Below are 48,141 nucleotides of genomic sequence, written 5' to 3'. Positions count from 1 at the left end.
ACGAATAAATTAAACTCTACAGAGACGTATGATGTGAATTTTATTCATCCTGCTGGTGATGGTGGGGTTTGGGTAGGACTTTGGGGGAAAGGGATTAATCTATTCTCGAAGGATAAAAAGTTAGTGGATTATCCTTTTAAGCCCGGTGTGAGGGAGGCTAATTTTAACACCTTAGAGCTCTTCAAATCGGAGTTTCTTTTAGGGACTGCTGGTCAAGGTATCGTTTCTTTTAATCCAAAAACAGGACAATATACGGTACCCTTTACGGAATTAGGAAAATCTAATTTCTTGAATAAATCTATTTCAGCAATTCGAGTATTAAATGGTAAAGAAATTTGGATTGGCACCCTAAGCTATGGTCTCTATGTGTTCGATATAGCGACACATAAATTGCGCCATTATGTTAAATCTGCTGAGTCAGGTGCCCTGAGCTATAATCACGTGAATAAAATTTACCAGGATCGAAAAAATCGAATTTGGGTAATGACACAGGGTGGGGGGCTTAACCTATATTTAGGACCAGAAAAAGGGTTTAAAGTGTATACGGTAAATGATGGATTAGGTAGTAATTCATTACGTGGTTTAGTGGAAGATGCGAAAGGTGATTTGTGGTTTTCGACGAATGGAGGTATTTCTAAAATGGATGCCAAAACCTTAAAATTTGTCAACTTTGAAGAAGCAGATGGACTTCAGGGGAAAGAATTTATGACCAATGCAGTAGCTACTAATACCCAAAATTGGTTGTTTTTTGGTGGTGTGAACGGATTGAATTACTTGAAATCGGATAGCTTACGTATGCGTTTAGAGGTACCTCCAGTTTATTTCACTAAATTAAAAATCTTCAACAAGGACGTGGAAGTGGGGCAGGAAAACTCACCATTAACGGTCGATATTTTATCTACTAAACATTTAATTCTCCAACCTGATCAAACGGTGTTTAGTTTGGATTTTGTGGCTTTAGAGTATCAAAGACCTAAAAATAACCGTTATGCCTATTATTTAGCGGGTTTTGAAAAAGAGTGGAATTTAGTGGGAACACAGCGAACCGTTACCTACACGAATTTAAGTCCAGGTGAATATGTATTCAAGGTGAAGGCTAGTAATTCGGATGGAGTTTGGGCTGAAAAGCCGTATGAATTGAAAATTACCGTATTGCCTCCTTGGTATAGAACCTGGTGGGCCTATGTTCTTTATAGTTTATTTATTGCAGCTTGTATTTATGTCTTCATTCGGGAGGTTAGAGTACGCGAGGCATTTAGGACCGATTTGCGATTAAAAGAGATTGAAAAGGAGCGTATTCAAGAATTGGAGCAAGTAAAGACGCATTTCTTTACGAATATTTCGCATGAATTGAGAACGCCTTTGACGCTTATTACAAGTCCTTTGGAAAAGTATTTTATCTCCAATGCAAGCTTAAATAAAGATCAGAAGACGAAGATTAATTCGATTTACCAAAACGCTCAAAAATTACTCAGACTTATTAATCAACTGTTAGATTTATCCAAAATCGAATCGGGTAATGTGGAGCCTGTCGTGGAGAAGCATGATCTGGTGAAGCAATTGAATTCCATTAAACAGAGTTTTGATGCGTATGCGCAACAAAAGCAAATCAAATTAAAGTGGGAGTCACCGCTCGATTCGTTATTGGTCTATTATGATGCGGATATTGTGGAGAAATGCGTGACGAATTTATTGTCCAATGCCTTTAAATTCACACCAGAGGAAGGAATTATAGGTATACGTTTGGAACTGCACAAAACCTTTCAGGACGCGCAGGAGACGATTTCAAAAGTATCCATTCAAGTGATGGATACCGGTAAAGGAATTAGTGAGGAGCATATTCAGCATATTTTTGATCGATTCTATCAGATTCCCGAGAAAGTAGATCGGATGGGAACGGGAGTAGGGCTTTCTTTGTGTAAGGAACTAATCGAAGTACATCGGGGAACAATTGATGTCCAAAGTGATTTAGGAGCAGGCTCCGTTTTTAAACTACATTTTCCAGTGACTAGGGAGGCATTTGAACCTAGCTGGGTGAGGACTGGAAGTCTTCCGGCAGCCAAAGAGTCAATAGGTCAAGAAGTCGTAACGATACAGCAAGAGAAGCAAATTCTTTTAATCGTCGAGGATCACGAGGAAATGCGCGCGTTTATTCGGGAAATTTTCGAAAAATCATTCCAGGTCATCGAGGCAGATAGAGGAGAAAAAGGGATGGAAATGGCTCTCACTTATTTGCCTGATATGGTGATAACGGATTGGATGATGCCAGGAATGTCTGGAGTAAGTCTGTGTAAAGAGATTCGCAAGAATTCAAAAACGAGTCACATACCTGTGGTGATTTTGACTTCGAAGAGTTCTCAAGAGAGCCAAATCGAAGGGATGCAATCCGGTGCGGATGATTTTATTTCCAAACCTTTTCACGCGGATATCTTAGAATTACGCGTTGCTAAATTATTAGAGGCGAAAGAGCGTATGCGAAAAAGTTGGCAGGATTCGGTGATGAACCAAGATCTGCAAAAATCCCCTGTTTTTGAAGATGAATTCCTATCCAAGGCCACTCAGGTGGTGATTGAGCATTTAGATGAGGCCGATTTTGATGTAGAGCATTTAGAGCAGGCTTTGGATATGAGCAAAATGCAGCTTTACCGTAAATTGAAAATGTTAACTTCTCTAGCGGGTAACGAGTTTATTAGATCAATTCGTTTGCAGCAAGCTCGAGTCTTATTAGAAAAAGGTTCTTTAAACGTGTCAGAGGTAGCCTATCAAGTAGGATTTAACGATCCAGCTTATTTCACCCGTGCCTTTAAAAAACAATACGGTTTTGCCCCTAAAACATTCATTTCAAAAAAATAATATGCGCAAATTATCCTTAGTTCTTGTCTGTGGTTTCTTGGTTTCTTGGGGCTTTTTAGCTCACAAAACTTTACAACAGCTAGCCATCTATCCTTTGCCTTCAGACCTGGGTTTATTCTTTTTTGCAAATCAGGACTACATCGTGCAACAGTCGATTCGTCCCGACGTGCGTCGTAAGGATGACAAAACAGAGGATTCAAAGCATTATTTAGATATGGACGCTGATGTTTTTGGCCCCAATTACCGGACGGATATTCCCCACGATTTCAAGCAAGCGGTGGCAAAGTATTCATTTGATAGCTTGCGAAAGGAAGGTTTAGTGCCTTGGGAAGTGAATCGGGTGTATGGTCGATTAGTTCATGCCTTTAAAAATGAATTGCGCGATTCGGTCTTGTTTTATGCGGCTGATTTAGGACACTACGTGGCTGATGCACACGTTCCTTTACATACAACGAAAAATCACGACGGTCAATTAACGAATCAAAAAGGCATGCATGTTTTGTGGGAGAGTCTAGTTCCAGAAGCACAATTAAAGAATTATGCCTTATTTCAGCCTAAAGTGCCGGAATACATAGCTAAACCGCAGGATTTTATTTTTCAGATTTTATTAGAATCACACGCCATGCTTCCTGAAATGTTCGCAGCTGAAACCGAAGTCCGTAAGACTTTAGGAGAGGAAAAGTCATTTAAGATGGTGGAGCGTTATGGCAAAACACTTCGTTATTATACGGATGAGTTTATTCTAGCCTATGGAAATAAATTAGGAACTTCTATCCCTAATCGAATGATTCAATCTTCTCAAAGGGTGACATCTTTTTGGTATTCAGCCTGGAAGGATGCAGGTTCACCAGCTTGGGTGACGAAAGATATTTCGGCGGAAAAGAAGGCGGCCTTCGAAGCTGAAAAAGCACAATGGAGATCTAATTCATTGATTTCAGCGGGTAAATTGATCTCCTTACACAAGTAAATGCAAAAGATTTTAGTTATTTCTGATACGCACAGCTATTTAGATCCGCGCTTGATTCCGCATGTGGAAGCGTGTGATCAGATTTGGCATGGGGGCGATTGGGGTTCGGTGGCGGTAGCAGATACGTTGATGGGTTTCGGGAAGCCGGTGTATGGTGTCTATGGGAACATTGATGACCGGACGATTAGAAATATGTTTCCCAAAATCGCTCGATTCACCTGTGAGCAAGTAACCGTCGCCATGACACACATAGCTGGTGCGCCCTCGTCCTATAAACCAGATGCTTTAGAGACTTTTGCGATGGGATTGCCGGATATTTTTGTCTGTGGACACTCCCATATTTTGCAGGTAAAAAGGGATCAGAATCGCAACCAGATGTTATTTCTAAATCCGGGGGCTGCGGGACAACACGGATTTCATCAAGAGCAAACCGCCCTACAATTCAAGATTGATGGTAAACGAATCTTTGACATGGAGCTGATTCAAATGCCCCGCATTCACACGAAGATTAAGTAGTTTGAAAAGATTGAACGTTTTCAAAAACGCTCCCTTTCTGGTACGACTTTAAGATCCAGCCACCACCCACGACATCATCCCCCTCATAGAATACGGCTGCTTGACCAGGTGCGATACCAGAAACATCGAAAGCGAAATCGACTTTAATTCGATTGCCCACTTGTTCAACATGGCCAGCTGTTCCCGCGTCCTTATAGCGCACTTTTGTGATGGTTTCTATTCCCTCCGTAGGAATGGAATCGTATTTCTGTAGATTTAATTGACCCACCCACATACCGGTGCGATTCAAATCCTCCACTTTGCCGATCACCACTTCATTGGATTCTTTCCGAATTTCGATCACGAAGGCTGGATAGCCAAAAGCTTTTCCTAAGCCCTTTCTTTGGCCTACTGTATAAAAGGGATACCCCTCGTGTTTTCCGATAATTTTACCCACGGTATCGATGAAATTACCTCCTTTTACTTGCTCCTCTAACTCAGGAACGCGTCTTTTCAAGAATCCACGGTAATCGTTATCCGGCACGAAACAGATCTCGTAACTCTCCGATTTATTGACTAAATCAACGAATCCTCGCTCGGTTGCCATTTCGCGAATGCGAGCCTTTGTTAAATGTCCCAAAGGCAAAATCGTCCGCGCTAAACTCTCCTGGGAAACGCCCCAAAGCACATAAGACTGATCTTTCAATACGTCTACGCCTTTAGAAATAATATGTCGGCCGTTCTCCTCACGGATCTGTGCATAGTGGCCAGTCGCGATAAATTCGCAGCCTAATTGATCCGCACGGCGTAATAAGGCATCCCATTTAATGTGCGTATTGCACATTACGCAGGGATTAGGCGTGCGGCCTTCAATGTATTCGTTCGTAAAGTAATCGATGACAGAATCACCAAATTCTTCTCTGATATCTAAAATATAATGGGGGAAACCAAGGGAAACCGCGATATGTCGCGCATCATTGATAGAATCCAACGAGCAACAGCCGGTTTCCTTTTTATCGCCACCTGAACTCGCGTAATCCCATGTTTTCATGGTCATACCGATGACTTCATAACCTTGCTCGTATAGTAAAACAGCTGCGACCGAGCTGTCGATTCCGCCGCTCATAGCGACTAAGACGCGTCCTTTTTTTTCCATATTTGCTGCTCAGGTTCAATGCCTGACGAAATTATGCCGCAAGTTAAGGCTTATCTTTGTAAATACGTGCACAAAGCGTATTTTTGCTTTATTGTATGAACCCCGTCTATGTTAAAAACCAAAGTGAAAGTTAGTTCGATTGAAAATCTCTCCGATGCGCGCTATTGTGCAGGAATGGGAGTAGAGTGGTTGGGGTTCTCTTTGGCAATGCCTTTAGATAAATTCGTAGAGATTCGAAACTGGTTAGCTGGCGTTCAGATTGTAGGCGAATGTGCTGGACTGAAACCAGAGGAGATAAAAACATTAGTTGCTTCACATCAACCTGATGCAATTGAGATCGATTCGAAGGTGAATTTAGTATTAATTCAAGACATCGATTTACCTAAAATACTTCGCGTAAACATTGATACGGATAATTTGCCTGCTCTATTTGCTTCAGCGGCACCTTATGTCTCTCAATTTTTGCTCACCGGAGATAGTCCGAAATCGTTGGAGGGAATGGAATCCTCAATTGAGATTTGGGCGGCGCAATATCCGATTATTCTTGGTTTAGAGGTGCCAGAGGAAGATTTAGAGGAATGGGTGGAGCAAACCTCTATTCAAGGAATAGGCTTGACCGCAGGAAAAGAAGACCGTCCTGGTTTTCGCGATTTTTCTGATTTAATGAGTATCTTGGAAAAATTAGAAATCGACTAATATGCTAACTAAGGTGAAGGAAACATACGCTCAGGTAAAAGCCTCGATCTCAGGTAAAATGGTCGGATTAGGAGTGTGGTTATTATCTATAGTGAAAAAAGTCCTAGGCGAACGTGCCTATAGTTTTTGCCTTGGTTACCTTGTCTTGGGACAAGTATTCCTACAAACACAAATTCGTAAGGTACAAACTGTTTACGATTCCAAAGTAGACAAGTCCAGTCCTTATTATAAGCCCATCGTAAAGGGGTATAAATTCTTTGCTAAATCAGCTCTTTTTGTGTTGATGTACCTCTTAGTCATTGAGACAAATTTCTTCTTTTTAACAGGGGAAATGCCAAGCGTAGATGACTTACAAAACCCGAAGCTTTCTCAGGCATCCGAGATTTATTCTGCTGATGGTGTGCTTTTAGGTAAGTTTTTCGCAGAAAACAGAACCCCTATCCGCGATTTCAATCAGATTTCACCCTATTTAGTGAAGGCCTTAGTGGCGACAGAAGATGCACGATTTTATGAGCACACGGGGATTGATTTTCAAGCCTGGGCTGGGGTCTTAGTGGGAATTGCTAAAGGCGGCGATCGGGGTGGTGGAAGTACGATTTCGCAGCAATTAGCTAAGAATTTGTTTAAGACTAGAACGAAGAAGGGTTTTGTGAAAACAGGCCTTTTGGGCTATATACCTGGATTAAATAAGTTAATCTATAAGTCCAAAGAATGGGTCACTGCCATCAAATTAGAGCGTTTTTATACGAAGGATGAGATTATTCTTTGGTATCTAAATACGGTTGATTATGGCAATAACGCTTATGGAATTAAAGTAGCCTCTAAGACCTATTTCAACACATCGCCCGATAGTTTGAATATTCAGGAAGCCGCTATTTTAGTGGGTTTACAGAAAGCAACAACGACCTATAATCCGAAGCGATACAAAGGGAAACCTTTGGCAGAAAACAAAGCCTGGAAGCGTCGTAATGTTGTTTTAGCCCAAATGGTGAAAGCAGGTTACTTACGCAAATCAGATTACGATTCACTTGCTGTAATGCCTATTGAGTTGCGTGAAAACGAAGAATCTCCGTATGACGGTACAGGTAATTATTTTAAAGTTGCCGTTGCGAAATACCTGAATGAATGGGCTGAGAAGAATGATATCGAATTAGATCTGTACCGTGACGGTTTGAAGATTATGACTACGATTGATTCTAAAATGCAGATTTACGCGGAAGAATCAGTCGAAGAAGGGATGCGGGCGACTCAAAGGAATTTTGATAATCACTGGGCAAACCAGAACCCTTGGGTAGGCGAAAATGGCCAGGAGATAGCTGGTTTCATCGATACAGTGGCGAAACGTACAGAGTATTACAAGTATTTATCGGCTCGTTTTCCTAAGAATCTTGATTCTGTAAGGCATTACATGAAGGATGTGAAGCGAGATATGTGGGTGTATTCTCGCAACGCGATCGGCGAAGAGAAACGTACGATGAGCGCCTATGATTCGATTCAATATTATAAGAAATTCTTGCAGGCAGGTATGATGACGATGGATCCATTCACAGGCCACATCAAGGCTTGGGTGGGTGGTTTAGATTTTAAATATTTCAAATATGATCACGTAAAACAAGGTCGTCGTCAGCCTGGATCTACCTTTAAACCCTTTGTCTACACCTCCGCCATTGACGGCCCTAAAGACTTGTCACCTTGTTACATGATGCGCGACGAGCCATTTGAGATCGAGGTGGAGAATGCAAAAGGCGAGAAGGAAATGTGGCGCCCAGGTAATGCAAACGGTGGATTCTCAGGCAGAGAAATGCCCATTAAACGAGCTTTAGGCCAAAGTATTAACTCGATTACCGCCCGATTAACTAACGAAGTGGGAGCAGATACCGTGATGTATTATGCCAAGAAAATGGGAATCAAGAGTCCATTAAAGGCGGTCGCCTCTATCGGATTAGGTTCATTCGATGTGAATTTATTCGAGATGATTGGTGCTTATTCTGCTTTTGTAAATGAAGGTATGCACGTAGAACCTATGCTGGTGCAAGAGATCAAGGATCAGAATGGAAAAGTATTGCAACGTTTCGATCCTACGATGGAGCAGGTAATCCGGAAGGAATCTGCCCAATTAGTTCGTTATATGCTGGAGGGAGTAATACACGAAAGTGGTACGGGTAGCTCTCTATTATATGGTGAAGGAGATATTTTATTGCCCAAAGACAATCGCTATGCCCGAGTTTTTGCTGGAAAAACAGGTACTACTTCGAATCACTCAGATGGTTGGTTCATAGGGATGTCGCATAATTTGATTTCCGGCGTTTGGGTAGGGGGAGATGATCGCTCGATTCACTTTAGAACGGGTGCTTTGGGTGAAGGCTCTAAAACAGCCTTGCCTATCTTTAAACGATTTATGATCAAAGTAGTAAAAGATCCGATGTTAGCACAATACCGTCCAGAACCGTTCGAAAAATTAGATAGACGCGTGGTGAAGAAAGAATTTGATTGTTCAAATGGTTCCTATGCCTTACCTGATTCACTTCAAGTATCAGATGCAGAATTAGACTCCATGAACGCCTTATTAGAAAATAATGCAACCGCGTCTGATTCGACAGGTTCCCCTCAGTAAAATGGATAAACACGACATTGCCGCCTATTTTCAAGGCTTACAGGATATAATTTGCGCTGGAATTTCAGCGACAGATGGCGCAGCTTCATTTAAAGAAGACAATTGGAAGCGAGCCGAAGGTGGGGGCGGACGAACTCGGGTTTTAGCCAAAGGCGCTATTTTAGAAAAGGCCGGAGTGAATTTTTCAGCGGTAGAAGGGCCACTTCATCCGAAGATGGTGACTAGTTTGAATGTAACGGAAGAAGTGGATTTTTTTGCCACAGGTGTTTCCATCGTGATGCATCCAGAAAGTCCTTGGGTTCCTATCATTCACATGAATGTGCGGTATTTTGAATTGAGTAATGGGGAGTTTTGGTTCGGTGGAGGAATTGATTTAACGCCTCACATTATCATTCCTGAACAAGCGAAGTGGTTTCATGAGCAATTAAAGGCCGTTTGTGATCGTTTCGATTCAAGCTATTATCCAAAGTATAAGAACTGGGCAGATGATTATTTCTACAGCCCACACCGGGAAGAGACCCGTGGAATCGGTGGAATCTTCTTTGATTATATCAAAGGGGATAAAGAAACGGTTTTTGAGTTTGTTAAGGCGGTAGGTGAATCCTTTGAGCCTATTTACAGTCATTTAATGCGTTTGAATGCGTCTACAGCATACACACAGGCAGAAAAGGATTTTCAATACATTCGCAGAGGTCGCTATGTCGAATTTAATTTAGTACACGACCGGGGGACGAAGTTTGGATTAGAAACAAACGGTAGAACTGAATCGATCTTGATGAGTTTGCCGCCGATAGCTACTTGGGAATACATGTACGATCCACAGGTTTATCCGGAAGGTCAGAAAACGTTTGATTTGCTGAAAAAAGGTATTGACTGGGTATAAAAAAAGGAGCTTCGAAAAGCTCCTTTTTGATTTATTCTGCCTCCCAAACAATATCAATGCCTTTAGGGGTCATTAACAAAACGCGGGTGGGAGCGGGAAGTAAAACTAAGCGGGCATTCGCCACCGGATCCTCGATCCATTCTACTTCTACTCCTTCTTTTTTACCAATTTCGATTTCACCGTCAGCCGTTTCTACGAATTTCTTCGCCAAATAAGCGGTAGGCAATAATACGTCTGATTCTGGGCAGTGCTTCAAGTGAACCTTTTCTAAGATATCCTCTAATTGATCACCGTATTTCTCATTGAAATCATCTTCTAGGTCATGTAGCATCTCTTCTACATCATCATACGTTTCATCCGAGTAATTCAATTTGCTTAATTCTAATCGCTTCTCTAAGATGGCGATCATCGCCTCATCAATCGTATTCATAATAATCGTTTATTTTTCACAAAGATATGTTTTGAAAAGGAGATTCCCTTGGAATTGTCGGTTCAAAACTGATATTTCCTTTCTCGATGGAAAGACCTGAGGCGAAATTATTGGTATACAATTGTCCTGTGCCTAATCCCTGTGGAATTTTAACGGCATAATCCCCGGTCAGTTGAGCGATGGCTTGTAAACCTATGTTGGATTCCAAAGCAGACGTTATCCACCATTCCTTGCCGTTTTCAACAGCCCAATCAATCCAATCTCTAGTCGCTTGTATCCCGCCCAGGAAACTTGGTTTTAAGATGATGTAGTCCGGATTGATAAATGCGGCGATGGATTTATCCTGCATGCCTATGAGCTCCTCATCTAATGCGATAGGAAGAATCTGCTGAGCCACCAGCTTTTTCATTTCCTCGGGTTGACCCGCTTTGATCGGTTGTTCAATCGAATGTAAGTCAAAGGATGCTAGTTGCTCTAGTTTAAAAGGGGCTTCAGCTGGAGAAAAGGCACCATTTGCATCTACGCGTAGTGTCAGATCAGAGGCAGAAAAGCGTGAACGAATGCTTTTTAACAGCGATAATTCGGTCTCAAAATCAATGGCTCCTATTTTTAACTTCAAGCAGGAATAGCCTTGTTGCAATTTTTGCTCGATTTGCTCGCGCATGAATACGGCGCTTCCCATCCAAATTAGGCCATTGATGGGTATCGCTGCTGAACCTTTGGCAAAATCATTCGTGAAGGGCTTATTTAAATCGAGAAGGGCAGTCTCTAAAGCAAAGCGAAAGGAGGGTTGCTCAAAAGGGATTTCAGAGATTAGTTCAGAAATCTCTGAGGGTGATTCAATCCCTTGAAAAGGGGATAGACTCTCGATGAATGCAGGTAAGCAGTCTTCTTGAAACTCTGGACTCAGTCCAAACAAGGGACCCGCTTCTCCGATTCCCACCCGATTCCCATCCGAGACTTCCACATAATAAGATTTCTTTTTCGTTAAGACGCCCCGCGAGGTGCCTGCTTCGAAGTGAAATTGTAGTTCGTGGGGAAGAAAACGGAGACTGATTTTAGACATGATGCAATTTATTATTTTCTATTCGATTTTGTGCCCTCCCGTATTATTTTTAGCTTTAAGGTTATTATATGAAGCAGATAATCACCTTTCTTCCTTCCTTGCTTTTTGGTTTAATTACCTATGTTCGAAATAAACTCTTCGACTGGGGAATTCTGCCTTCTACCTTGTTTGATAAGCCTCGGGTGATTGTAGTGGGGAATCTGTCGGTGGGTGGTACGGGGAAGAGTCCTTTGGTGACTTATTTAGTCCAAAACTGGCGAGGGAATGATCGATTAGGCATCTTGAGTCGTGGTTATGGGCGTAAAACAAAAGGATATGTGGAGGTGAATGTGGAATCGACGGCTGATGAGGTGGGAGATGAACCTTTGGCCTATAAAACGGTATTTCCAGAGCTTCCGGTAGCAGTTTGTGAAAAACGAACAGAGGGTGTGCAACAAATGCCAGAGGTGGATGTGTTATTACTGGATGACGCCTTTCAACACCGTTCCATTAAAGGATCCGTTAATTTAGTATGTTCCACCTTTTCTCAGCCTTTTTATGCTGATTCAATGTTGCCTCAAGGGCGTTTACGAGAGTCTGCGAAAGGAATTAAACGCGCTGATGCTGTTATTGTGACACGTTGTCCGGGGATTCTGACGAAAGAGCAGAAGTCAAATTTTGCACAAGGAGTTTTACGAAATACAAAACAAGAAAAGCCTATCTTTTATACGGGTGTACGTTATGGGAAACCACAAGGTCCACGGGAACATTTGCCTACTAAATGGTCCTTATTTGCTGGAATTGCTGATCCTAAACCTTTTTTTACGCATGCATCTACTTTAGGCCAAATCCAAGATGAAGTCATTTATGGAGATCATCACCGATTTACGGAAATCGAGTTGTTAGAATTAGAACAGCAGGCCAAAATGATGTCAGGCGATGAAGGGTATTTAACTACACATAAGGATTATGTTCGTTTAATGACTCAAATTAAAGATTTACCTAATCTAGCGAATCATTTATACTATTTACCGATGGAAATGTATTTCATCGATCAAGAAGAGCAGTTTTGGGACTGGTTGGGAAAAATTTAACTTTGCAGCGTGAAATATAGATTAATATTTTTATTGTTTTTAGGTTGTTTATCGCCGCTTTTTGCTCAGAGGCCGAGGGTAGGGCAGGTACCCGTGGAGGAAAGGAATGGTTTTCCTGATCCAATGGTACCTAGAGATCCTAATACAGCAAAATCTAAAGACGCTGGTAATAAATCTGGGCGTGCAGCTTTAGACGATTCTACTAAAATGGTTTATGGACCTCAAACCATGTCTTATTTTGTGGAAGATGATGTGTTAAACGGTCGAGGAACAAAAAATTCGGTAGATACCAGTTTATACTTGTTTCACCGCTATTTATTTCAAGAACGATCGAGTTTTTTAACGGCTAATTTGGGTAATGAAGGTACTGCGGTGAGAAACCTATTTGTAAAGAAAGCTGATCAACTAGGTGCTCAAATGGGGTATAATGCCTACCTGCCATATGCTTTTGTCACCGATGAGGTTAAATATTACCAGACTAAATCGCCCTATTCGGATGTGGAATATTACTTAGGCGCAGGAGGTCAAACTCGCCTAAATTTTACTTTTGCCCGTAATGTAGATTCACTTTGGAATATTGGGTTTGAGATTCAGAGGTTGGTTTCAGATAAGTTTTTAACAGATAGTAAGTTTAAAACGGGCAATAAAACATTATCCGAACAGTGGGGGGTGTTATTGCAAACAAATTTCAGAACGCGCAATAATCGGTATCGATTGTTAACACATTTGAATTATTTTGATCTGGGCATTCAAGATCAAGGAGGTATTCAGCTGTTAAAAGGCTTAGATCCCACCACAGCATTGAAGTATGTTGATAATGCAGCGCTTTTTACTAATTCTGGCGTCCAGTCAAAAGATACTTTCATCAAGTTCCATTTCTATCATGAATTTATAGGATTCAAAGGATTGCAATTTTTTCAGCGAATTGATGTGGAGAATCGGTTGGCTAAATTTAGAGATCTTGATTTTGGCGTTAATTTATCTAATGCTTTTTATTCCAAAAATTTTGAGGCGCAGCAGGATTCACTTTACAATGAAAATCAATGGCAATCTTATGCGCACCAGACAGGCATAAAAGGGATTTTTAGAGGATTTAATTACCGTACTTATTTCAAGCAACGTTATTGGGATGTAAATAATCCAATAGCAAGAATAAATCGCAATCGATTAGAGAATTATGTGGGGTTATTTCTACAGCAGCGATTTAATGAAAAAATTGATTTTACGGCGGAAGGAGAATACTTACTAGGCTCCGATTACCGGTTGCAGGCGAATTTTATTTCTCCTTTCTTTCAAGTGAAAGCTAGTCGAATGTCTGTTAGTCCATCTGTGGCCCAAAATTGGAGCTATAATGCTTCTTTTCGTTGGGATCAATCCCTCAAAAATGTCCTTTTTGATGAGTTAACCGGTACGATTGATTTACAAACAAAAGGGGTTTATTTACGCCCAACGGCCACGATTCAGCGAATTGATAACTATGCTTATTTTGATACCTTGGCTAATGCGAAGCAAGTTGCGAATGCGATAGGTGTATTTCGCACGGGTTTTAGTGCAGGAGGGAAGCATGGCAAATTTGAATGGACTTCCCAGGTTTTTGTTAATACGAAGACAGGCCCAGATGTGATTAGAATGCCTAGCTTCGTGGCAAATGCTTCTTTAGGTCTAAATGTGCAGTACAAGAAGTTATTGTATATGCAGTTTGGTCTAGATGTGCACCATCAATCTGCCTATTTTGCGGATGCCTACATGCCTGCTATGCAACAATATCATTTGCAAGACCGCTATGAAATCCCTAACTATATTCAAGTGGATCCCTATGTAAGCTTGCGTATTAATCGAGTTAGACTCTTCTTTAAAATGCAGAATGTGACTCAAGGATTGCTTAATAATAATTATTATACTGCTTATTTACATCCAGCGATGGCTCGATCCTTTGGTTTTGGCGTTCGCTGGTTATTATTTGATTAAAATTCATTAAACCTAGATAAAATATGAAGACTATTTCACGTCGAAATTGGGTAAAAGGAATGGCACTGGCTACTTTAGGCAGCGTTGTTTTTACAGACCTAAAAGCTGCTGATGCGCCCGCCATTAAATGGAGCGCTGATCAAGATGCCTTATTAAATCAATGGATGGGAGTGATTATTCCTGAATCCAGTATTCCTGGGGCTGTATCCTTAGGAGTTCCTGCCTTTGTGAAGACGATGCTTCGCGATTGTTATGAACCCTCGACATCTGCAACGTTAACGAAGGCTTTAGCCGCTTTACCTGCCATTGAGAAGGTGTCAGAATCAGAAAAAGAACAATTATTTTTCCAAATTGAAAAAGGTAAAATGGGTTCAGATGCACAGAAAGCGATGGCTACCTTAAAAGGATTGACTATCCGGGGTTATATGACGACCGAATATGTGATGGTGAATCACCTAAATTATGTGATGGCTCCTGGATTTTTCAATGGCTGTGAACCTATTAAAAAATAAATCGACGTATGAATATTTTAACTAATGCAGAAAAACGTACGTATGGAGCGATTGTGATCGGTTCAGGAATGGCGGGCGGCTGGGCTGCTAAAGAATTTTGTGATAAAGGAATTAAGACGTTGGTGCTGGAAAGAGGGCGCCTAGTGACGCATAATGTAGATTATCCGACTACGTTAACGAGTCCATGGGAATTCGAACACCGTGGACAGTTAACGAAAGAGGAAGTGGCTGAAAATCCCATTATTTCGAAATGCTATGCTTTTAAGGAAGATGCGAAGCACTTTTTTGTCAAAGATAAGGAGCATCCTTATATCCAGGATAAGCCATTTGATTGGATTAGAGGATACCAAACGGGCGGTAAGTCACTCATGTGGGCTCGCCAAACACAGCGTTGGTCTCAACTAGATTTTGATGGTCCAGCACGAGATGGTTTTGCGGTGCCTTGGCCTATTACCTATAAGGAAATTGATCCTTGGTATTCGTATGTGGAGCATTTTGCCGGAATTTCTGGAAATAAGGATGGTTTAGATTCCTTACCAGATGGAGACTTTTTGCCACCGATGGAGTTGACTTGCGTAGAGAAGCATTTCCAAAAGGAGATGAAGCGTTTGTATTCCGATCGCCATGTGATTATAGGTCGTTGTGCGCATTTAACGGAGCCTCGCGATATTCATATCCAACAAGGTCGTGGAACCTGTATGGGGCGTAATTTATGCCAAAGAGGTTGTCCTTACGGTGGTTATTTCAGCGCCAACTCCTCTACTTTACCTTGGGCTGCGAAGACCGGTAACATGACACTCAGAACGGATTCTGTGGTTCATTCGATCATTTACGATGAAAAGAAGCAGAAAGCGGTAGGCGTACGTGTCGTAGATGCGCACACAAAAGAGATGGTGGAATATTACGCAAAGGTCATTTTTGTGACGGCAGCGGCGATAAATACTAACTTGATTTTATTGAATTCTAAATCAGCTCGTTTCCCGAATGGATTAGGTAACGATAGTGGATTATTAGGAACGCACGTTGCTTTCCATAATTACCGTGCTTCGCTATCTGCGGAATACGAAGGATTTTTAGATTATAAAACGGCTGGCGGACGCCCTAATTCAGGTTATATCCCGCGTTTTAGAAATCTGTATAAGCAAGAGACGAACTTCCTACGTGGTTATGCGGCAGGAATGAGCGGTGGAAGAGGAACACATGCGGACCAAAGTTCGGTAGGTGAAAGCTTGAAGAATTCGTTACTAAACCCGAAGTGGTCGAACTGGTACGCTGGATCACACATGATGGGGGAGACGATTCCGAAGGAAAGTAATAAAGTGACTTTGGACGCTACAAAAAAGGATGACTGGGGAATGCCGCTATTGCACATGGACGTAAGCTACGATAATAACGATGATTTAATGGTCAAAGATTTTATCGATCAATTCACTGAAATGTATGAAAAAGCAGGTTTCAAGAACATCAAAACCCGCGATACGCACGCTCCAGCTGGATTAGATATTCACGAGATGGGTGGAGTGAGAATGGGTTCAGATCCGAAGACCTCTCTTTTAAATAAGTGGAACCAAATGCACTACGTAAAGAACGTTTTCGTGACGGACGGGGCTTGCATGACTTCTACTTCTACTCAAAATCCATCGTTAACCTATATGGCCTTCACGGCGCGTGCGGTTGATTTTGCGGTGAAAGAAATGAAGAAAGGAAATCTTTAATGCAGACATTTTTAGGTAAAACGGCAGATCACCTGTTCCAAGCTTATGGCATGGAAGAGTTGAAAGATATTGCCGTGGTGATGCCCTCCCAGCGGGGTATCCTTTACCTGAAAAAGGAATTAGCGATCAGAGGGGATAGACCATTTTTGTCCCCTTCTTTTTTTACGATTGAGGAGTTTGCTTTGCAGATGACGGATTCCGTTCTGGAAGATCCGATTGATTTATTGTTCGAGGCCTATGCCTGTTTTAAGGAAGTAGATCCTAAGATTGATTTTGACCGTTTTGTTACCTGGGGCCAAATGATGTTAAAGGACTTCGACACGCTCGATCTTTACTTAGTAGATCCTTCGGCTTTATTTTCTTTTTTATCCGAGGCGAAATCAATTGAACGTTGGGGGCAAGAGTATGGTCAGGATCAGGCGGATGGGTGGATTACTCCTAATACCCAGGCCTATTTTAAGCTGTATGATTCGCTTTTAGAGGTCTATATACGCTTGAAAAGTCGCTTAGAAACGAAAGGGACGACTTATCGGGGGCTTGCGTATCGAAAATTAGTGGAACTTTTAGAGGCCGGTAAATCGCTGGGCTTTAAGCAGATTTATTTTGTCGGATTTAATGCCTTGTCTAAATCAGAGGAGACCATTATTCGTTTGCTTTTGAGAGAGAATGTGGCGCAGACGCTTTGGGATGTAGATGAATATTACCTTAAAAATAAGCACCACCGGGCGGGGAACTGGTTGAGAGATTATGCTAATCCGGGAAGTCCTGGTTATTTATCTCGTGGACCTTTTCATTGGGTGGAGCGTGATTTAATGGATAAGCCGAAGCAGGTGGAGATTATCGGTTTAGCGAATCCATCTGCACAGATTTTTGTGGCTTTGGAACAGATAAGGGCTTGGCAAGCGGAACATGGTGAGCTGGAGCAAGTGGCTTTGGTTTTAGGCGATGAGAGCCTTTTGGATTCTTTATTGCCCTATTTAGGAGAATTTAAAGATCGCTTGAATATTACGATGGGCTATTCTTTGAAGAAGTCCCAGGTTTTCTCCTTGATAGAGATGTGGTGGGCTTTAGTGCCGCTTGAGAAATATCCGGTCGCCTTAGTTAAGTCTTTGAAAGAGCATCCATTAATGCACTCCATTCCGCTTCCTTCGTGGAGGGAATCTGATTTGTACCTTTCTCAGGTTCCAGTAGGAGGGAATATTTTTATTTCCGCTTCCTCTAGCTTTCAGGAATGCCTAAGACCGCTTATTCAGCTATTAACTAGTATTTTATACAAGACGGATAAGGACGATTGGGATGCGGAATCTCAGGCCATTTTGCAGGCTTTAATCGTATTAGATAAGTTAGAAGAGATCGCAAAAGCGAATCCGTTTATTTCTATCAAAAGTGGCCATGCGCTCTGTAAACAGCTATTGCAACAGCAGAAAATGACCTTCGAAGGGGCTGAAAATCGCTCTCTTCACGTGATGGGATTGTTAGAAACGAGGACTTTGGATTTTGATCGGGTGATTGTGCTATCCTTGAATGAAGGCAGTCTGCCGGGTACGCGTAAGCGAGAAAGTTTGATACCGGTGGATATTGCGAATATGTCCGCCTTCTCACTACCAACTTTTACTCAGGCGGATGCCGTGACGAGCTATCACTTTTATCGATTATTACAGCGGCCTAAAGAAGCCATGTTAGTTTATGTGCAGAATGATTCTTCTTCTGCGGAGGTGAGTCGTTTTATACGTCAGATTCGCTATGATTGGGCCAAAACTAATCCGCATTTGATTTTGACGGAGCCAGCAGTGAAATTTAGTTCGGATACGGTAGTGGATGGTGAAGTGGAATTAAAGATTGAAAAAACGCCCGAATTGATTGCTCAAATTAAGGATTTGTTAGTGAAACGCGGGTTATCGCCCTCTTCGGTGGCGATGTTTGCGAGTTGTTCTTTGAAGTATTATTTCTCCCAAATCGTGAACCTTCAACAAGAGAAGCAGCGAGATGATGAGATGGGAGCAGATGTTTTTGGTACGTGGGTACACAAGGTGTTGGAATTGCTTGATAAAAAATTGATTGCGAACGGTGGCTGGGAAGACGGGCTTTCCGTCGCACAAAAGAAAGAGTTAATTGCCCCTCTATTGGTAGAGGCGATGGAAGCCATTAAGGAGCGAGAGGGGAATTTTGAGGTAGAGAAAGGATTTAATTATGTGCTTCAGGAGGTTGCCAAAACCCTTTTAGGCACCTATTTCGATGAATCATCCGCCTGGTATGAGGAGCGAATTAAGTTATTAGCTGTAGAGGAAGTAGTGGAAACGCTCGTTTCTGTCCCTGTAGGTTCAGAGATGTGGCCTATACGAATGAAAGGGCGGATCGACCGAATAGATCTGAAAGCAGATTCTGTATTGCGGATTGTCGATTATAAGACGGGAAAAGTAGTCAAGAAAGACGTCGATGCGGGTGAAAGTTTAGGAGAAACGCTTCGCGAGGAGGAAATGAAGGCCAAACTTTTTCAGTTGTGGATGTATAAATTCTTAGTGGCTAAAGAGTTGCAAAAATCTTCGGAGGCGAGAATTCCTAGTTTGCAGGGTCTAGATGCTGAGAGATTACTGATTCAACCCGGTATCATTTCATTCCGCAATTTTCAAGATAAATTGATTTCAGCTCCTTTAGAATTTATAGAAGGAGAATCAGTTGCCTCCTTCCTTCGGGAATCGGAGGAATTGGTGGGTTTTTGGGTGAACGCATTAATCTCCAAAGAAACCGCCTTTGAAAAAACGGTGAATTTAGATCAATGTACCTACTGTGATTTCACCTCAATTTGCCACAGAAATGTGTAGTTTGATGAAAATCAACTAATTTTGAATCCTAATTAATCAACATATGACATTTCAAGAAATCAACGAACGAATTATTGAATTAGCTGCCCAAAAAGGCGGCCAAGGCGTTTCATTTAAGTTTGCTTTCCCAGGAGGCATCATCGTGGTAGGAGCAGATGGATCAGTATCTAACGAAAATTTAGATTCGGATTGTACGATCTCTACAACAGAAGAAACATTCACTTCTATTTTAAAAGGTGAATTGAATTCTATGATGGCGGTAATGACCGGAAAAGTGAAAATCTCTGGCGATATGTCTGTCGCAATGAAGTTGACAAACTTACTGTAATTCATGAATTTTAGCGATACTATTGTCGCCTTAGCGACGCCCGCAGGGGTAGGAGCGATCGGGGTAATACGGCTTTCAGGAGATCGAGCGATCGAGATCGTGAATGAAGTATTTAAGCCCAAAGATCTTTCCACCCAAGCTTCTCACACGATTCATTATGGTCGTATTGAGTCAGCTGGGCGTGTCTATGACGAAGTGGTCGCTAGTTTATACATTGCACCTCATTCATACACGAAAGAAAACGTGGTCGAAATTTCCTGCCACGGATCTCCTTTCATCCAAGAGAGTATCCTTCAATTGTTTGTAGAACAGGGGGCTCGCTTCGCTCGCCCTGGCGAATTCACCCAGCGCGCTTTCCTAAACGGAGCTTTCGACCTAGCACAAGCCGAAGCCGTAGCAGACGTGATCGCAGCTGATTCTGCTGCCGCACAAAATGCGGCATTACACCAATTACGAGGAGGTTTTTCGAAAGAACTCGCCGCTTTACGCGAAGAATTAATCCATTTTGCGTCCTTAATTGAACTCGAATTAGACTTCGGCGAAGAGGACGTTGAATTTGCTAATCGCCAGGATTTAGAAGATTTGGTGAATCAATTATTAGCGAATATTCGTCCTTTAGTGGCGAGTTTCAGAACCGGAAATGCGGTAAAGAATGGAGTAGCTACTGTTATTGTGGGGAAACCCAATGCCGGAAAATCAACGTTATTAAATGCCCTATTAAACGAAGATAGAGCCATTGTGTCCGATATCGCTGGAACGACGCGCGACAGTCTAGAGGACGAATGGACTTTAGGCGGAATCAAATTTCGCTTAGTAGATACGGCTGGGTTACGGGAGACGACGGATGTCATCGAGGCACTAGGAGTGGAGAGAACGCAGGCGTGGGTGAAAAAGGCGCAGGTAGTGATTTACATGGCGGATGCCACATCTGAAACGCCTGCTGGATTTGCGGCCGGTGTGGAAGCACTAGGGTCTTTAGATATTCCTGTGATTAAGTTGTTGAATAAGGTGGATCAGATTGCTGATTTGTCTGCATTTCAATCGGCAATCCCTGATTTGATAGCTATTTCTGCCAAGAACCGCGAAGGACTAAACGACCTTGAAACCGCTCTATTAAACGTAATTGGTTTAGATCAAGTCAGTACTAGCGGAACTTTAGTGACGAATCTTCGCCACTACCAGCAGCTATTGCAGACGCAAGAAACGCTAGAAGGTGTTCTTGCAGCATTAAAGACAGGTTTGACTGGCGATCTCATCGCACAAGACCTTCGCTATGCCCTTCATCATCTAGGTGAGATTACGGGGCAGATATCGAATGATGATTTGCTGAAGAATATTTTTGGGAAGTTTTGTATTGGCAAATAATTTCTGCGAAGCAGAAATTATTTGCAAAGTATAGAGCATAAAGCACAAAGAATAAAGTAGGAATAAAAAAAGAGAACGAAAATCGTTCTCTTTTTTTATGGTCCGTTTTAAATATTTCAGAGATAAATCGCCGCAGGCGATACCACCTTTATTCTTTGTGATTTATGCTTTAATCTTTACGACTAATTAAAATAAGTCGTTGAATTTAAACCCGTTGGTTAATCTTTCCTTCCCCAACTTCTGATACTCCGCCAGCGCCCACAGCACAAATTCCTTCAAGAACAATTTATCAGCCGCCTCAATATTTGGTTGATAACGTACGATCAAATCCTCTAAAGGCTTAATATCATTTAATGTCGAAGCATAATCCGCCGCATTGCATTCATCATATAAAACCACACCGCCTTCGGCATAAACAGCTTCCATCAGCACTGCATAAGGACTCTCTTCGATTTTCTTTGAAAGCTTTTCAATTTTGGGGAAAAGACCAGGGAAGAAAGTTTTAATAGCAGAGCCAATCAATTGCTCGGCCACGAATGCAGCGCCTTCTTGCTCACCTTCGTAGACTAATTCTACCTTTCCTGTGATGGCTGGGATGATTCCCATGAAATCTGCTAAACGAACAGTCGTTTTTGATTCCTTATTTAACAGGGCACGTCTTTCTGCCGTACTCACTAAACTTTCTAGCATCGAGATGCTCATACGCGCACTGACGCCACTTTTGGTATCGATATACTCACTTTCTCTAGCCTCAAAAATGATTTGTTCTAATAAATCGTAGGCTAAATTCGGAACATAAACTCGATCAGATTGAGCAACATTAATGCGTGCTTCTTGAGATGATATCTTGCGTGCTATCGCAATGGTTTCTGGGTAATGGGTCAAAATTTGAGATCCAATCCGGTCCTTCAAAGGAGTCACAATGCTACCTCTGTTTGTATAATCTTCCGGATTCGCCGTGAAGATGAATTGAAGATCTAATGGTAAACGCAATTTGAAACCACGAATTTGAATATCACCTTCTTGAAGAATATTGAATAGAGCTACCTGAATACGGGCCTGTAAATCTGGAATTTCGTTAATCACGAAGATGCAACGGTTTGCTCTCGGAATCATCCCGAAGTGAATCACGCGGTCATCTGCATACGATAATTTCAAATTAGCAGCTTTGATCGGATCCACATCACCAATTAAATCTGCTACTGTTACATCTGGAGTGGCTAATTTCTCTGCAAAACGATCCGAACGGTGCAACCACGCAATCGGAGTCGCATCTCCCTGAGCTGCGATTAAATCTTGTGCGAAACGGGAAATAGGAGCCAAAGGATCATCATTAATCTCAGAACCAGCCACGTAGGGAATGTATTCATCTAATAAGTTGATCATTAATCTAGCCAAACGAGTTTTCGCCTGACCTCTTAAACCTAATAAGTTGATATTATGGCGAGATAAAATCGCGCGTTCTAATTCGGGAATAACGGAGTTTTCAAATCCGTGAACACCCTCGAAAACGGTCGTTCCCGCCTCCATGTGCTTGATTAAGTTATCCCTTAATTCGTCTTTAATCGATTTACTTGTATAGCCTGAGGCCTTTAATTCGCCTAAATTTTTGATCATCTTATTTTAGTCTTTTCTTTCTATTCGTTTCGTAATCTTGAAAAATCATTTCGCCTAAGCCCTTCAAGCCAGTATAAAAGGCCTTTCCTTGGTTTGCTTCTGTAAATTTGTCCACAAATTGCTGTAGGTAGGAATCCCTAGCAATCATAAACGTGGTAATCGGAATGTGTAATTTACGTGCCTGCGCCGCCTGCGTGTAACATTTTTCGGTTACATAGGGGTCTAGACCATTACTGTTCATATAATAGGTACCGTCTTTTTCCCGAACACAGCTCGGTTTTCCGTCGGTAATCATAAAAATCTGTTTGTTGGTATTTCGCTTTCTGCGCAGAATATCCATGGCTAATTGCAGCCCCGCCACCGTATTCGTGTGGTAAGGTCCTACTTTTAAATACGGGATATCTTTAATAGAAATACTCCAGGCATCGTTTCCGAAAACCAGAATATCGATGGTATCTTTTGGATAGCGAGTCGTTATGAGTTCTGCCAAAGCCATCGCCACTTTCTTCGCCGGTGTAATACGATCTTCTCCATACAGAATCATGGAGTGACTAATGTCGATCATTAACACGGTACTCATTTGGGATTTGAACTGCGTATCTTCTACCACTAAATCTTCCTCAGTTAGTTCGAATTCGCCTATTCCGTGATTGATTTGGGCATTTTTCAAACTCTCTGTAAGTGAGATTTTCTCTAGACTATCACCAAAATGATAGGATCTAAATTCCCCCGTCATTTCATCCCCTTGGCCAGAGGCCTTGGTTTTGTGATTCCCAGCGCCACTTTTATTTAAGTTCCCGAAAATATTCTCCAAAGCTGTCTGGCGAATGGCCCTTTCGGTTTTGGCCGTAATACCTATCCCAGAACCTCCATTCTCATCTATTTCTTCGCGGATATAACCTTTGGTCTTTAAATCTTCAATGAAATCATCAATGGTATAATTCTCATCCGTCAGCTCGTATTCTTTATCTAATTCGCGCAACCAGTCGATCGCCTCATCAAAATCCCCCGACGTATGTGTGATTAATTCCTTGAAAATCCCGAAAAGCTTATCAAAAGGGGAGACGCTCTTCTCCTCAAACTCCTTAAAATAAAATCCCTTTTTATTCATGTCTTTTAAACCCGACTAACGCTTTAATTGTTCAAATAAACGACTAAATTTGACAAAATGAGTGAACAAATTATTTCCATTCGGTTTTTATCCTTTGAAGGATTTCAAAACAAGCGTTTCGCCTTCGCTGAAATGGGTCGCTCATTCGTCCAAAAATGGCAATCAGACGGCCTTTCATTCGCTAAACATTTAGGCGTAGGCGCGGGCAACGGATTCTCCATTTGGCCTGACTTTTCTTCCTATGCTTTTCTAGGGGTTTTCGATAATCAAGCTGCGTCTGATCATTTTTTCGCGTCAAATGAGCGCTGGTTAACACTTTCTTCGCATGCATCCGCTACAAAAGGCTGGGATGCAGTCGCCATCAAGGGCCATGGAACTTGGAATGGTTCGAATCCTTTTTCTATCGTGGAAGACCCTGGAAACGGCCCGCTTTTAGTGATGACGCGTGCTAGTATCGTTTGGTACAAATCGCCCATCTTCTGGTTTTATGTCTCCCACGCCAGTAAATACTTAGAAAACAGGAAAGGATTATTATTTGCCAAAGGCGTAGGCGAATTTCCCCTCATCGAACAAGCTACTCTGAGTCTTTGGGACTCGTCAGAAAATCTAGATTCTTTTGCCTATAAAAGTAAAGAACACAAGCCTATGATTAAGAAGACGAGGACGATTGGGTGGTATTCTGAAGAAATGTTTACACGGTTTCGTGTGGTTAAAAGTCTGTAATCAGTATCCAGTAGTCGGTATCCAGTAAAAAAATAGACCGAAATCAAGCTATAAATAGTATGATTTCAGGCTAAAATAAATTCCCTGACTACTGATTACTGTATACCGACTACTGTTAATAAATCGCGAAGCGATTTATTAACGAATTGCCTCAATCCCCCTCGTCCTCGTCCTAATTCTAATAGCATCCTGCACATCATAAACGAAGATTTTTCCATCTCCCACGTTGCCCTCTGAGGCGTTGTCCAGGATGACATCTATGCACTTTTCGAGGTTTTCATCACTTACGACGCAAATGATCATCACCTTTGGCAATAAAATCATCGACTTCTCCGTACCGCGGTATATTTCTGAATAACCTTGCTGTAAACCGGCTCCACGAACGGGAACGACGGTCATACAAGGGATATCTGCATCGATCAAGCCTTTCTGAATAGCTTTTAATTTCGATGGTTTAACAATGGCTTCTACCTTTTTCATATCGTTTTTATTTAGCTATTATTCAAAAGTGGTGTATGCTTCAACTCCAAATTCCACGGCATCAATACCCGCAGATTCTGCTTTGTGACTCAATCTAATTCCTATGGTCTTTTTCAATGCCATAAATACAGCATAAGTAGTTGCGAAGGAGAAAACACTAATCACGGAAACTCCGATTAATTGAGTGATAAATTGCGCACTTTCGCCGGTGATGAATAAACCATTTTTCTGAGAGAATAAACCCACGGCAATGGTCCCAAAGAATCCATTCACCCCGTGTACCGCCACGGCACCTACTGGATCATCGACTTTCATTTTATCAACGACTACTACTGCAATATCCACAATCGTACCCGCAATGAAACCGATAATTAAGGCTGAATCTGCTGAAACAACATTACATCCGGCTGTAATAGCCACTAAACCGGCTAATACCCCATTGATTACCATGGTGATATCTACTTTCTTATAGCGCATAAAGGTATAAAGCATGGTTGCCATACCGCCTGCTGCAGAAGCTAAGAAAGTATTTGTCGCTACTGAACCGATCAAATCCCATTTGCCTACAGCTCCTAGCGTAGAACCTGGGTTAAAACCGAACCAGCCGAACCAAAGGATAAACGCACCTACTGCGGACAAGGTTAAATTATGACCAGGAATCGCATTCGCCGTTCCGTCTTCGTTGTATTTTCCTAAACGCGGTCCTAGAACGATCGCGCCTGCTAGGGCTGCAAAACCGCCCATGGCATGAATCGCAGCTGAACCTGCGAAATCGTTAAATCCTCGAGTAGCTAACCAGCCGCCCGGATTCCAAACCCAATTGGCTGCTAAAGGATATAAAATAGCACAGAATAGGGCTACATAAATGGCATATGCCCACATTTTCATTCTTTCCGCTACACCTCCTGAAACGATGGAGATGGCTGCTACTGCGAAGCCCATTTGGATGAACCAGAAAAGGGAATTTGAAATGGTCAGGCCTAAACCTAAATCGCCTTCCGTGATGCCCGTATCAAAAGCCCAATAGCCATTGGACTTGCCATAGGCAATTCCGAATCCGACTAAATAAAAGGCAACTCCTCCGAACATGATGTCAATCATGACTTTGGCAATAATACTGATGGCATTCTTAGAACGGACGAATCCGGCTTCTAGGAGGGCAAATCCTCCTTCCATTTGGAAAATTAAAGCGGCGCATAGGGCGACCCAAACTGTGTCAATAGCGTGTGTGAGTTCCACTTGCTGAGCAGCAAGCGTAGCAGATTCATTCATGGTTTTGTTATTAGTATATAATGCTTTGTCTGCAAAAATAGAAAACGATTTGGAATATTCTGCTTTTTGGCGGAACTTTAATCTTATCAAAAACCGATCTAATGAAGAAAATTTTCACCCTAATTTTAGTAAGCGTAAGCTATATTTCGCTTGCACAAAAACCAGCCATTATTCCCATTCCCTCTGAAGCCGTTTATCCATCGGGTAAGTTTGTTTTACCGGCGTCTATTTCTATCTCAGGTCCATCTGATTCTCAGCTGAAAGTGGGTTATGAGACTTTGGTAGGTAAATTAAAAAAGGCAACAGGTCGTGCAGTTAGCCTTAAATCATCGGGAGCAGCTTCCATTCAGATGCAATTAGTGAACAATGCTAAATTAGGTGCCGAAGGATATGACTTACAGGTAAATGCAAAAGGTATTACGATTAAGGCGAATAAGTCCGCGGGTTTGTTCTACGGAATTCAAACCTTACTACAGCTTTTGCCTAAAGAGATTGAATCTAAAACGGTCGTTAAAGGAGTTAATTGGGCGATTCCTTATGCAAATATTACAGACACTCCTCGCTTCGCTTGGCGTGGTCAAATGTTCGATGTGGCGCGTCACTTCTTCTCTAAGGAGGATGTCAAGAAATTCATTGACGACATGGTGGAGTATAAATACAACTTACTACACTTCCACTTAACGGATGATGAGGGCTGGAGAATTGAGATTAAGTCCTATCCTAATTTGACAAAGAAAGGGGCTTTTAATGTGAAGAAAATAGGTCGTTTTACCACTTTTTCTAATCCAGAACCGGATGAACCGCGTGATTTTGGTGGCTTCTATACGCAAGAGGACATTAAGGAATTGGTCAAATATGGCCAGGAGCGTTTTGTCAATATTGTTCCTGAAATTGATGTTCCAGGCCACTCAATGGCCGCTGTTGCGTCTTATCCGGAGCTTTCTTGTACCCCAGGAGCCGATAAATACGAAGTTATTTCTGGTGAGCCTTTCATCGATTGGTCTCACGATCATCCGGAAGCCTTATTAGACAATACACTTTGCCCTGCGAATGAGAAAGTCTATACGTTCTTAGATAAGGTAATGGGCGAGGTAGCTAGTCTTTTTCCCTATGAATACATCCACATGGGAGGCGATGAGTGCCCTAAGAACTACTGGGATAAGAATCCAGAGATTTTGGCTTTGAGAGCACGAGAGGGTTTGAAGAATTCACAGGAGGTACAGGCTTATTTTGTCCGTCGTTTAGAAAAGATTATTACCTCTAAAGGGAAGCGTATGTTAGGCTGGGACGAGATTTTAGAAGGGGGAGGATTGCCAAAGGCAACAGCGGTTATGTCTTGGCGAGGTATTAAAGGTGGTGTAGAAGCGGCTCAGTTAGGACACGAAGTAGTCATGACACCTAATGATAATGTCTATGTTGATTTAATGCAAGGTGATGCAGCTATCGAACCACCCGTTTATCGAACCGTTCGTTTAACGGATTCGTATGCCTTTAATCCGGTTCCAGCGGGTTTGGATGCTAGATTAGTTAAAGGGGGACAAGCGAATATGTGGTCAGAGCAATTGTACAATTACCGCCACTTGCAATATATGATGTGGCCGCGTGCTTTGGCGATTTCTGAGTCTTTATGGTCTCCTAACGAGAACAAGAACTGGGTCGATTTTGTAGGACGAGTTGAAGATCACTTCGCTCGTTTTGATGTGGCTGATAAAAAATATGCGCCTTCGATGTTTGAGGCCATTGTTAAGGTGACTAAAAATGCGAAAGGCGAGTTATTTGTTGAATTGAAAAACGAAATTCCTGGATTAAACATTCATTTTAGTTTTGATAATTCCTATCCAGATAATCATTATCCAGTGGCATCTGGTTTAGTAGCGGTGCCTAAGGACGCTGAACTGATGCGTATCGTTTCCTATCGCGGGACAAAAATGATGGGGCGCATGATGAATATCTCCCGTGCAGATTTAGAAAAAAGAGCTAAATAATGCTTTTAAACCTTGTTTTTAGTATTTTATTATCAGTCGGAGTGCCCAATATTTCGGGTGCCTCGACTGCTTCTACGACGAACTATCTTTCAGTTAAGAAAGGGTATGTGATGTCCTATAATGGAGTGGAAGGTAGAGCGAATTGGGTAGGCTGGACCTTAAGAGCCAGCGACGTGGGTTCAGTAGATCGAACAAATCGATTTATTCAAGACGAGTCTTTTCCACGCGGATTTAGGATTGTCGATGAAAGAGATTACGCTCATTCTGGATTTGACCGGGGTCATTTGTGCAATTCGGAGGACCGGACTTCTTCCTACTATTTAAACGAGGAGACATTTTTAATGTCTAATATGATTCCTCAGACGCCAGAATTAAATCGAGGACCTTTTAAATTTTTAGAGGAATATTGCCGAAAATTAGCGGTTAAAAGAGGACAGAATCTGTTGATTTATACAGGAGGAATCGGGTCAAAGGGACGCCTTGGTTCCGGAGTAATCGTTCCAGCCTATTGCTGGAAGGTGGTGTATACACCAGACAGAATCTGGTGTATACTATTTCCTAATGAACGAGGTTTGAATAAAAACTGGCAGACCTATTCGGTGCCTTTGGAAAAACTAGAAAAAATGACGGGCTTCCGTTTTCCGCGCAAACTATCGTAGCATGTAAATCGCTAGCTTCTTAGCAGCTAAGAAGTTTTCATATTCCAGCGGGGTTCTGCGGTTATTCGTGTACTCAGTGTACAACCAAGGATCACCCAAAGCAAATACTTTTCCTTTTCCCACTTTTGCGGTAGCCATCACAGGGTAACCTAAATGATTCACTAATGACTTTGCGTTACCGCTTAACTTAAGCGTTGTAATCTCTTTGATGTAGACCTTTTTAATCGGGTCAAAGACTTCATTACCAGCTGGAATTAACACTGCTCCTTGCTCCCAATTACGTCCTTGTACGAAGTTTAAATTAGGTGCTAAGAACTCGATACCAAAGCGCTTTGCTAGGATATTGAATTTAGGAATTTCGCAATTCGTTGTGTCATTCGCCAGCAAAATTAAATTTCCACCTGCTTTCACCCAAGCCTCGATTTCATCCGCCGCTTTAGCTGTCATGAAATTCGGTTTTGCCGTTTCTTTATAGCTATCTGGATCCACGATGATATAAACTGAAGCGCCTTTTAGGTTTTCACGGGTAGGAGAGACTCCTAAGGTATCTAATGTGGCTCCTAATTGCTCGAATTGAATTCCCCATTGATTGAAACCAGAGTCTTTGCGATCTTCCCACGTGTAGTGGAAACGGCTGCCATTCTTTGTTTCGTGGTTAAAGAAATAATCTAAAACGACTTTTTTCCCTGCGCCGATCGATAATTCTTTGGCGATTTCCATCTCTAGAGAAGCCAGAATAAACGGACCTACGCCCTTTAAATCATCCTGACGTAATGGTTCACTCAAATAATAGTCATAGGAACCATCGCGGTAGGGCACTCCACCTAAGCCTCCCACTGTGACTGTTTTCTCTAAATGAATGTAGCCCTCTGCATCTTTAGTGACGAATTCTTTTAGGATTCCTTTGTATCCTTTTTCTGCGTTCAAGCGGAATGAAGCAGGTAAATAGCCTTTTCTAACTCCTTTCGCAAAAGTATAAACGAACATATTCGATGCAGAAGCCTCGAAATAGTTACCTTTTTTACCTGGGTAACCTGGTAACTGGTACCAAACACCTGAAGCAGGATCTTGAATCTTTGCGATAGCGCCAGATAATTGATTTAATTGTTCAATTAATATCTTTCTAGAAGGATGATTTTTAGGCATGTAATCTAGTACATCGACTAATGCCATCATGTACCAACCCATCGAACGTCCCCAGAAATTAGGGGAATGTCCGTTTGTCTTATTGGCCCAAGGTTGCGCTTTGGCCTGATCGTAGGCATGGAATAAAAGACCTGTTTTAGCGTCGATGGCGCCTTTGTACATCAATTGGAACTGATTGATGATATCTGCCCAGTTGTCTTGATTCGTTATTTGTCCGTATTCTGCGTAGAATGGCTCGAGCATATACAATCCGTCTAACCACATTTGATTCGGGTATCTTTTTTTGTGCCAAAATCCGCCATCCGCATCTCTCGGCTGCTGCGTAATCTGCTTTCTTAACAGGTCCGCTGCCTTTTTATAGCGCTCATCCCCTAATTCTTGGTACAAATACAACAGCATTCGACCTGTGGTGATATTATCCGAATTGTATTCATCGAAATGGTAGGTGCGGATGTTTCCGTTGGCATCTACGAAACTGTCGATGTTCTTTTTAATGTAATTGAAATAAGTGGCATCGCCAGTTCTTTGGTAGACATGTTCCAAAGCCTTTAATACCAGCCCTTGCTCATAATCCCAACCCGCCGGTTTTCCCGGTTTCACTGTGATTGAATCCTTGTGGGTATGCATAATGGACTTCGCCATTAGCTCAGAGTAGTTTTGAGCACTGATAGCGCTGCTTAAACCTAAAAAAAGAACGATCAGTTTTTTCATGTTATCTTAAATCAGCAATTTCTGCAAAATCCATATCGGTATAATCCTTGTTCTCACCTGCCATTCCCCAAATAAAAGAGTAATTCTTCGTACCCGCTCCACTGTGAATCGACCAAGGTGGAGAAATAATGGCTTGGTGGTTGTGTACCCATATATGTTTGGTCTCTGTGGTTTCGCCCATTAAATGCAATACCGCGTGTCCTGGAGTTACATCAAAATACAAGTAAGCTTCCATTCTACGATCATGTACGTGCGCTGGCATCGTATTCCAAACCGACCCCGGCTCCAATATCGTCAAGCCCATCACTAATTGACAAGACTGAATGCCCTCGTTATGAATGTATTTATAAATAGTGCGGTGATTAGACGTTTCCAACGTGCCTAACACGACCGTGCTAACTTGCTCGCGATCTAATTTGGCATTCGGATAATTTGCGTGTGCTGGAGAAGATAATAGATAGAATTGGGCCGGATTTTCAGATGATTCTGAGCTGAAAATTACTTCCTTAACCCCACGTCCCACGTATACAGCACCTAATTTATCGATCGTAAATGGTTCACCATCTGCTTTAACAGTGCCTTTTCCACCCACATTGATGATTCCTAATTCACGTCTTTCTAAAAAGAAATTAGCTTTTAATTTTTCTGGGTTTGGAAGATTTAGTGTTTTAGATACGGGCATCGCACCACCGATGATCATTCGATCATAAATGGTGTAGGTTAATTTAATTTCATTTGCTTGAAAGATGGTTGAGATTAAGAAATTATCTCTGATCTCTTGATTCGTAAAGGTGGAAACTTCCTTTCGGCTCGCCTCAAATCTATAGTCCATTGTAATATGTTTTTTCTATTTGTTTTGTGATACAAAGCGCCATTGCGCCTAATTCTACTGTATATTTACACGTTTTATGCCAAAAGAGTTCATTAGCAGCCTTTCTCATTTTCTAATTCCTTTCGGTTTTCAATCGATAGCAGAGGGATTATGGCGTCACGAAGCCTCGAAGGTACGCATAAAAGCCATGCCTGGAAATTCAGAAGAGGGAGACATGTGTATTTGGGAAGATCAATGGCTATCTCGTCGTGAAGCGATTGAAAAACATATCATCGCTCGAACGACAACTTTACGTTCGGTTTTCGCTAGAGATACGCGAATTGTAGCCATTAGTTCTGAAGCCGCTCGTGATTTTTTAGATCAGGAACACGTAAAAGGGTTTTTAAAAGGCTCTAGCTATTATGGGTGCATTGTCCCGCCGCACCGTGTATTTCGTGGAATCGAAAGTGATTATTCTTATAAGGGGAGTCCGTTATTAGCAGTGGCGGTTTTTGGGAAATCATTCCACATGAAAGAACCTGGTTTAGAAGGCTGTTTGTCTGGCGAGCTCATAGAAATTGCGACATTATCAACGATTCGCCTAGTGGGTGGATTGACAAAATTCTTACAAGCCTATAAAGATATTCACCCAGAGCTTCACAATGTGATGACCTATGTGGACAAGGAATGGAATACAGGCAAGGGATTTTTATCGGTTGGTTTTACTAAAGTCGGGGAGACCGAGCCGATACAGTTAGAGAATCGGTTGACCAAAGGGAATTTGAAATTACGCTATGTCTACAGATAAGAAGCTCATCGTACTTTTAGGGCCCACAGCGAGTGGAAAAACGGCATTGGCAGTAGAAATTGCTTGTGCCTTAGATGCTGAAATTATTTCTGCAGATTCCCGCCAAATCTACCGCCGACTCGATATAGGCACCGGAAAGGACTTAAAAGAATATGGATTTATTCCCTATCACCTAATAGATAGTCATGAGATAGGAGAGGCCTTTTCTGTTGCTCATTTCCAAAAAGCGGCCTACGATGCCATTAATGACGTGATTTCCCGCCAAAAGCAGCCCATACTGTGCGGTGGAACGGGTTTGTATATCGAATCCTTACTCGCGAATTATCAATTCTCTCATGTACCTCATTTTCTGTCAGAGCCGCTAGATATTCAATTTCCATACGTGGTGTTTGGTTTAAATCCATCGACAGATTTACGCCGGGAAAAAATCTCTACCCGTTTCAAAGCCCGTTTAAAAGAAGGAATGTTGGAGGAGGTGCAACAGCTATTATTCGAGGGTGTGCACCCAGAGGAATTGCGTTGGATGGGTTTAGAGTATAAGTGGATTGTGAATTATGTGGAGGGGCTTATTTCCCGAGAGGAATTAGAGAAGGGGTTAGAATCAGCCATTCATCAGTTTGCGAAACGCCAAATGACCTATTTCAGAAAAATGGAACGAGCCGGAATCGAAATAAATTGGATTCCAGAGATCCTTGATTTTCAAGGGAAAAGAGATTTTATCTTGAATTTTATCTAAATTTTTAAACAGAGCTATTGCAAAATGTGGAAAAACGCCTTACTTTTGCATTCTCTTAAGGAGACAGAGAGTTGGCAGAGTGGTCGATTGCGGCAGTCTTGAAAACTGTTGACTGTTACAGGTCCGGGGGTTCGAATCCCTCACTCTCTACCAGAGCGAAAAGCGAAACGAAAGTTTCGCTTTTTTTGTTTCAGGTCATTTAATTAAATTTAGGGATGAAATTATACCTAGTACCCACGCCTATTGGAAATTTAGAGGATATCACCTTGCGTGCGATTCGAATCTTAGGCGAAGTAGATGGTATATTGGCCGAAGACACGCGTAATTCAGGTCAATTATTAAAGCACCTGAATATCTCCAAACCCCTTTATTCCCATCATGCCCACAACGAACACACGGGTGTTCCAGGAGTCATCAAGATGTTGAAAGAAGGAAAATCACTTGCTTTAATCTCCGATGCAGGTACACCTGGTATTTCTGATCCAGGTTATCTATTAGTAAAAGCTTGTGTCGACAATGGAATCGAAGTTGAGTCTCTTCCCGGAGCCACCGCCTTCGTTCCGGCACTGGTTAATTCAGGGTTTCCTACCGATCGTTTCGTTTACGAAGGTTTTTTACCCCATAAAAAAGGTCGCCAAACACGCTGGAAGGCATTAGCTGAAGAGGAGCGGACTATCGTTTTATATGAATCTCCACACCGATTAGTGAAGGCTTTGGAACAAATAATCGAGTTTATTTCGCCCGAAAGACCAGTCATGGTAGGTCGGGAGTTAAGTAAAATGCACGAACAAATGGTTCGCGGTACGGCTACTGAGGTCTTAGCGTATTTCGTGGCTCACCCGGATAAAGTGCGAGGTGAAATTGTTATTGTCATTGCTGGAAAATAGATGAAAAAGATCCTTTTATTCTTATTGATTTCTTTAGCTGCAAAGGCTCAATTGAGTTCCAAAGCAGAGGTGGTACTTATTACTGTGGCTCCAGGAAAGGAGCTACACTCCGCTTTTGGCCATACTATTTTATGGGTTAATGATCCCTTAAATGGAATTGATCGGGCTTATAGTTATGGAACCTTTGATTTTAGAACGGAGAATTTCTATCTAAAATTCTTAATGGGCACCTTGCCTTATACGATCTCCGTGCATTCCATGCAGGATGAGTTCAATTATAATGCGCAATACGAGAAGCGGGGAATGATCGCCCAAAAACTACAACTCGATTCTCTTCAGAAAAATGCCATTTTTCAGGCTTTAGAAACTAATTTATTGCCTGAAAATAGAGAATATGCCTATAAATTCTTCTATGACAATTGCTCTACACGCATTAGAGACATGATTGAAAGCAATGCGCCGGGTAAATACCGTTGGAATCAGAGCCCTTCGCTGGAGGGCAAATCCTACCGGGATTGGATGAACAAGTACTTACAACCTAATTCATGGGTTACGCTAGGGATGAATTTAGCTTTAGGTGTTCCCTCGAATGTGAAGGCGACAGCTACTCAAGCCTGTTATTTGCCAGATAATTTGGCGGCTGCCACCAATTTAGCCTCTAAATTATCTGCGAATCCAGTTAGCTTATTCGATGGCGAAGTAACGCCTGAAACAGGATTTGATTTCACGGGACCTTATGTGATTTTAGGTATACTGACAGTATTGATCGGATTCTTAACTTTCAAGAATGTTTTTCCCTATGCAGCAGATGTGGCATTATTTAGTGTAATCGGAATTTTTGCTTGGTTTGTTTTCTTCTTAGGAACCGCTACGAATCACGAGGTAATGGCTTATAATCCGGCATCCCTCATGTTGTTTCCGTTTAATTTTCCATTGGTGATTTGGTTTGCTCGAAATCCGTTGAAGTGGAAGTTTTATTTACACATGGTCACCGTATTCAGTATTATCGGCCTGATTTGGTCTGGAATGCAGTTTTTGCCGATGGTTTTAGTCGGATTACCAATATTTATCCGTTTAGTGGGCTTATCCTTCTTTAAAAAGTAAATGCGTTATCTATTCCTATTTATCACTTTCTGTAGTTTTTCGCAGGAGGTTTTCAGTCCTATTACCCCTCGGAAAGAATTTAAGCCGTTGAAGATTGAGCGTACATTAAAAGCTGATGGGTATTTAGATGAATCCGAGTGGTCTAATGCTCCTTCAACGGCCTTGGACTTTCAGGTAGAGCCGTTTCAAGGTAATAAGGCTTCGTTTTCTTCACAGGTTAAAATGCTGTACAATCAGCAATTTCTGTATGTGGCTGCCATATTAAAGGATACGATAGGGAAGAATGGATACCGAGCGCCTAATTTAAAACGTGATTATCAATTCGTTGAGAATGATTTATTTGGAATCGCCATTGATGGCTTTAACGATAAGCGTAATGCATTGGTATTGCAATCGAATGCTTACGGGGCTCAGCGAGACCTTTTGGCCTTTGATGATCGACAATTTGATATTGATTGGGATGGTTTGTACCGGGTTAGAACGCATCGGTCAGACTCTTCATGGGTAGCTGAATTTGCGATTCCTTGGCAGACACTGCGGTATCCTAAAACGGATGGAACAAAAGCCCAAGACTGGGGGATTAATTTCTTTCGTGTTAGGCGGGCAAGTAATGAATTAGCTGTTTGGTCCCCACATCCTCGTTCTATGAGTCCTTTGCGTATGGAGTATGCTGGTAAACTTAATGGGATTATTCCTCCACCCCCTACAGCGACTAATATTCGGTTTATCCCTTATTTGCTACAGGTATCGGGTAATTCACAGGGTACAGAAATAGGTAATTCCATAACGGATCAATTTAAAGCGGGTGGCGAAATCAAATGGGTGGTTAGTCCTACCTCCGTTGTAGATTTTACATTTAATACCGATTTTGCTCAGGCGGATGTCGATTTACAGGTAAATAATATTTCTAGATTCTCGGTCTTTTTTCCAGAGCGTAGGCAGTTTTTCCTAGAAAATGCCTCTCTTTTTTCTTCGGGTTTAGCACCAGTCAATGAGGTGATCGGTGGCTCCATGTATATTCAACCTTTCTTTAGTCGGACGATTGGATTAGATGCGAATGTGAATCCGATTGCCATTACAGCTGGATCTCGGTTTGTTTATCGCTCTGAAAAAAGGAATTTAGGAGGTATTTTTATGAGACAGGGAGAAGGTGACGGTGATCCCTATGCTAATTTCTTTGTGGGACGCTATTCTGAGAATTTTGGGAAACAAAATAGAATAGGTATCCTGGCAACATCAAAGTCTTCACCTACTTCAGTACAATCCACTGGCGCGGTAGACGCATTCATTCGATTCAATGATAAATTCTCTTTCAATGGAATGGGCACAATTACGCAAGATAGCCAAAGTGGAGATCAGGGATTAGCTGAGTATACTCAGTTTCTGTACAATACGAACTTTTTAAGTGCTTATTGGACACAAACGTTAGTCTCAAAAAACTACAATCCCGCCATGGGCTTTGTTTCACGTAGGGATATTCTCTCTAACTCTCAAGGCTTTGAATTTAATGTGAGAGGTAATTGGTTGCCTTCCTTTATTCGTAATTGGGGGCCTGGAATCTATACGGAGGTTTACCACAGCTTAACGACGGGTAAAATTATTGAACAACGAGCCCTTTCTGGCCCACTTTGGTTTGAACTTCAGAATGGAGGTATATTAGGTGGTTATGTAGAGGCAAGTGTTCAAAATTTGGAAGATACCTTCAGTCCTGTAGGTATTGATATTAAACCTGGTAGCTACTCTTATTTTAGAAAAGGATTTTTCTTAGCAAGTGATCCCAGTGCAAAATATTCAGGTTCTACTGAGTATGGATGGGGTGGATTTTTTAATGGTACTTTGCAGAATGTGAATACCAAATTCCGTTTAGCACCTATTCCGCATGTAAACCTAGGTTTATCTTGGAATTGGAACAAATTTGAGAATATGGGTGCTGCACGAGAGACAAAAGAGGTGAATTTATTGATTTTGGAGACACGATTAGCCATTAATCCCCGTTTACAATTGATTGGTTTTTATCAAAAAAACTCAACGGATAATTTGAACTCCTATAATGTACGCTTATCGTGGGAGTACCAACCTTTATCCTATGTGTATTTAGTATTTAACTCTTTGAATTACCAAGGAACTGATAGTACCCAGCAGAAGCAACAAAGTTTTTTAGCTAAATTGTCTTACCTAAAGCAATTTTAAAATGAAGATCGAATTACGTAGTGATACCTTTACTTTACCAACTCCAGGAATGCGGGAGGCGATGTTTTCTGCACCTTTAGGCGATGATGTGTTCGGGGAGGATCCTACAGTAAACGCGCTAGAAGCGAAATTAGCTCAGCTTTTTAACATGGAAGCTGCGCTTTTTTGTGTGTCTGGGACACAATCAAATCAGATTGCGATTTCTGTTCATGTTTCTAAAGGTCAAGAGGTTATTTGCGACGAGCTATCTCATATTTATTTATATGAAGGGGGCGGTATAATGGCGAATGCGGGTGCTTCGGTTAAATTATTGAAAGGAGATTTAGGTCGTTTAAATGTTTCAAAAATCCGCGCAGCTATTTCGCCTGATGATATTCACGCTTGCGAAAGCCGTCTGGTGAGTTTAGAAAATACGGTGAATAAAGGCGGTGGAAGCATCTATACTTCCGAGGCCTTGCAAGAGATTTCTGATTTTTGTCGTTCAGTCGGGATTCCACTGCATTTAGATGGGGCTCGTATATTTAATGCTTTAGTTGAATCGGGTCAAACACCGGCACAATTTGGTGCTTGGTTTGATTCTATTTCTGTTTGCTTATCGAAAGGATTAGGGGCTCCCATAGGCTCCGTGTTGTTAGGATCTAAAGATTTTATTAAAAAAGCCCGTCGTGTACGTAAGCGATTAGGGGGTGGTTGGCGACAAGCTGGATTATTAGCGGCTGCTGGTATATATGCTTTGGATCATCAAGTAGAACGATTGAAAGAGGACCATGCTAGAGCACGTCAGATTGCAGCGGTTTGTGAAAGATTACCTTGGGTGAAAGCGATTCTTCCAGTAGCTACTAATATTGTGATTTTGGAATTACAAGACGGATTGCCATCGGTTGATAAAGTGGCTGAATTGAAAGAGAAGGGGATTTATTGTGCTCCTTTCGGTCCAAGCTACGTGCGTTTTGTGACACATCTAGGCTTTGATGACGAGGCACTTCAAGCCTTTTCAGATAGAATCAAAGAGTAAAATTACAGCTTAAACGCCTTCTATAAGAAATCAATTCTTATGCAGCGAAAGGCGTTTAAAATGTATTTACTTCCGGGACATTCGGTAGAATACAAGAAGAGACATGAGGAAATTTGGCCCGAATTAGTCGAATTACTTCATCAAGTAGGAATTCAAAACTATTCCATTTTCCTAGACGAAAACACCCGTACCTTATATGGGTATTTAGAGGCACCTGAGTTAGCTGCTTTGGATTCTTTACCTGCTCAAGCTATTATGAAACGCTGGTGGGCTTATATGGCCGACATTATGGAGACGAATGCGGATAATTCTCCAGTATCGATTGATTTAACTCCTGTCTTTTATTTAGCCTAATGAAGAAGCTCCTGTTTTTTTTACTCCCTTTTGTGGCATTATCAGCAAAGCCAGATCGTGCTAAAGTATTGTCGAACATGCATCTCGCGAAAACTTATTTCCAAGGAGTTTGGCCTGATGTGACGAAAGTAATTGTGAGTCCGGATAAGACGCGTCCGTCGAATATTTGGACTCGTTCGGTCTTTTATGAGGGATTGATTGAATTGTATAAATTAGATCCTCGGGCTTCTGATTTAAAATACATGGAGGATTGGGGGGAATTTCATAAGTGGTCTCTTCGCAATGGTTTAAAGACAAGAAATGCGGATGACCAGGCCTGCGGTCAAGTATACTTGGATTTATTTGATCTGAAAGCTGATTCAGCTCGGATCAAACCCATAAAAGAAAATATTGATAACATGGTGGCGTCAGAAAAGGCGAATGATTGGTCTTGGATTGATTGCCTACAGATGAGTATGCCCGTATTTACACGCTTAGGAGTTCGCTTTAAGGATGATCGGTATTTTAACAAAATGCACGACTTGTATGCAGATACTAAAGGTAAATTATACAATCAGCAGGAGCATTTGTGGTGGCGTGATAAAGATTTTATTCCTCCTTATAAAGAACCCAATGGAACGAATTGTTATTGGTCTCGTGGTAATGGTTGGGTTTTTGCAGCTCTAGCCAGAACCTTGGATTTGATGCCGGCGAATGCACCTCATCGTGCGGAATATGTAAAAGATTTTCAAGACATGGCAGCTGCTTTGTTACCTCTGCAGCGCAAGGATGGATTCTATAATGTGAGTTTGACGGATGAATCTAATTATGGAGGTCCAGAATTAACAGGAACGTCACTATTTGTCTATGGAATGGCTTGGGGAATCCGTCAAGGATTATTACCTGCCTCGAAGTATCAAAAATCAGTTGATAAGGGATGGAAGGCCATCGACTCTTGCGTTCAGCCAAATGGTTTTCTGGCCTATGTACAAGGGACAGGAAAGGAACCTAAAGATGGACAACCAGTCACGAAAACCTCTGTTCCTAATTTTGAAGACTTTGGTGCGGGATGTTATTTATTAGCAGGATCAGAGATCTTAAAGGCTAAATAGTATATTTTTTAGTTGGTTTAGGATTTTATTCTTAGTTTTGCCGCTCAATAAATAAAATACCATGAAGAAAGTCATTATTGGTTCTTTGGTAGGTGGGCTAATTATCTTTATTTGGCAAACTTTATCTCATGTTGCTTTTAATTTACATGAACCGGTACAACAGCATACCGCAAAACAAGACTCTATTTTAACTTATTTAAAAAAGATTGATTTAGAACCTGGCGGCTATATGTTGCCACGTATGAGTCACAATCAGTCCATGGAGGAGCTGGAAGGTTTTACAAAATCAATTGAAGGTAAGCCATGGGGACGCGTTATTTATTATCCCTCTTATAAAACGGACATGACCATGAATATGGTGCGTGGTTTTGTACTTGATGTGTTTATGGTGTTTTTGTTGGTTTGGATCATTTCAAAATTGAAAATTCCACGAAAGTCGACCATAGTTGGTATTTCTATTGTGATAGGTTTTATTGCCTTTTGTAATACCTCCTACACGGAACACATATGGTACCCGGTTTATGATTTACGAGCACAATTAATTGATGCGGTCGTTGCTTGGGGGCTATGTGGTTTATGGTTAAGTCGGTATTTTGGTCAAAAAATTTAAATCAAAGGCTCCATCTGGAGCCTTTTTTCTTATCTTGCTTCCTAATTATTCTATTATTCCATGAAAATTAAACACCTCATCATCGGATTGTTCGCCACTTTGTCCTTACAATCTGCTTTTGCACAAGATTATCCCACCGATTATTTGAGTCCTGAATTTCATGCAGGCCGTAGAGCAGCCTTTAAAGAGAAAATGTCAGACAAAGGGGTCGGTATCTTTTTTGCCTCCCAAACGCGTCAAAGAAGTAATGATACAGAGTTCCAATACTCCCAAAACAAAAATTTTTATTATTTGACAGGTTTAGAGGAGCCTAATGCTGTTTTATTGTTATTTAAGCAACCGGTGACTTTGTTAGGAAAGACAGGAACTGAGTTTATTTTCGTACAAAACCGGGATCCATTTAAAGAACTTTGGACTGGTAAGATCTTAGGAACGGATGGTTTCAAGGCAAAGAGTAAAATGGAAAATGTGTTCATTAATGATCAATTCACATCCTCTTCAATTTCTTTAGCAGGAGTTGACTCCGTTTATACTTTGTATCGTACGGAGGGAATTTTTGCAAAATACCAAGCTAAACCTGATCCTTTAACGCGCATGGCTTCGTTAGTGGATAGTTTAGTGATTGCATCCTTTAAGCCTTTGGCATCCAGATCTACTTTAAACACCCTACGTAATTTACGTGGTATTAAGTTGCCGGAGGAGATTGCTTTGATTCAAAAAGCAGCCTCCATCAGCGTATTAGGACATAATGATGTGATGCGTGCGGTTAAACCAGGTATGAAAGAATACCAGGCGCAAGCCATTATGGAATACCATTTTAAGAAGGAAGGATCTGAATACCCCGGCTATAACAGTATTAATGGGGCGGCAGAAAATGCGTGTGTTTTGCATTATATAACGAATCTGAAGACGGTTAAAGACGGAGATCTATTGTTGAGTGATTGTGCGGCAGAATACCATGGGTATACAGCTGATGTTACGCGCACCGTTCCTGCCAATGGTAAGTTTACCGAAGCCCAAAAAACCTTGTATGAAATCGTTCTTGCAGCTCAAGATGCAGGAATTGCTGCTTGTAAGGCAGGTGCTCCTTTTGCGGATATCGATGCAGCTTCTCGGGCTGTTGTGAATGCTGGTTTAATTAAATTAGGAATTGCAGCAAATGAAAAAGAAGCACGCACTTATTTTCCGCATGGAACTTCACATCATTTAGGTCTAGATGTACATGATTTAGGCCCTCGCACTTTAGCAGCTGGGGTGGTAGTGACCGTAGAGCCTGGCATTTATATTCCTGCAGGAAGTAAATGCGATAAGAAATGGTGGAACATCGGTATTCGTATCGAAGATGATATTTTAATTACGGAGACGGGTAATGTGAATCTTTCCAAAGGTTCTCCGAGATCCGTCGCCGAAATTGAAAAAATGGCCGCACAGAAATCAATTTTTTAAATTTAATCTCAACTAATTATGTCAACAACAAAAAAAGTAATCGCTTTCCTTTTCGTAGGATTATTCATTTCATCCTTTAGTTCCTTTGCTTTAGATAATCCGGATGCTATCGTTGGTGTATGGAAAACGGGTGAGGGTAATGCCATGGTCAAGATTTATAAAAATGGAAATAAATACCAGGGCAGAGTAGTTTGGTTAAAAGAACCGATTGATCCAGAAACTGGAAAGCCGAAATTAGACAAGAACAACGCTGATCAAGCTGCCAAGTCTAAGCCCGTATTAGGACTAATTAATATTTGGGGATTTGTTCCTAAAGAGGAGAATCTTTGGGATGAAGGAAATATTTACGATCCTAAAAATGGCAATACTTATTCCTCTACCATGAAATTAATCAATGCCAACTCACTTGAAGTGCGTGGCTATATCGGTGTCTCACTCATCGGTAGAACAGATACCTGGACAAGGCAAGTAGCTAAGTAATCAGGCAATAAAAAAGGCTCCGTTAGGAGCCTTTTTTATTTAAGGAGAAACTAAGTTTAAGCTGAAATTAAAGTAGAGTGGATTTCCCAAATTACTCGTGAAATACCGATCAGCCTCTTCTTTTCCATCGTATTTGTTCATGACATCAAATCGGTAATTGTATCGTAAACCGACCTGTGCACTGAACCATAAAAATCCAGTGATTTTCTTATCCCACATGATTCTTGGTTTAAATTCTCCGCGTTGGATGTAAAATAAGTCTCTTTGCGTTCCAGGAATAGGCATGGAGAATTGATTACCCTCTAATTCAAATCCTGCTTGGATCATATTCGAAGTATTGATATTGTATCTAATAAACCCTTTAGCTGGAAGCAATAATTCCATACCCCACTTATCGTTAAATGTTTTGTTCCAAAGCAATACAGGCACATAAATCAGTCTGCCAGCTCGGTATGTTCGAGCAATACCCGCTCCAATCATATTTTTCTCTGACTTTTTCCACCCATAAATTCCAGTAGCACTGAGCGTAAGGGCATTGGATGTCACTTTTGCTTGTTCATTAAACAATCCATTCACATCAGCACTTGCTTGAAAAATGAGAAAATTAGTCTCATTGAGTGGTTTAAAAATGGTTGTATTTAGTCCCGCGCTAATGAGGGAGGATTGATTTAATTGTTTAGCGAAAGCATTGCTACCAGGATTCTCAATTTGAAACTGTGATCCCCAATAATTTGCCCCTAGTTGCCATATGATTTTGTTTGTAGCTACTACGGGAATATTCAATTGTGCCTTAATGGCATTTACTTGGCTCACATGTCGATCTTCTAGAATTGAAATAGATTCCGAAATTCGAATGTCAGGCATGTGAAATTCACCGTTGTATTCATAACCAAAACTGATGATTTTTTGAGGTGTTTGGTTAAGTACTTTCTGGGTAGCATATCTTTTTACGCCCTCAGGCTCGCCATAATTACTGTAATCTTCCAAGACTTCGGTGCTGTCTGTTTGGGAAAAAGATAAAAAGGAAAGGCTTGCAAATAAGATGGTTAAGTGTATTTTCATGTGTTGATAAGAATTAGACGGCGTAAATATATTCCAAAATGTTTAATCTAACACCAGATCATAAAAAAAGCATTCATAACCTCTTTCGAATTTATGAATGCTTGATGTAGGAATAATTGTGGAATCGGAGGGACTCGAACCCTCGTCCAAACCTAGAGAACTGCTGCTTTCTACACGTTTAGATTTGATTATTTTTCGATGTTAGATAGGTTCAAATCAGACCTTACCTAACACTTATCCTCTGGATACTACAGAACCGTTAGAGAAATCGGATTCAGCGACTCTGCATGTCGACGCTCAGAATCCCCCGTCGGCAGAGTTTGGACAGGGCTGAACGATGGCAATTGGTTAGTCTATCAGACTAAGCAGCCATGGCATACGAAGTATTGCCAGCTATAATTCGAAGGTTTTTTTAACAGGAAATGCCTACAACTCCCGACGTGCTTACAACCGGACTACATAAGCTGTCAAAACCGGTCGATCCCAAATAGAAAGACGAAGATACAAAAATTACACGGGCAATGCAGTAGTCTGTTTGATTTCATCCATCACAAATAAGGAGCTAATGTGAGCAACAGAGGGTAAAACTGCCAGTTTTTGTTGGTAAAATTGATTATAACTTTCTACATCAGCACTGACCACATTTAAATAGTAGTCAAAGTTTCCTGAAACCAAGTGACACGACGTTACCTCAGGAAAGTTTAATATAGCTGCTTCGAATTCGCGAAAGTTCTTCCGGTTTTGTTTCTCCAATGTCACCTGGCAGTGTACTAAAAGTCCTAGGTTCAATTTCTTTCGATTTAAAAGCGCCGCATATCCTTGAATATATCCCTCAGATTCCATGCGTTTTATTCGGTCATGGGTAGGGCTTAAAGATAAGTTCACTTGTTCGGATATTTCTTTGAGGGTTTTTTGGCTGTCATTCTGAATGATTCGTAAGATCTTGTGGTCTAATTCATCCAGGTTCGTGCTTTTTGCCATAAACTTTTCGGTTTAAAGGATTTTAAGTAATTAGATTTTATTATTTTTTCTGTAATTATTCAATTTTAAAGTAAATATTACTTATTATATGATTATATGCAAGATTATTTATTGTCTTATCTATATTTGTCATGTATTATACTTCATCAAAGGTAAAGGCCAGCGGATTCTTTTTTCGGTGGCCTTTCTTTTTAAAATTCGTACGTTATGATCATAGGTGTCCCTAAAGAAATTAAAATTCAGGAGTTTCGGGTAGGCTTAACTCCGGCAGGTGTTCAAGGTTTAGCGGCTAACGGACATCAGGTGTATGTGCAAGCTAGTGCTGGGGAAGGTTCTGGTTTGTCGGATGCGCAATATGTGGCTTCAGGTGCTCAAATTTTAGCTACAGCCGCAGAAGTATATGCCATTGCCGATATGATTGTGAAGGTGAAAGAACCTTTAGCAGCTGAGTATCCCCTTATAAAGCGAAATCAAATTCTATTTACGTATTTCCATTTTGCTGCCTCAAGAGAATTAACCTCAGCGATGTTAAGTTCTGGTGCGGTTTGCATTGCCTATGAAACAGTGGAATTAGCGGACCGAAGTCTGCCTTTATTGACTCCGATGTCAGAGGTGGCCGGTCGAATGGCGATTCAGGTGGGTGCTTTTTATTTAGGTAAGCCTCAAGGTGGGAAAGGAAAGCTATTAGGCGGTGTCCCTGGAGTGAAACCGGCTAATGTTCTAATTTTAGGAGGCGGTGTGGTAGGTACTCAGGCGGCTAAAATGGCAGCTGGTTTAGGCGCAAATGTCACTATTATGGATACGAATCTGGCGCGTTTACGGTATTTAGATGATGTAATGCCTGCGAATGTTTCTACTCAGTTTTCTACTTCTTATGCGATTCAAGAAGCTTTAGCCTCAGTGGATTTAGTGGTGGGTGCTGTTTTATTGCATGGGGCCAAAGCACCTCATTTAATTAAACGTGATGACTTGAAGAAGATGGCTCCAGGCACGGTTTTAGTGGATGTGGCAGTGGATCAAGGAGGTTGCATCGAGACATGCAAACCTACCACGCATGAGAATCCCATTTATGAAATAGACGGAATCGTGCATTATTGCGTGGCTAATATGCCAGGAGCGGTGCCACAAACCTCTACGATGGCATTAACGCAAGCAACATTGCCTTATGTGCTTTTGTTAGCTAATCTAGGTTGGACAGAGGCTTGCATCCAAAATGAAGCCTTAAATAAAGGATTGACGATCTATGATGGAAAATTATTCCATCCAGGTGTAGCGGCTACCTTCAATCTTTAGAAGAACCTTTCGTGAAAATTGACCAAGAATATCTCGTGTGTGGCTCTGGTAATGGCCGTGTATAGCCATCGCAGGTATTCTGGGTCGATTTGATCCTCTTTTAAATAGCCCTGATCTACAAAAACGGCTGACCATTGTCCACCTTGTGACTTATGCACAGTTAAGGCATAGGCAAATTTCACCTGCAAGGCATTTAAATAGGGATCTTTTCGAATGGCCTCTGTTCGTTCTTTTTTCTTGGGAATGTGAGCATAATCCTCGCAAACAGAGTCATATAGTTTTTTGTTTGCCTCTTTTCCTAAAGCGGATTCCGAAGAATGTAATGTTTCCAAGAGTATTTTAGCCTCAATGGTCGGATGATCTTCATAATCACATAGCCTTAAAGAAACATCTAAGAAACGCTGCCCATGCATTTCTTCTTCCCTTTTGATCTTCATAATCTCCACGAAATCGCCATTTGCTAGAAATCCCGCTGGCGAATCCTCCTCTAACCAATGGTAATTGTTCCGAACGATCATCAATAAATCGCCACTTGAAATCTCATCTTCTTGATATAAAATCGTTCTTCGGACGAATTCATTCAATTGAACAGCACTTTTATTAGATCTAGTAAGTAAAATCGTTTCCTCTTTCCCAAACTTCTTGTAGGCATAGTGCATCCCATCTTCCATTTTTTCACCCGTCATCCGGAAGATATCTTTGAAAGATTTGGTATTGAATTGAATGGCCGTTGAATTCGCTAATAGCAATTGCCTTAAGGCAGTCGCATTGTATAAAATTCCGGAGTCAAGGTCTTGGCGCATGACATCTGTTAACTCATGGTCGAGCACCTCCATGTGGAATTCAGATGAAATATAATCTCTAGAAAGTGCAGGAGAGAGGCTTTTGCCTACCGGAGGCAATTGGGCCGTATCTCCCACAAAAATTAGTTTATTACCTGTGTGTCCATTTTCTGGATTCGTAAAAACGTATTCGATTAAATCAGTTAAAAGGCTATTTGTGCCAAAATCTGATTCATCCGTTATCATCGATGCCTCATCCACAATAAAGACTGTATTCGTGGCATAATTATTCATGCGCTGAAAACTCAGTGCCCCAGAATGAGGATTACTAACTTGTCGGTAAATCTTTTTATGGATGGTACTCGCTTTTTTCTTGGCGTAATTAGCCATAACCTTTGCGGCACGACCCGTAGGTGCGATCAATTGGGTCTTGTATCCAAAAGCAGGTAAGATTTTAATCAAGGTCGAAATAACGGTTGTCTTTCCCGTTCCAGCATACCCTTTGATGATAAAAGTTAAAGCAGCCCATTCGTCTTTATTGAGCACAAAAGTGCCTAGTTTTTGAAACAAAGACGCCTGAGAGGGTGTCGGTTCAAATGGGAACTTTTGATGCAATAAAAAGCTAGGACTTTTATCCGTCGACATACCTCTTTCAATTCAATCGAATCTAGGCGATATAGGACGGCGCTAAACTCAATAATTTAGTAATACCGGCTGGATTTTGTCCCCCTGCCGTAGCTAAGAAGGGTTGCCCACCTCCGCCACCTTGTACCTCTTTGGCTAATTCACGAATGATTTTGCCGGCATCTAGTCCTTTACTTTCGACTAGACTTTTAGAGATAGAGATCGCCAAGCTTGCTTTTCCCTCAATTTCAGCCGCTAAGAGCACGAACAAATTATCTTGGTTTTCTTGCAAATCAAAAGCCAAGTTCTTCAATGCATCAGCCGTAGGTGCAGAAACTTGCTTTATAATTGAATGAACGGAACCAGTAACGATTTCCTTTAAAAGGCTATTTTTAAGTCCTGAAACTTCTTTTTGCTGATAGGCAGCTACCGTTTTTTGAAGTGCGGAGTTGCTTTCAATTAAGTTAGCTACTGCTTTAACAAGATCTTTAGGCGCTTTCAGCAAGTCATTGATTTCGCTTAATAAAGCCTCTTGCTCACTAAGCAATTCATAAGCCTTTTGCGAGGTAATAGCTTCGATACGGCGAACGCCCGTAGCTACAGAACTCTCAGAGGTAATTTTGAATAAGCCGATTTCACCCGTAGATGGAACGTGAGTACCTCCGCAAAGTTCAACGGAGAAGTTCTTATCAAACGTGATGACACGAACAAAATCTCCATATTTTTCGCCAAACAAGGCCATGGCACCTTTATTTTTTGCTTCGGCAATCGGAACATTACGTTCCTCTAAAAGAGGAATGTTCTCCGCGATTTTGGCATTCACAATCTGCTCGATTTGCTTGATTTCTTCGTCAGTCACTTTTTGGAAATGAGAGAAGTCAAAACGCAATAAATCTTCATTTACTAAACTACCTTTTTGGGCCACATGCTTACCTAATACCTCCTGTAAAGCGGCTTGCATTAAGTGGGTAGAACTATGGTGGTGCGTGATCGCACGGCGACGTAGGGTTGCAATGCTCGCTTTTACAGGCTCATTTGCAAGATTTTCTATGCGAGCATCGGTTAAGATATGAACGATCAAATCGTTCTCTTTCTTAGTATCAACAACTGAAAGAGATACGCCTGATTTTTGGAAATCTAATATACCCGTGTCACCCACTTGTCCACCAGATTCAGCATAGAAAGGAGTGGTTTCTAAAACTACTTTGTATTGTATACCC

41 protein-coding genes, 1 tRNA gene and 1 other RNA gene are annotated in these 48,141 nt (G+C 41.5%); 29 read left to right on the top strand and 14 right to left on the bottom strand.

The features are described from left to right. The 3 genes from ACILP5_RS08820 to ACILP5_RS08810 form a co-directional block, all read left to right on the top strand. On the top strand, positions 1 to 2,853 hold a 2,853-nt coding region (locus ACILP5_RS08820; RefSeq protein ID WP_395618293.1), incomplete at its 5' end, for a response regulator. 1 nt (position 2,854) lies between these two features. Beyond that, positions 2,855 to 3,820, top strand: a complete 966-nt coding sequence (locus tag ACILP5_RS08815; RefSeq protein WP_395618292.1) for a zinc dependent phospholipase C family protein — start codon at positions 2,855 to 2,857, stop codon at positions 3,818 to 3,820. Then, positions 3,821 to 4,336, top strand: coding sequence for a metallophosphoesterase family protein (locus ACILP5_RS08810; protein ID WP_395618291.1), 516 nt, complete (start codon positions 3,821 to 3,823; stop codon positions 4,334 to 4,336). It abuts the gene before it with no gap. On the opposite strand, the gene mnmA is transcribed toward ACILP5_RS08810, so the two are convergent. Beyond that, positions 4,329 to 5,471, bottom strand: a complete 1,143-nt coding sequence (gene mnmA, locus ACILP5_RS08805; protein WP_395618290.1) for a tRNA 2-thiouridine(34) synthase MnmA — start codon at positions 5,469 to 5,471, stop codon at positions 4,329 to 4,331. The genes ACILP5_RS08810 and mnmA overlap by 8 nt on opposite strands. A gap of 108 nt (positions 5,472 to 5,579) precedes the next feature. Here mnmA and ACILP5_RS08800 point away from each other — a divergent pair, with 108 nt between their 5' ends. Genes ACILP5_RS08800 through hemF form a run of 3 tightly spaced genes read left to right on the top strand, consistent with a single transcriptional unit; the run spans position 5,580 to position 9,664 of the window. Continuing rightward, positions 5,580 to 6,167, top strand: a complete 588-nt coding sequence (locus ACILP5_RS08800; protein WP_395618289.1) for an N-(5'-phosphoribosyl)anthranilate isomerase — start codon at positions 5,580 to 5,582, stop codon at positions 6,165 to 6,167. 1 nt (position 6,168) lies between these two features. Then, positions 6,169 to 8,781 carry a transglycosylase domain-containing protein gene (locus tag ACILP5_RS08795; RefSeq protein ID WP_395618288.1) on the top strand — a complete coding sequence of 871 codons (2,613 nt, stop codon included), beginning with the start codon at positions 6,169 to 6,171 and terminating at the stop codon, positions 8,779 to 8,781. Continuing rightward, a complete protein-coding gene (gene hemF / locus ACILP5_RS08790) occupies positions 8,744 to 9,664 on the top strand; it encodes an oxygen-dependent coproporphyrinogen oxidase (protein WP_395618287.1) in 921 nt (306 codons plus the stop codon). The genes ACILP5_RS08795 and hemF overlap by 38 nt, the downstream gene beginning before the upstream one ends. A gap of 31 nt (positions 9,665 to 9,695) precedes the next feature. Here the strand turns inward: hemF and ACILP5_RS08785 are convergent, their stop codons facing one another. Both ACILP5_RS08785 and ACILP5_RS08780 read right to left on the bottom strand, forming a co-directional pair. Beyond that, the gene (locus ACILP5_RS08785; protein WP_395618286.1) at positions 9,696 to 10,094 is read right to left on the bottom strand and encodes a hypothetical protein; all 399 of its coding nucleotides are present in this window, start codon (positions 10,092 to 10,094) and stop codon (positions 9,696 to 9,698) included. 16 nt (positions 10,095 to 10,110) lie between these two features. After that, positions 10,111 to 11,160 (bottom strand): o-succinylbenzoate synthase, encoded by a 1,050-nt coding sequence (locus ACILP5_RS08780; RefSeq protein WP_395618285.1) that lies wholly within the window; start codon positions 11,158 to 11,160, stop codon positions 10,111 to 10,113. 68 nt (positions 11,161 to 11,228) lie between these two features. Here ACILP5_RS08780 and lpxK point away from each other — a divergent pair, with 68 nt between their 5' ends. The 7 genes from lpxK (at position 11,229) to mnmE (ending at position 20,943) form a co-directional block, all read left to right on the top strand. After that, positions 11,229 to 12,233, top strand: a complete 1,005-nt coding sequence (gene lpxK / locus ACILP5_RS08775) for a tetraacyldisaccharide 4'-kinase (RefSeq protein WP_395618284.1) — start codon at positions 11,229 to 11,231, stop codon at positions 12,231 to 12,233. 123 nt (positions 12,234 to 12,356) lie between these two features. Continuing rightward, positions 12,357 to 14,201, top strand: a complete 1,845-nt coding sequence (locus ACILP5_RS08770) for a putative porin (protein ID WP_395618283.1) — start codon at positions 12,357 to 12,359, stop codon at positions 14,199 to 14,201. Between the two features lie 23 nt (positions 14,202 to 14,224). After that, positions 14,225 to 14,713: a gluconate 2-dehydrogenase subunit 3 family protein gene (locus ACILP5_RS08765; RefSeq protein ID WP_395618282.1), complete on the top strand. Its 489-nt coding sequence runs from the start codon at positions 14,225 to 14,227 to the stop codon at positions 14,711 to 14,713. An 8-nt stretch (positions 14,714 to 14,721) separates the two neighbouring features. After that, positions 14,722 to 16,428, top strand: a complete 1,707-nt coding sequence (locus tag ACILP5_RS08760) for a GMC oxidoreductase (RefSeq protein ID WP_395618281.1) — start codon at positions 14,722 to 14,724, stop codon at positions 16,426 to 16,428. Beyond that, positions 16,428 to 19,250 (top strand): PD-(D/E)XK nuclease family protein, encoded by a 2,823-nt coding sequence (locus ACILP5_RS08755; protein WP_395618280.1) that lies wholly within the window; start codon positions 16,428 to 16,430, stop codon positions 19,248 to 19,250. Before ACILP5_RS08760 ends, ACILP5_RS08755 begins: the two co-directional genes overlap by 1 nt. 43 nt (positions 19,251 to 19,293) lie before the next feature. After that, on the top strand, positions 19,294 to 19,578 hold the full coding sequence (locus ACILP5_RS08750) for an SCP2 sterol-binding domain-containing protein (RefSeq protein WP_395618279.1): 285 nt from the start codon (positions 19,294 to 19,296) through the stop codon (positions 19,576 to 19,578). 3 nt (positions 19,579 to 19,581) lie between these two features. Then, on the top strand, positions 19,582 to 20,943 hold the full coding sequence (mnmE, locus tag ACILP5_RS08745) for a tRNA uridine-5-carboxymethylaminomethyl(34) synthesis GTPase MnmE (RefSeq protein WP_395618278.1): 1,362 nt from the start codon (positions 19,582 to 19,584) through the stop codon (positions 20,941 to 20,943). Between the two features lie 186 nt (positions 20,944 to 21,129). Here mnmE and ACILP5_RS08740 read toward each other — a convergent pair whose 3' ends face one another. Next, positions 21,130 to 22,560 carry an AAA family ATPase gene (locus ACILP5_RS08740; protein ID WP_395618277.1) on the bottom strand — a complete coding sequence of 477 codons (1,431 nt, stop codon included), beginning with the start codon at positions 22,558 to 22,560 and terminating at the stop codon, positions 21,130 to 21,132. Between the two features lies 1 nt (position 22,561). Next, a complete protein-coding gene (locus tag ACILP5_RS08735) occupies positions 22,562 to 23,671 on the bottom strand; it encodes a VWA domain-containing protein (RefSeq protein ID WP_395618276.1) in 1,110 nt (369 codons plus the stop codon). A gap of 57 nt (positions 23,672 to 23,728) precedes the next feature. Here ACILP5_RS08735 and ACILP5_RS08730 point away from each other — a divergent pair, with 57 nt between their 5' ends. Beyond that, a complete protein-coding gene (locus ACILP5_RS08730) occupies positions 23,729 to 24,394 on the top strand; it encodes a spheroidene monooxygenase (protein ID WP_395618275.1) in 666 nt (221 codons plus the stop codon). A 138-nt stretch (positions 24,395 to 24,532) separates the two neighbouring features. Here the strand turns inward: ACILP5_RS08730 and ACILP5_RS08725 are convergent, their stop codons facing one another. Both ACILP5_RS08725 and ACILP5_RS08720 read right to left on the bottom strand, forming a co-directional pair. After that, the gene (locus ACILP5_RS08725) at positions 24,533 to 24,874 is read right to left on the bottom strand and encodes a P-II family nitrogen regulator (protein WP_395618274.1); all 342 of its coding nucleotides are present in this window, start codon (positions 24,872 to 24,874) and stop codon (positions 24,533 to 24,535) included. A gap of 18 nt (positions 24,875 to 24,892) precedes the next feature. Beyond that, a complete protein-coding gene (locus ACILP5_RS08720) occupies positions 24,893 to 26,146 on the bottom strand; it encodes an ammonium transporter (RefSeq protein WP_395618273.1) in 1,254 nt (417 codons plus the stop codon). 101 nt (positions 26,147 to 26,247) lie between these two features. On the opposite strand from ACILP5_RS08720, the gene ACILP5_RS08715 reads away from it, so the two are divergent. Together ACILP5_RS08715 and ACILP5_RS08710 are read left to right on the top strand one after the other, a co-directional pair. Further along, a complete protein-coding gene (locus ACILP5_RS08715; RefSeq protein ID WP_395618272.1) occupies positions 26,248 to 28,131 on the top strand; it encodes a beta-N-acetylhexosaminidase in 1,884 nt (627 codons plus the stop codon). Continuing rightward, positions 28,131 to 28,790, top strand: a complete 660-nt coding sequence (locus ACILP5_RS08710) for a DNA/RNA non-specific endonuclease (RefSeq protein WP_395618271.1) — start codon at positions 28,131 to 28,133, stop codon at positions 28,788 to 28,790. The genes ACILP5_RS08715 and ACILP5_RS08710 overlap by 1 nt, the downstream gene beginning before the upstream one ends. Here ACILP5_RS08710 and ACILP5_RS08705 read toward each other — a convergent pair. Both ACILP5_RS08705 and kduI read right to left on the bottom strand, forming a co-directional pair. After that, positions 28,782 to 30,647 carry a glycoside hydrolase family 88 protein gene (locus tag ACILP5_RS08705; protein WP_395618270.1) on the bottom strand — a complete coding sequence of 622 codons (1,866 nt, stop codon included), beginning with the start codon at positions 30,645 to 30,647 and terminating at the stop codon, positions 28,782 to 28,784. The genes ACILP5_RS08710 and ACILP5_RS08705 overlap by 9 nt on opposite strands. A gap of 1 nt (position 30,648) precedes the next feature. Continuing rightward, positions 30,649 to 31,479, bottom strand: coding sequence for a 5-dehydro-4-deoxy-D-glucuronate isomerase (kduI, locus tag ACILP5_RS08700; RefSeq protein ID WP_395618269.1), 831 nt, complete (start codon positions 31,477 to 31,479; stop codon positions 30,649 to 30,651). A gap of 76 nt (positions 31,480 to 31,555) precedes the next feature. On the opposite strand from kduI, the gene ACILP5_RS08695 reads away from it, so the two are divergent. The 12 genes from ACILP5_RS08695 (at position 31,556) to ACILP5_RS08640 (ending at position 42,179) form a co-directional block, all read left to right on the top strand. Beyond that, positions 31,556 to 32,266: a hypothetical protein gene (locus ACILP5_RS08695; protein WP_395618268.1), complete on the top strand. Its 711-nt coding sequence runs from the start codon at positions 31,556 to 31,558 to the stop codon at positions 32,264 to 32,266. Next, a complete protein-coding gene (locus ACILP5_RS08690; RefSeq protein ID WP_395618267.1) occupies positions 32,253 to 33,002 on the top strand; it encodes a tRNA (adenosine(37)-N6)-dimethylallyltransferase in 750 nt (249 codons plus the stop codon). Before ACILP5_RS08695 ends, ACILP5_RS08690 begins: the two co-directional genes overlap by 14 nt. A gap of 65 nt (positions 33,003 to 33,067) precedes the next feature. Next, a tRNA-Ser gene (locus ACILP5_RS08685) sits at positions 33,068 to 33,155 on the top strand. Positions 33,156 to 33,217: 62 nt separating this feature from the next. Continuing rightward, entirely contained in the window at positions 33,218 to 33,889 is a 672-nt protein-coding gene (gene rsmI, locus ACILP5_RS08680; protein ID WP_395618266.1) for a 16S rRNA (cytidine(1402)-2'-O)-methyltransferase, read from the top strand. Next, a complete protein-coding gene (locus ACILP5_RS08675) occupies positions 33,890 to 34,993 on the top strand; it encodes a DUF4105 domain-containing protein (RefSeq protein WP_395618265.1) in 1,104 nt (367 codons plus the stop codon). It begins immediately after the preceding gene. After that, positions 34,994 to 37,183: a DUF5916 domain-containing protein gene (locus ACILP5_RS08670; RefSeq protein WP_395618264.1), complete on the top strand. Its 2,190-nt coding sequence runs from the start codon at positions 34,994 to 34,996 to the stop codon at positions 37,181 to 37,183. It begins immediately after the preceding gene. Position 37,184: 1 nt separating this feature from the next. After that, a complete protein-coding gene (locus ACILP5_RS08665) occupies positions 37,185 to 38,198 on the top strand; it encodes a threonine aldolase family protein (RefSeq protein ID WP_395618263.1) in 1,014 nt (337 codons plus the stop codon). 39 nt (positions 38,199 to 38,237) lie between these two features. Next, complete coding sequence (gene rhaM / locus ACILP5_RS08660) at positions 38,238 to 38,552, top strand: L-rhamnose mutarotase (protein ID WP_395618262.1); 315 nt, start codon at positions 38,238 to 38,240, stop codon at positions 38,550 to 38,552. Continuing rightward, positions 38,552 to 39,643, top strand: a complete 1,092-nt coding sequence (locus ACILP5_RS08655; RefSeq protein ID WP_395618261.1) for a glycoside hydrolase family 88 protein — start codon at positions 38,552 to 38,554, stop codon at positions 39,641 to 39,643. Before rhaM ends, ACILP5_RS08655 begins: the two co-directional genes overlap by 1 nt. 61 nt (positions 39,644 to 39,704) lie before the next feature. After that, entirely contained in the window at positions 39,705 to 40,253 is a 549-nt protein-coding gene (locus tag ACILP5_RS08650; RefSeq protein ID WP_395618260.1) for a hypothetical protein, read from the top strand. Positions 40,254 to 40,313: 60 nt separating this feature from the next. Next, positions 40,314 to 41,699, top strand: coding sequence for an aminopeptidase P N-terminal domain-containing protein (locus tag ACILP5_RS08645; RefSeq protein WP_395618259.1), 1,386 nt, complete (start codon positions 40,314 to 40,316; stop codon positions 41,697 to 41,699). Positions 41,700 to 41,717: 18 nt separating this feature from the next. Then, entirely contained in the window at positions 41,718 to 42,179 is a 462-nt protein-coding gene (locus ACILP5_RS08640; protein ID WP_395618258.1) for a DUF2147 domain-containing protein, read from the top strand. A gap of 39 nt (positions 42,180 to 42,218) precedes the next feature. Here the strand turns inward: ACILP5_RS08640 and ACILP5_RS08635 are convergent, their stop codons facing one another. From ACILP5_RS08635 to ACILP5_RS08625, 3 genes are all read right to left on the bottom strand, one after another. Beyond that, the gene (locus ACILP5_RS08635; protein WP_395618257.1) at positions 42,219 to 43,241 is read right to left on the bottom strand and encodes a DUF6268 family outer membrane beta-barrel protein; all 1,023 of its coding nucleotides are present in this window, start codon (positions 43,239 to 43,241) and stop codon (positions 42,219 to 42,221) included. Between the two features lie 116 nt (positions 43,242 to 43,357). After that, positions 43,358 to 43,726: a transfer-messenger RNA gene (gene ssrA / locus ACILP5_RS08630) on the bottom strand. 25 nt (positions 43,727 to 43,751) lie between these two features. Further along, on the bottom strand, positions 43,752 to 44,222 hold the full coding sequence (locus tag ACILP5_RS08625) for an Lrp/AsnC family transcriptional regulator (RefSeq protein WP_395618256.1): 471 nt from the start codon (positions 44,220 to 44,222) through the stop codon (positions 43,752 to 43,754). A 207-nt stretch (positions 44,223 to 44,429) separates the two neighbouring features. On the opposite strand from ACILP5_RS08625, the gene ald reads away from it, so the two are divergent. Further along, positions 44,430 to 45,515: an alanine dehydrogenase gene (gene ald, locus ACILP5_RS08620; protein ID WP_395618255.1), complete on the top strand. Its 1,086-nt coding sequence runs from the start codon at positions 44,430 to 44,432 to the stop codon at positions 45,513 to 45,515. On the opposite strand, the gene ACILP5_RS08615 is transcribed toward ald, so the two are convergent. Continuing rightward, complete coding sequence (locus tag ACILP5_RS08615; RefSeq protein ID WP_395618254.1) at positions 45,512 to 46,942, bottom strand: ATP-dependent RecD-like DNA helicase; 1,431 nt, start codon at positions 46,940 to 46,942, stop codon at positions 45,512 to 45,514. The genes ald and ACILP5_RS08615 overlap by 4 nt on opposite strands. A gap of 22 nt (positions 46,943 to 46,964) precedes the next feature. After that, a partial coding sequence (locus ACILP5_RS08610) for a DHHA1 domain-containing protein (RefSeq protein WP_395618253.1) occupies positions 46,965 to 48,141 on the bottom strand: 1,177 nt, incomplete at its 5' end.

The sequence above is a fragment of the Aquirufa sp. genome, assembly GCF_044239315.1.
Classification (GTDB): Bacteria; Bacteroidota; Bacteroidia; order Cytophagales; family Spirosomataceae; genus Aquirufa.
The sequence above is the reverse complement of the archived record's forward strand: the minus strand, read 5'-3'. Positions and strand labels throughout refer to the sequence as shown.

Coding starts and splice junctions, on each gene's coding strand:
- ACILP5_RS08815 (WP_395618292.1), top strand. CDS start 2,855: ATGCGCAAATTATCCTTAGTTCTTGTCTGTGGTTTCTTGGTTTCTTGG.
- ACILP5_RS08810 (WP_395618291.1), top strand. CDS start 3,821: ATGCAAAAGATTTTAGTTATTTCTGATACGCACAGCTATTTAGATCCG.
- mnmA (WP_395618290.1), bottom strand. CDS start 5,471: ATGGAAAAAAAAGGACGCGTCTTAGTCGCTATGAGCGGCGGAATCGAC.
- ACILP5_RS08800 (WP_395618289.1), top strand. CDS start 5,580: ATGTTAAAAACCAAAGTGAAAGTTAGTTCGATTGAAAATCTCTCCGAT.
- ACILP5_RS08795 (WP_395618288.1), top strand. CDS start 6,169: ATGCTAACTAAGGTGAAGGAAACATACGCTCAGGTAAAAGCCTCGATC.
- hemF (WP_395618287.1), top strand. CDS start 8,744: ATGCAACCGCGTCTGATTCGACAGGTTCCCCTCAGTAAAATGGATAAA.
- ACILP5_RS08785 (WP_395618286.1), bottom strand. CDS start 10,094: ATGAATACGATTGATGAGGCGATGATCGCCATCTTAGAGAAGCGATTA.
- ACILP5_RS08780 (WP_395618285.1), bottom strand. CDS start 11,160: ATGTCTAAAATCAGTCTCCGTTTTCTTCCCCACGAACTACAATTTCAC.
- lpxK (WP_395618284.1), top strand. CDS start 11,229: ATGAAGCAGATAATCACCTTTCTTCCTTCCTTGCTTTTTGGTTTAATT.
- ACILP5_RS08770 (WP_395618283.1), top strand. CDS start 12,357: ATGGTACCTAGAGATCCTAATACAGCAAAATCTAAAGACGCTGGTAAT.
- ACILP5_RS08765 (WP_395618282.1), top strand. CDS start 14,225: ATGAAGACTATTTCACGTCGAAATTGGGTAAAAGGAATGGCACTGGCT.
- ACILP5_RS08760 (WP_395618281.1), top strand. CDS start 14,722: ATGAATATTTTAACTAATGCAGAAAAACGTACGTATGGAGCGATTGTG.
- ACILP5_RS08755 (WP_395618280.1), top strand. CDS start 16,428: ATGCAGACATTTTTAGGTAAAACGGCAGATCACCTGTTCCAAGCTTAT.
- ACILP5_RS08750 (WP_395618279.1), top strand. CDS start 19,294: ATGACATTTCAAGAAATCAACGAACGAATTATTGAATTAGCTGCCCAA.
- mnmE (WP_395618278.1), top strand. CDS start 19,582: ATGAATTTTAGCGATACTATTGTCGCCTTAGCGACGCCCGCAGGGGTA.
- ACILP5_RS08740 (WP_395618277.1), bottom strand. CDS start 22,560: ATGATCAAAAATTTAGGCGAATTAAAGGCCTCAGGCTATACAAGTAAA.
- ACILP5_RS08735 (WP_395618276.1), bottom strand. CDS start 23,671: ATGAATAAAAAGGGATTTTATTTTAAGGAGTTTGAGGAGAAGAGCGTC.
- ACILP5_RS08730 (WP_395618275.1), top strand. CDS start 23,729: ATGAGTGAACAAATTATTTCCATTCGGTTTTTATCCTTTGAAGGATTT.
- ACILP5_RS08725 (WP_395618274.1), bottom strand. CDS start 24,874: ATGAAAAAGGTAGAAGCCATTGTTAAACCATCGAAATTAAAAGCTATT.
- ACILP5_RS08720 (WP_395618273.1), bottom strand. CDS start 26,146: ATGAATGAATCTGCTACGCTTGCTGCTCAGCAAGTGGAACTCACACAC.
- ACILP5_RS08715 (WP_395618272.1), top strand. CDS start 26,248: ATGAAGAAAATTTTCACCCTAATTTTAGTAAGCGTAAGCTATATTTCG.
- ACILP5_RS08710 (WP_395618271.1), top strand. CDS start 28,131: ATGCTTTTAAACCTTGTTTTTAGTATTTTATTATCAGTCGGAGTGCCC.
- ACILP5_RS08705 (WP_395618270.1), bottom strand. CDS start 30,647: ATGAAAAAACTGATCGTTCTTTTTTTAGGTTTAAGCAGCGCTATCAGT.
- kduI (WP_395618269.1), bottom strand. CDS start 31,479: ATGGACTATAGATTTGAGGCGAGCCGAAAGGAAGTTTCCACCTTTACG.
- ACILP5_RS08695 (WP_395618268.1), top strand. CDS start 31,556: ATGCCAAAAGAGTTCATTAGCAGCCTTTCTCATTTTCTAATTCCTTTC.
- ACILP5_RS08690 (WP_395618267.1), top strand. CDS start 32,253: ATGTCTACAGATAAGAAGCTCATCGTACTTTTAGGGCCCACAGCGAGT.
- rsmI (WP_395618266.1), top strand. CDS start 33,218: ATGAAATTATACCTAGTACCCACGCCTATTGGAAATTTAGAGGATATC.
- ACILP5_RS08675 (WP_395618265.1), top strand. CDS start 33,890: ATGAAAAAGATCCTTTTATTCTTATTGATTTCTTTAGCTGCAAAGGCT.
- ACILP5_RS08670 (WP_395618264.1), top strand. CDS start 34,994: ATGCGTTATCTATTCCTATTTATCACTTTCTGTAGTTTTTCGCAGGAG.
- ACILP5_RS08665 (WP_395618263.1), top strand. CDS start 37,185: ATGAAGATCGAATTACGTAGTGATACCTTTACTTTACCAACTCCAGGA.
- rhaM (WP_395618262.1), top strand. CDS start 38,238: ATGCAGCGAAAGGCGTTTAAAATGTATTTACTTCCGGGACATTCGGTA.
- ACILP5_RS08655 (WP_395618261.1), top strand. CDS start 38,552: ATGAAGAAGCTCCTGTTTTTTTTACTCCCTTTTGTGGCATTATCAGCA.
- ACILP5_RS08650 (WP_395618260.1), top strand. CDS start 39,705: ATGAAGAAAGTCATTATTGGTTCTTTGGTAGGTGGGCTAATTATCTTT.
- ACILP5_RS08645 (WP_395618259.1), top strand. CDS start 40,314: ATGAAAATTAAACACCTCATCATCGGATTGTTCGCCACTTTGTCCTTA.
- ACILP5_RS08640 (WP_395618258.1), top strand. CDS start 41,718: ATGTCAACAACAAAAAAAGTAATCGCTTTCCTTTTCGTAGGATTATTC.
- ACILP5_RS08635 (WP_395618257.1), bottom strand. CDS start 43,241: ATGAAAATACACTTAACCATCTTATTTGCAAGCCTTTCCTTTTTATCT.
- ACILP5_RS08625 (WP_395618256.1), bottom strand. CDS start 44,222: ATGGCAAAAAGCACGAACCTGGATGAATTAGACCACAAGATCTTACGA.
- ald (WP_395618255.1), top strand. CDS start 44,430: ATGATCATAGGTGTCCCTAAAGAAATTAAAATTCAGGAGTTTCGGGTA.
- ACILP5_RS08615 (WP_395618254.1), bottom strand. CDS start 46,942: ATGTCGACGGATAAAAGTCCTAGCTTTTTATTGCATCAAAAGTTCCCA.